The sequence below is a fragment of the Polynucleobacter yangtzensis genome (assembly GCF_001595965.1).
GTDB lineage: Bacteria > Pseudomonadota > Gammaproteobacteria > Burkholderiales > Burkholderiaceae > Polynucleobacter > Polynucleobacter yangtzensis.
This window is the reverse complement of the sequence record NZ_LOJI01000005.1, coordinates 113,810-171,480: the sequence shown is the minus strand read 5'-3', so window position 1 is coordinate 171,480 and position 57,671 is coordinate 113,810. Positions and strand designations below refer to the sequence as shown.

Genomic DNA, 57,671 nt, shown 5'->3' with positions numbered 1-57,671 from the left:
CGCTCAGCTTCATAAGCCTTGATTTTATCTGCATGTTGCAGAGTTAAGCCAATATCGTCTAAGCCATTAAGAAGGCAATACTTCCTAAAGGGAGCAACATCGAAGCTATAAGCGGTGCCATCAGGGGCTATGACCTGCTGAGCCTCTAGGTCAATCGTCAACTGGTAACCATTGAAAGCCATGGTTTCATTAAAGAGGTGATCAACCTGCATTTCGGTCAAAACAATGGGTAAAACACCATTTTTGAAGCAGTTGTTATAAAAAATATCTGCAAAGCTTGGGGCGATAACCGCTCTAAAGCCATATTGGTCCAATGCCCATGGCGCATGCTCACGGGAGCTGCCACAACCAAAGTTCTTACGTGCCAGCAAAATGCCTGCGCCTTTATAACGCGGCTGATTGAGGACAAAGTCTGGATTAATCGGACGAGTGCTGCAGTCTTGTCCAGGTTCGCCATGGTCTAAATAGCGCCATTCATCAAAGAGATTTTGCCCAAAGCCAGTTTTTTTAATGGACTTTAAGAATTGCTTTGGAATGATGGCGTCGGTATCCACGTTCTCGCGATTAAGCGGAGCAACTAAACCTTTGTATACCGTAAATTTTTCCATGATTCGACTTTTACTCTATTTGCTTTAATTGTTTACTTCACAGGAGTAACGACAACGTCCTTACCCTTTGTTTGCGATTGATTGCCTTGCTGTGTGTTGCTTGATCCACCCATGGAAGTTCCCATGTTTTGCAAATCCTTACCGACACCTTCCATTGTGCTGCTGCAAGCTGAAATCACTAAACCTGCAATGCCAACAATAGCCAATCTGGAAATTAAAGAGAGTGAAGAAAATTTCATCGATCAGTTTCCTTATGAAATCTTGCGAACGTCAACAAAGTGACCTTCGATTGCAGCAGCGGCTGCCATAGCAGGACTTACTAAATGAGTACGACCACCATTACCCTGGCGACCTTCGAAGTTACGGTTAGAAGTTGAAGCGCAACGCTCGCCTGGCTCCAAGCGATCAGCATTCATTGCTAAACACATAGAACAACCTGGCTCACGCCACTCAAAGCCGGCGGCTTTAAAAATGCGATCCAAACCTTCACGTTCAGCTTGGGCCTTAACCAAACCTGAACCTGGAACTACCAAGGCTAACTTCACATTGGGTGCGACCTTCTTGCCAATTCGATCAACTACTTTTGCAGCGGCACGAATGTCTTCAATACGACTGTTAGTACATGAACCAATAAATACTTTGTCGATTGAAATAGCATTCAAGGGTGTATTAGGAACAAGATTCATATACTCCAATGCACGCTCCATAGCAGCGCGCTTATTGGGATCACGCTCTTTTTCTGGATCAGGAACGCGATCGCTAATTGCAAGAACCATTTCTGGAGATGTTCCCCAAGTAACTTGTGGCGCAATTTCTTCAGCACGCAATTCAACTACAGCATCAAATTTCGCATCTGGGTCAGAGTGCAAAGTTCTCCAGTACTGCAAGGCTTGCAACATTGCAGGACCCTTAGGCGCATACGGACGGCCTTGAATGTATTCAATAGTTGTTTCATCTACAGCAACTAAGCCAGCACGTGCGCCAGCTTCAATTGCCATATTGCATATAGTCATGCGCCCTTCCATCGAAAGGTTGCGAATTGCTTCGCCAGCAAATTCAATGGTGTAACCAGTGCCACCAGCTGTACCAATCTTGCCGATCACGGCAAGAACAATATCTTTAGCAGTAGAACCTGGCTGTAAACGGCCATCCACTTTTACCAACATGTTCTTGCTTTTTTTCATGAGCAAGGTTTGAGTTGCTAATACGTGCTCGACTTCAGAGGTGCCGATACCAAATGCCAAAGCACCAAAGGCGCCATGGGTACTTGTATGAGAATCTCCGCACACAACTGTCATACCAGGCAAAGTAGCACCCTGCTCTGGTCCAATCACGTGAACAATCCCTTGACGGGTATCGTTCATTTTGTATTGGGTAATACCAAAGGCATCGCAGTTTTGATCCAAGGTATCTACTTGCAACTTAGAAATTGGATCAGTAATGCCCTCAGAACGATCCGTTGTTGGAACGTTGTGATCAGACACCGCTAGATTGGCGGAGATGCGCCAAACAGGACGGCCAGCTAAATTTAAACCTTCAAATGCCTGAGGACTGGTTACCTCATGAAGCAACTGACGATCAATATAAATCGTGGCTGTGCCATCCTCTTCAGAGTAAACAACGTGGTCATCCCACAATTTGTCATAAAGCGTACGAGACATGAGTGACCTTAAAAACCTTATTTACGAACTGTAATGTTTGGAACCTTACGTGCTGTTTCGCCAACATACAACTGACGTGGACGACCGATCTTGTACTCAGGATCAGTAATCATCTCTTCCCACTGAGCAATCCAACCTACTGTTCTTGCCAAAGCAAAAATACAAGTAAACATTTCTGTTGGGATACCCAAAGCGCGTTGAACGATTCCTGAGTAGAAGTCTACGTTTGGATAGAGCTTACGACTTACAAAGTAGTCATCTTCCAAAGCAATCTTCTCGAGAGTCATTGCCAACTTGAACAATGGGTCATCTTGCAAGCCCAATTCGTTCAATACTTCATAGCAAGTCTCACGCATCAATTTAGCGCGTGGGTCAAAGTTTTTGTAAACGCGGTGACCGAAGCCCATCAAGCGAACGCTAGAGTTCTTGTCTTTTACTTGAGCGATGAATTCATGAATCTTGTCTACGCCACCTTGAGCTTGAATTTCATTCAACATCTGCAGGCAAGCTTCGTTTGCGCCACCGTGTGCTGGACCCCAGAGGCAAGCAATACCAGCAGAAATCGCTGCAAATGGATTGGTGCCTGAAGAACCGCACAAACGCACTGTAGAAGTAGAAGCGTTTTGCTCGTGGTCAGCATGCAATGTGAAGATGCGATCCAAAGCGCGTACCAATACTGGGTTCACTTTGTACTCTTCACATGGTGTTGCGAACATCATGCGCATAAAGTTTGCTGTGTATGACAAAGAGTTATCTGGATAGATAAATGGCTGTCCTACGGAATACTTGTATGCCATAGCCACCAATGTAGGCATCTTTGCGATCAAGCGAATTTGGGCAACTTCACGAGCATGCGGATCGCTGTAATCAATCTCATCATGATAGAAAGCAGCCATTGCACCAACTAAGCCAGTCAACACAGACATTGGATGCGCATCACGGCGGAAGCCACGCAAGAAGAATTGCATTTGCTCATGAACCATGGTGTGGTGCATAACCATTTCATCAAAGGCTTTTTTCTCAGTTGCGTTTGGCAATTCGCCATTGATCAAGAGGTAGCAAACTTCTAAGAAGTCACAGTTATTTGCTAAGTCTTCAATTGGGTAACCGCGATAGAGCAACTCGCCCTTGTCGCCATCGATGTAAGTAATTTTGCTATTGCATGATGCAGTAGACAGAAAGCCCGAATCGTAAGTGAATTTACCGGTCTGACCATAGAGTTTACGAATGTCAATTACGTCAGGACCTACTGTCCCTTTGTAAATTGGCAGATCAATATCTGGTGTTCCATCCGAAAACGAGAGTTTTGCCTTGATGTCCGATTCAATCATTTCTAATCCTTAGTCATTCAAAATTATGATTAATACACTATTCATTCATGCATCCATACGCTTACTGCACCAAAAGGCTGAATTACTTCTCTCTTAGCCTTTGTAAAACCAGTTTGAAAGAGTCCGCTTGCATCTCTTTCTCCAAGCTTGCTACAGAATCTTTACGGCCAATTAATAAATCCATTAAGTCGTTGTCGTCTAGAGCCAATAGCTGGGTTAATACTTTTCCATCTTCAACGCTTAACTGAGTGCCATAGCGCTCAAAGAAACGCTGCAGAATTAGATCGTTCTCTAGCAAGCCCCTGCGAGCGTCACTTTTTAAACGATATAACTCTGCATTTCCGAGGGTCATACTGCCCTACGAACCATCAACTCCTTGATCTTGCCAATTGCCTTCGTTGGGTTCAAGTGCTTAGGACATACGTCCACGCAATTCATGATGGTATGGCAACGGAACAAGCGGTATGGATCCTCTAAGTTATCTAAACGCTGCGCAGTTTCTTGGTCACGGCTATCAGCAATAAAGCGATACGCCTGCAACAAGCCTGCTGGACCAACGAACTTATCAGGATTCCACCAGAATGATGGGCATGAAGTCGAGCATGATGCGCACAAGATGCACTCATACAAACCGTTCAACTCTTCACGCTCTTCAGGACTCTGGAGACGCTCTTTTTCAGGAGGTGGATTGTCATTTACCAAGTAAGGCTTGATAGACAAATATTGTTTGAAGAACAAAGTCATGTCGACGATCAAATCACGCACAACTGGCAAGCCAGGCAATGGGCGCAATGTGATGACCTTAGGCAAAGTCAACATATTGGTCAAACAAGCCAAGCCGTTTTTACCGTTAATGTTCATTGCATCTGAACCGCACACGCCTTCACGGCATGAACGACGATAAGAAATGGTTTCGTCTTGCTTCTTCAAGGAAATCAAAGCATCCAACAACATACGCTCGCCAGTGAGTTCTAGCTCATAGCGTTCCATGCGCGGAGCTGCATCGACATCTGGATCGTAGCGGTAAATTTCGAATATACGGATATCACTCATTTTCTATTTCTCTTCGCTTAGAAAGTACGTTCTTTTGGAGGGAATGATTCAACAGTTAAAGGCTTCAAAATAACTGGTTTGTAAGTAAGCTTATTGCCCTCGCTATACCAAAGGGTATGCTTCATCCAGTTCTCATCATCACGATGCGGATGATCATCATGTGAATGAGCGCCACGACTCTCTTTACGAGCTGCCGCAGAAATCATGGTTGCGTTTGCAGTTTCAACCAAGTTAGCCACTTCCAAAGCTTCAATACGTGCTGTATTGAAAATTTCGGATTTGTCTTTAACCCATAAGTGCTTGGCACGCTCAGTCAATTTAGCCATTTGACGAACACCTTCGTCCATCAACTCTTGATTGCGGAATACACCAGCATATTTCTGCATGCACTTGCGAATATCGTTTGCAACGTCTTGTGCGTACTCGCCTGAAGTTGAATTATCCAACTTCGCAATACGCTCCAATGTTTGCTGACCAGCATTTGCAGGCAATGGCTTGAATTCGCGATTCTTGAGGTCAAGACCAACAATGTGGTTACCAGCAGCACGACCGAATACTAAGAGGTCGAGCAATGAGTTTGTACCCAAGCGGTTCGCACCGTGCACAGAAACGCATGAACACTCACCAATCGCATACAAGCCGTTCACGATTTCATTGTGAATACCATTTGCAGGCACAACTACTTGACCATTGATGTTGGTAGGAATACCGCCCATCTGATAGTGAATTGTTGGCACAACTGGAATTGGCTCTTTAGTAACGTCAACGTTAGCAAAGTTGATACCAATTTCATAAACAGAAGGCAAACGCTTCATGATCGTATCGGCACCAATGTGCGTCAAATCGAGCACAACATAATCACCATTAGGACCGCAACCGCGCCCTTCTTTAATTTCTTGGTCCATTGAGCGTGATACGAAATCGCGTGGAGCCAAATCTTTCAAAGTTGGCGCATAACGCTCCATGAAACGCTCACCATCTTTGTTACGCAAGATACCGCCTTCACCGCGGCATCCTTCTGTCAGCAATACGCCCGCACCAGCTACGCCAGTTGGGTGGAATTGCCAGAACTCCATGTCTTCCAAAGGAATGCCTGCGCGAGCAGCCAAGCCCATACCGTCACCGGTATTAATAAATGCGTTAGTTGATGCGTCCCAGATACGACCCGCACCACCAGTAGCCAACATCACAACCTTGGCTTCCAGAATATAAACCTGGCCAGTTTCCATTTCGAGAGCAGTTACACCAACAACATCACCGTCGTCATCACGAATCAAATCGAGTGCCAACCATTCAACGAAGAAGTTGGTTTTTGCGCGGACGTTACGCTGATACAAAGTGTGCAACATTGCATGACCAGTACGGTCAGCTGCAGCACATGCGCGCTGCACTGGCTTCTCGCCATAGTTTGCTGTGTGACCACCGAATGGACGCTGATAAATCGTGCCATCTGGGTTACGGTCAAACGGCATACCAAAGTGCTCTAACTCATAAACAACTTTTGGAGCTTCACGACACATAAACTCGATCACGTCCTGGTCGCCTAACCAGTCGGAACCTTTGATGGTGTCGTAAAAGTGATAGTGCCAATTGTCTTCACTCATGTTGCCCAATGAAGCACCGATACCACCTTGTGCAGCAACTGTGTGTGAACGTGTTGGGAAAACCTTTGTCAGAACAGCAACATTCAAGCCGGCTTCAGCCAACTGCAATGAAGCGCGCATACCTGAACCACCTGCTCCAATAATCACCGCATCAAAACGGCGGCGTGGCAATGATTTTTTAATTGCAGTCATCGAATTACACTTTCCACAAAATTTGAACGGCATAGGCCGCACAGGCTACGAGATACAAAACGGTTAACACTTGAAGTGTCAAACGGATGCTGACGGGCTTGATGTAATCCATCCAGATGTCACGCACGCCAATCCAAGCGTGATAGAACAAACTGATGAAAGCCAAGAGTGTTAACAGCTTCATTACTTGACCGCTGAACAAGCCAGACCAGCCCTCGTATGAGGCGCTACCAGTGATGCAGTAGTCAACTAACAAAACAATCGTAAATACCACCATCACAATCGCAGTAACGCGCTGGATGATCCATTCTTTAAGGCCGTAATGCGCACCGACAACTAAGCGCTTTGGTCCGATTTGATAAATAGGCATGAGATTTCCTTAAATGAGTAGCGCTTAGTACAAGCCGAACATTTTGAGACCAACTACTGCAGTCAAAGCCAGACCAATAACAAGAACAATAATGGCCGAACGATTAGCTTCAGACTTCTCTACGCCAATCTCTAAATCGAGCAAGAGGTAGCGGATACCAGCACAGAAGTGATGTAAAAAACACCAGATCAAACCGAGGCAAATAATTTTTACCAATATGTTGCCGGTAAAAGCCTGGAATTTTTGATAGCTCAACTCAGAAGCAATACTCTGATCGAAGAGATACAAGATAAATGGCAATAAGAGGAACAATGCTGCCCCGCTAATGCGATGAAGAATTGATACTTTACCGGCCCAAGGAAGGCGGTATTTAATCAATTGAGCAAGACCGATATTTTTATAAACAGGTCTATCTTTTTTTACTGCTTGCTGTGAATCAACCATGGGTAATCTCTATCTTTAGGTGGAGGTTCGGTGTGGTTTTGTTGTATCGCAACATATTCTATTGGAAACCTTAGGGGTGGTGGGGATTTTTTGGCGTTTAAAGGGGTTAATTACTGGTTTTTACTGATTTGCTCAGTTCAATTTGTTCTCGTAATGCTGCTCTGAAGTGTCGTATCTAGCGTGACGAATTTCTACTGGTTTATTCCCGTAGGTAAATGCCACCCGCTCCACAGAAAGGAGTGGTGCACCCTGCGGTAAATGCAGGTGCTTCGCTAAAGTCTCATCAGCAGCCACAGCCTTGATCTTTTCTTCTGCGCGCACCATGTGAGTTGCGTACTGACCCTCATAAAAGGCATATACCGGGCCATGCCAAGCATTGAGGACTTCTAGATCCAAGCCCTTAAAGCGCGCCCCAGGAAGAAAAATCTCTTCAAAAACAATGGGTTTTCCCGCGAAGCTCTGCACCCGGTCGATATGAATGATGGGGTCGCCTGCCTTTAATTTAAGCAAATTGGCCACATAAGGGCTTGCTTTGGTGTTTTCGCAGGATAAAAACTGATTGGTAAGGTGAAATTTCTCACCGGAGTCTGGGGCTAAGCGTAAAAAACGGTACTGCCAGTCATCCTCTTGATGGGTGGCAACAAAAGTACCCTTCCCTTGGCGACGAACTAGGAGGTTTTGGGCGGCAAGTTCATCAATTGCCTTACGAACCGTACCCTGACTGACGGCATAACGGGCTGCCAGCTCCATTTCACTGGGAATAGCCTCCCCTGGAAGCCATTCGGAGGCTTGCAAACTGGTCAAAATCATCGCCTTAATTTGCTCGTACAGAGGGCTAAATGAGGCAACAGGCAAAGTCACATCAGACAAATTAACTCCAGACCGCGTCAATTGGATAAAATTCTAGGTAATTCTAGTCTTATATAAGACATCATTGACAGTGTAAAGCTAAAGTCCCTACACTTGAATGGATAATAGAAAAGTTTTCGTAAATTAACCCTCTTAACCTTCTTCTGGAGTTATTAGTAATGGCAAAAGCCCCAATGCGTGTCGCCGTAACCGGTGCAGCCGGTCAAATCGGATATTCCCTTTTATTCCGTATCGCCAATGGCGACCTTTTGGGCAAAGATCAGCCCGTAATCTTACAATTGCTAGAGATTCCTGATGAAAAAGCACAAAAAGCATTAACTGGCGTGATGATGGAGTTGGAAGACTGCGCATTCCCACTCTTGGCTGGCATGACAGCTCACTCAGATCCAATGACAGCGTTTAAAGATATCGACGTTGCTCTTTTAGTCGGCGCACGTCCACGTGGTCCTGGCATGGAGCGTAAAGATCTACTCTCCGCTAACGCACAAATTTTCACAGCACAAGGTAAAGCATTGAATGCTGTTGCTAAGAAGACTGTAAAAGTATTGGTTGTTGGCAACCCAGCAAACACTAACGCTTACATCGCCATGAAATCTGCTCCAGACATTCCTGCGAAAAACTTTACAGCGATGTTACGTCTCGACCACAACCGTGCTCTCTCACAATTGGCTAACAAGTTGAACAAGCCTGTTGCCGATATTGAGAAATTAGTTGTTTGGGGCAACCACAGCCCAACAATGTATCCAGACTATCGCTTTGCAACCATCGAAGGCAAGTCAGTTAAAGACTCTATCAACGATGCAGCATGGAACAAAGATGTATTTATTCCTACTGTTGGTAAACGTGGTGCAGCCATTATTGAAGCTCGCGGCCTTTCTTCTGCAGCCTCTGCAGCGAACGCAGCGATTGATCATATTCATGACTGGGTACTCGGTACAAACGGTAAGTGGGTAACTATGGGTATTCCTTCTAAAGGCGAATACGGCATTCCTGCTGAAGTGATTTATGGCTTCCCAGTAGTTTGCGAAAACGGCGAATACAAAATGATCGAAGGTTTAGAGATCGACGAGTTCTCCCGTGAGCGCATGACACACACCTTGAATGAATTACTCGAAGAGCAAGCTGGCGTTAAGCACCTGCTCTCATAAGGAAAATTTGCACATGAAAAAAAATCTTCTCGCCATTAGCGCAGTTATTGCAAGCCTTTTAGGTGCCGTAAATGCTAGCGCTAGTGAAGAAGTAATTACGTGGACTTGTCAGGAGAGCAAGCAGTTCAAAACTACTGGCAATACTGAAAAAGTTCGCTTAACTTGGGAATCTAAATCTTATGATTTGGAGCGCCAAACCTCATTGCCAGGCAGCTTACGTTACAAGAACACAAACTCTGGTTACGATCTTGTAGTGCTAGGTAATAAAGCAATGTTGTTTAACATCAAAGCAGGTGTTCGTCTTGCCGATTTCTGCCAAACAGCAGATATGAAATCTGGTAAGTTGCCACATTTGTTTGCAGGTGCGGAACCATTTGTGCAGAATTAATTTCTCACGTTGCATTAATTAAAAAAGCCGAGGATTCCTCGGCTTTTTTATTACTTAGTTTCTTTGCGCAGTCTCTTTACTTAACTTCCTATTTCACTAGTGAAATAAAGGTTGCTGTGACGGTGCATCATCTGGCAGTTCAGCATGCACTGCTTCACCAGAACGATCTGGGAATAAAGGTGCGCCGCAGTCGTCACAGAGCTCTGGATCAAATAGCATGGCATGGCGGAAGACATCTTCAACTCCAGCATCATGCAAAGCATCACAAATTTTCTTGATCGGACTCTCATCATCCGATAAATCATTTAAAGCATCACTTGCTACGCTCTCACGATCATAGAGCGGCCAGATCACGCCATACATGACCTCCGAAGAGCCTTTTGCGCTAAATGAAATTCGGTACTCATCAGCCTGCTCTTCACCAAATGCACCCACAACGCAAGACAAGCCTGCGGGGAGAATGCCAAGAGTGCTCTCGAGGAAATTCACGGCTGCACGAATACTTAAAGGGCGAACATGTTTATCTGCCAAGCGGCAGTTCGTGAAATAAGCCTCGGGCAAGAGCAGCTCGAACTCACATCCTGGCAATAAAGAGGCAATCGGCTCTTGCATGGCGTTTTGCCAACCAATCAAACTCACTCCGCGCTCTTGGCGTGCTGGCGGCTCAGCCTGCCAACGGAAGATTGGCGAGCCAGCGGGTGCACTCAAGGCCGCAATAATGAAACGAGGATCAGCTAACACAGCGATGGTTTCCGACATATCGCGCAACTCAAGCTTGACCTCTTTTCCAGAGATGGCCGCACTTGCCAATGACTCTGTGAGGATACGAGTTTGACAATGCGAATGAGGCATTTGATCAATACTATACAACCAAGGAACAATCGCCAAGCGTGTGTCCGTTGAGGCAATCGCACTATGCAAAGCCTGAGCCGTAGACTCAATGATGTTCACTGGCAATGGGCCTGAAGGGATCTGGTAACGCGTGTGAGCAACGATAGGCAGCGCTAATAACAACACATCCCACTCCTGACCTTCATGCTCGATCCTTAAGGATTCGGCCAAGGTTTCAGCAATATCGGCGAGCACCTCAAAAGCTACTGTATTAATTCGGAAGGTTTGATCCAGAGCAGCATCGATCACGTTTTGGTTCTGGCTTTTAAGCAAACGCATCAATCGCACATTCAGACGCTCTTCCCAGAAACGGTCTTCAACCTGACTCCCAGAAGCCGCTAAAGAAATAGCGTCAGCAACCAACTTCTCCACCTCAGGAGAATTGCGTTGTGATGCTTTGGTGCGATGAACGGCCATTATTTTCTTTCTGCCCTTCTAAATACAGGCTTATCTACTTTAGATTCTGCGGCATAGTATTTATACCCGTCTAAGTTAAAGCCTTTTAAATCCGCTGGATCGGTAATTCGATTCTCAACCACGTAGCGCGCCATTAGGCCGCGAGCCCGCTTGGCATAAAAAGAAATGATCTTGTACTTACCGTCCTTAGCATCCTGAAATACAGGAGCAATCACTGGGCAATCCAATTCTTTGGGTTGAAGTACCTTGAAATACTCTTCAGAAGCCAAATTGAGTAGCACTGGCTTCTTTTGTTTTTCTAAAACCTTTTTGATGGAATCGGTCACTCTACTACCCCAAAAGGCATAAAGATCCTTGCCCCGGGCGTTCTTAAATGATGTGCCCATCTCTAGTCGATATGGCTGCATCAAATCCAAGGGCTTTAGTGCGCCATAAAGACCCGACAAAATCCGAATATGATCTTGAGCAAACTGAACGGACTTAGCATCCAGGCTTTTGACATCAAAACCGTCATAAACATCTCCATCAAAAGCATAGATCGCTGGCTTGCTGTTCTCTTCGGTGAATTTCTTAGACCAATCCCGATAGCGTCCAACATTCAATGTGGCTAATTGATCGGATAAGCCCATAAGCTTGGCAACATCTTGGGGTGCCAATTTCTTCAAGTCGGCAATCAGCTTGGCTGATTCAGAGACAAACTCAGGCAAAGTTGGCGCCTTGACCTTGACTGGGGTCTTGTAATCCAGGGATTTAGCAGGTGAAAGAACGATCAGCATGGCACAATTTAGTAATGTATTTTTACCATTCTAGCGACTACCGGCTATATCCGCTCTAAACGACCTACCACCACCCTGCGCCTCCATGAACCCACTAGAGACCCCCTCTTTTCCAAGTCGCCTACCGAAGGTGGGGACCACGATCTTTACGGTGATGTCAGCTTTAGCTGCGGAGCACAAAGCCATTAATTTGGGCCAAGGTTTTCCAGACTTTCCTTGCGATAGAAAACTGATTGCCGAAGTCAATGAAGCCATGTTGGCTGATCGCAATCAATATCCGCCAATGATTGGCATTGCGGAGCTGCGTAACGGTATAAGTCAGAAGATTCAAAACTTATACGGTCATCACTACGATCCCGATACTGAAATCACTATCACTGCGGGTGGCACGCAAGGCATCCTGACGGCGATACTCGCTTGCGTCAGTCCGGGCGATGAAGTCATCATCATTGAACCGGCGTATGACAGCTATCGCCCATCTATCGAATTAGCAGGCGGCAAAACGATTGCCATTTCTTTACAAGTGATTCGTGATGAGCATGGGCAAGTCGCCTCTTATGAAATTCCATGGGACGCATTAGCCAAGGCAATCAACTCCAAAACCCGTTTAATCATTATTAATACTCCGCATAACCCTACTGGGATGGTTTGGAGCAAGGTTGACCTAGATAGTCTCGCGAACTTAGTTCGCAATACGTCCGCATTGATTTTGAGCGACGAAGTCTACGAGCATATGGTCTATGACGCAGCACGGCACCACAGTGTTGCATCCCATCCTGAGCTTGCTGCTAGAAGCTTTCTGGTCTCAAGTTTTGGTAAGACCTATCACGTCACCGGCTGGAAAGTAGGCTATGTAGCTGCACCACCAGCACTAACAAAAGAGTTTCGCAAGGTTCATCAGTTCAATGTATTTACTGTGAATACACCGATGCAATATGGCCTAGCAACATATCTTGCAGATGCTGAACATTATTTAAATCTCCCCGCCTTTTATCAAGCTAAGCGTGATTTTTTTAGGGCGGGCTTGGGTAAGACTAAATTTAAATTACTACCTACTCCAGGCACTTATTTTCAATGTGTTGACTACTCGGCATTAGATATCCCTCAGGCAAAATTCAATGAGGCTGACTTCTGCAAATGGCTTACAACTGAAATTGGGGTAGCCGCCATACCAGTCTCTGCTTTTTATGAGCAAGCGACTGAATCTGGCGTAATTCGTTTTTGTTTCGCGAAACAAGATCAAACACTCACAAGCGCCTTACAACGTTTAGAAAAAATCTAAGGGACATCATGGCAAATAAGAAATCAACCGTAATTGATGTTTATAGCTGGCCGACACCCAATGGCCACAAAGTGCACATCATGCTGGAAGAATGCGGTTTTCGATTGGGCAAGGATTGGATTGCTCACCCCATCGATATTGGTGCAGGTGATCAATTTACCCCTGATTTTTTAAAGATTAGCCCCAACAATAAGATTCCAGCAATCGTCGATCCCAATGGTCCGGACGGCAAACCCATTAGCCTTTTTGAGTCAGGTGCGATTCTTCTCTACTTGGCCGGCAAGACTGGCAAATTCTTGCCTCAAGATACCCGTGGAAAGTATGAAGTGCTGCAATGGCTGATGTTCCAAATGGGCGGTCTTGGCCCTATGCTTGGGCAAAACCACCACTTCCGCCTGTATGCGCCTGAGAAAATTGAATACGCGATCAATCGCTATACCAATGAAGCTAAGCGAATCTATGGAGTGCTGGATAGTCAACTGAAAGATAATCCCTATGTAGCAGGTAAAACGTATTCGATTGCCGATATTGCGATTTATCCATGGACGCGTAATTGGAAAAATCAAGGTATTGATATCAATGAGTACCCGCATTTCAAACGATGGTTTGAAAAGATTGGTGCGCGACCAGCAGTAAAGCGTGGTTGCGAAGTATTGACAGCATTACGTAAACCTTTGCACGATGCCAAGGCTAGAGAGCAGTTATTTGGTTCAACCCAGTATCAAAAGAGGAAATAAGATGAGTATTCAATCAGTCGGTGTAATCGGTGCAGGCACTATGGGAAATGGTATTGCGCAAGTGTGTGCAGTTGCCGGCTTAGATGTCGTCATGGTTGATATCAATGAGGCAGCGGTTCAACGCGGTCTCGAACAAATTAGCAAGAGCCTTGATCGCCTCGTTAAGAAAGAAACCTTAACTGTTGAAGCAAAAGATGTGGCACTCAAGCGTGTTAAAGGCAGCACTTCTTATAACGACTTCAAAGGCCTGGGTTTAGTCATTGAAGCTGCCACTGAAAACCAAGCAGTCAAAGAGAAAATTCTCAAGCAAGTAGATGAGATTGTGAGTAAAGACACCATCATCGCTACCAATACCTCCTCTCTTTCCATCACCAAATTAGCAGCACTTGATTCCAATCCTGCGCGCTTTATTGGTATGCACTTCTTTAACCCGCCACCCCTGATGGCTCTTGTGGAGGTGATTCGTGGCTTGCAGACCAGTGATGCGACCCATGCCGCCATTATTGATATGGCTAAGCGCGTTGGCAAAGAGCCAATCACTGTTAAAAACTCTCCGGGCTTTGTAGTCAATCGTATTTTGTTGCCGATGATTAACGAGGCTTTCTTTGTTTTATCCGAAGGACTTGCCAGCCCAGAAGACATTGATGCCGGCATGAAGTTAGGCTGCAATCAACCGATTGGCCCTCTGGCATTAGCTGACCTTATTGGATTAGATACCTGCTTAGCAGTGATGGAAGTTTATTTTGAAAACTTCAGTGACTCTAAATACCGCCCTTGCCCACTGCTTCGTGAAATGGTTGCCGCTGGATATCTCGGTCGCAAAACAGGTCGCGGCATTTACACCTACGATAAATAATTTTTTACTTTAAACAACGAAGCCATCTCATCGTGAACCCCATTCCACCTCTAGTACGCAAACTTGGTTATGCCGGTCTTATTCCATTTATTGGGCTAGCTTTAATGGTGCAATTAGCACCCACACCAATGAACTACTTGAGTGCTGAATCATTGGCTGGTTATGGGGCTGTCATCACTTCATTTATGGGGGCCTTACATTGGGGCGCTAACTTGCACCTTTTGGGTAAAGCACCTGCTGGAGATCGCTGGGAAGACCGTAATGCCTGGATCTGGGGTGTTATTCCAGCGCTAGTTGCTTGGGTTGCACTGCATATCTATATACCTGTGGGTCTACTCATCCTTGCTTCCACCCTGATTATTCAGCGCAATATTGATCAGAACACCTATCAATATTATTTTTCTGATGAAGCTACTCGTTCTGCATTTATGACGATGCGTAATCGTTTGACCTATGTTGCCGCTGCATGCCTAACATGGGCATCTTTAGTGATTCTTTTTATTCAAGCATGATGTAATGAGCGGTCTTTTTGATAGCACTCCACCACCACCCTTAGCGGAAGCTCTGCGTCCAAAAACGATTGAAGAAGTCATTGGGCAAACCCACTTATTAGCCGGCGGTAAACCCCTCAACTTAGCTTTTGCATCAGGCAAACCTCACTCGATGATTTTGTGGGGTCCACCAGGTGTTGGCAAGACAACGCTGGCACGTCTTTCTGCAAAGGCGTTTGATCGTGAGTTCATAGCCATCTCTGCAGTATTAGCTGGTGTAAAAGAAATCCGCGAGGCTATTGAGCAAGCCCAACAGAACATGGCCCAGTACGGCAAGCAAACAATCTTGTTTGTGGATGAGATCCACCGCTTTAATAAAAGCCAACAAGATGCCCTGCTACCCCATGTGGAATCAGGCTTGTTTACCTTTATTGGCGCCACTACCGAGAACCCTTCTTTTGAAGTGAACTCCGCCCTCTTATCGCGAGCTCAGGTATACGTATTGAAGTCACTCACACCAGAGGAGTTGAAATTACTCTTTGATCGTGCGCGCCAACATGCAATGCCTGATGTGCAATTTGAGTCCGCTGCTATTGATACGCTGATCTCGAATGCTGATGGCGATGCTAGGCGCCTACTGAATCTGATTGAACAAGTACGCAATGCAGCACTCACTCCGAATACTGAACTCAAGACCGTCGATCAACAATTTATTGAAAACGCTTTGAGTGCTCAAGCGCGACGTTTTGATAAAGGTGGCGATCACTTCTACGATCAAATCTCTGCCTTACATAAATCTGTGCGAGGATCCAATCCTGATGCCGCCTTGTATTGGTTTTGCCGAATGCTCGATGGTGGAGCAGATCCCCGCTATCTAGCGCGTCGTATTATCCGCATGGCTTGGGAGGATATTGGCTTAGCAGATCCAAGGGCTATGCAATTAGCTAATGATGCTGCGCAAACCTTTGACAGACTCGGTTCACCTGAAGGTGAACTTGCGCTTGGCCAAGCAGTTGTTTATCTTGCCGTTGCCTCCAAGAGCAATGCCAGCTACAACGCCTTTAATGCGGCAAGAGCATTTGTTGCTCAAGACCAATCTAGAGGCGTGCCAAATCATTTGCGTAATGCCCCAACTAAGTTAATGAAAGAGCTTGGTCATGGCAAAGAGTATCGCTACGCCCACGATGAACCTCATGGCTATGCTGCTGGCGAATCCTACTTACCTGAGGGTATGAAAGAGCCGCACTGGTATGAGCCTGTTGAACGTGGCCTGGAGTCTCAGATAAAAGAGAAGTTAGCATTCTTAAAAAAGCTCGATGAAGAGCATCAGAAGAAGTAAAGCGATATGAGCACAAAAACTTCGGCCACTTTTTATTACGACATTGTTTCGCCATTTGCGTATCTTTATGTCAAGCAAAGACATCGCCTAGAGAGCAAGCTAGACATCAAGCCAGTTCCAATTCTGCTAGGCGGCCTACTCCGTGCTGCTGAAAATAAGGGTCCTGGTGAGGTTGCAGCTAAACGTCCACATACTTATCAGTTCTGCGTTTGGCAAGCTGAGAAGTTAGGCATCCCTTTTCGCTTTCCAGAACATCATCCATTTATGACGGTTGCAGCACAACGTCTTTTAGTTGAGCAGAATGCTGAATGGACAATGGTTGAACGCGCCTTTGATTATGTGTGGGTAGAAGGTAGAGACCCCAATCTATCTTGGCCAGAATTTTGCACATACTTAGGTTTAACTGCTGACAACCCTAAACCTGAAAATCCAGAGGTAAAAGCAAAGCTGATTGCCAATACCAATCAGGCCAAAGCTGATGGTGCATTTGGAGTACCCGCTCTGATAGTCAATCAACAGTGCTTTTGGGGAATCGATACGATCGACTGGGTCTTGGATTACCTTGCCAGGCCTGGCATGTTTGAAGAGGCTTCTTACGCCTATGCTGGCAATGTGCCTAATGGCCTAAGCTGACGATACAACTTCATTCACCCATCATGCAGTAATGAGCAATACAATCAATTTAAGTCACTTTCATATTGTTTAAGGAGTTCTTATGCGCAAGCTATTGGCCGCCCTCGTTGTTACCCTTTCTTGTTTTGCCAGCCAAGCTGCATTTGCTGGACCAAAGGTGGAATTTAAGACAAATATGGGGAACTTCGTAGTGGAGTTGGATGACGTTAAAGCTCCTAAAACCACTGCTAACTTCTTAAATTATGTGAAGAGCGGTTTTTACAACGGCACAATCTTCCATCGCGTAATTGATGGCTTCATGATTCAAGGTGGTGGCTTTACTGCAGATCTAAATCAAAAGCCAACCAATGCTCCAGTCGTTTCCGAAGCGCAAAACGGTTTAAAAAACAATGCCTATACGATTGCCATGGCCCGCACTTCCGATCCTGATTCTGCAACTGCCCAGTTTTTTATTAACGTTAAAGACAATGCAGGTTTAGATTATCCAAATGCAATGGGTAATGGCTATACCGTGTTTGGCAAAGTGATCTCTGGTACACAAACAATTGACGCCATACGTAAGATCCCGACCATGGTCGCCCCGGCGCCGCGCATGGGTAGAATGGCTGACGTCCCAACTCAGACTGTCACCATCGAATCTGCCACGATTCTGAAGTAATCTGAACTTACTAGGCAAGCCTCAATGATTTTGCTCGATGACGCGCAAAGCACTGCGGCCTCGCCTACTAGCCGCCTCTATGAAAATGCGCTCCACTACTGGCGCATACTACCTAGTGGCGATAACGGTTTAGATTTATCCGCTACCCAGAAATGCCTTTCTGAAATCTCTGAATCTCTCGCTAGAGGTGAATATGTTGTGGCTGCATTTGCCTATGAATTAGGTAGGCAAATACACAAGATTCCTCAGAGGCCATCTTTATCCGATGAGCCACATCCATTAATAGAGGCTTGGGCTTTCTCAAGCTTTAAAAAACTCTCTAAACAAGATGTTGATAGCTGCATCTCAGAAAAGTTGGCTTTGCTGGAGAGCTCTCAATGCTGTGCAGGCATATTGGATGTTCAAGAATCGATATCTGAGGATCGCTTTACGGCAGATATCAGCGCGATTCAGGAATACATTCGCAGTGGTGATTGCTACCAAATTAATCACACCTATCGCATCAAAGGTGAGACCTATGGAGCGCCTTTAGCCTTATATAGTCGCCTGCGGAATAGGCAACCCGGTAGATTTGGGGCTTACATAGAACATGATGGCAACTTTCTACTGTCTCAGTCCCCAGAACTATTTATTGCGCGTGATGGTGATACTTTAAAAGCAATGCCCATGAAAGGCACTGCCAGTGCTTTATCTGCCGTTGCCAGCGCTTTATCTGATGATCCCAAGAATCAAGCAGAGAACGTCATGATTGTTGACTTACTGCGCAACGATCTCAGCCGCATCTCATTACCGGGTACGGTAACGGTACCTAATCTTTTTGAAGTAGCAAGACATGGTGATGTTTTGCAAATGACCTCTACCGTGCAAGGCCAAATTAAACCTGATGTCAGTCTCTTTGATATTTTCAAGGCTGTTTTTCCATGTGGCTCTGTTACTGGCGCCCCAAAGAAACGCAGCATGGAGATTATTCAAGAGCTTGAATCTGAAGATCGAGGTTACTACTGTGGCGCTTTGGGCTGGCTGGATCCTAACGGCAACTTTGCCTTTAGCGTACCTATTCGTACAGTTGAAATTGCCTCAGATAGCCAATCCCACGCCTCCACTTTCACTTTAGGTGTCGGAGCTGGCATTACCAATGACTCCGATGTCAAACAAGAGTGGCAAGAATGCCATATTAAATCTGCCTTTCTGATGGATCTTCCAAGCGCTACAGGCTTGTTTGAAACGATTGCAGTGCTACACGGTGAGCCACAGAGATTGAGATCACACCTAGAGCGCATGCACGCTTCTGCTTTGGCTTTGCGAATTCCCTTTGAATCTGTTACCGCACAAAAGTTGGTTCTGGACGCTTGTGCATCATTTGATAAAAACTTGTCGCATCGATTAAGACTAGATCTTGCAGCCAATGGAGCGCTTTCTGTTTCAAGCGCTGTTATTCATCAGACAAATGAACCTGTCAAAATATTCTGGGCTAAAGATATCCTGCTTGGTGATGTAACGATGCATTCAGGAGATGTACTACTGAGACACAAAGTTAGTGAACGAAGTCTCTATGATCAAGCATGGCAAGAAGCTACTAAGTTAGGTGGTTTTGATGCCCTCTTTTGTAATGAGCAAGGCTTTGTGACAGAAGGCGGAAGAACTAGCATTTTTGTTAAACCTCAAGGTAGCTCTGATTGGCTTACGCCACCCGTCTCAGCAGGTGTTCTGCCCGGTGTTATGCGTGCTGCTTTGCTTGCCGATCCCAAAATGAATGCCCGTGAAGCCAACCTGACTATTAATGATGTTTCAATGGCAGATGAGATTATCCTTAGCAATGCCCTTCGTGGCGCTATTAAAGCCCATTTTTAGAAAGTCAGCATGAAGTATTGCCCCAACTGCGCCGCTGTATTGACGATCAAAATTCCAGCCGATGATTCTCGTGAACGCCATGTATGCGAAGCTTGTGGCAGCATTCATTATCAGAATCCTCGCAATGTAGTGGGTAGCATTCCCGTATACGGCCAGCAAGTGCTCTTATGTCGCAGAGCGATTGAGCCTCGTCATGGTTATTGGACCCTTCCTGCAGGCTTTATGGAGTTAGGAGAAAGTACGAGTCATGGTGCTGCTCGCGAGACTCTCGAGGAGGCTGGTGCTGAAGTGAAAATTGGACCGCTCTACTCTCTTCTCAACGTGCCACATGCCGAGCAAGTACACCTATTTTATTTAGCGACGATGAATACGCCAGAGTTTTCCGCCGGTGAAGAAAGCCTTGAAGTTGCACTCTTTAATGAGGTCGACATTCCTTGGAATGAATTAGCCTTCCCCACGGTCAAGCAGACCTTGGAATGGTTTTTTGCAGATCGTGCTGCAGGTAACCTAGAGATTGGTAAAGAGTTTCATGTGCGCAGTCGCGACATCTTGCCATCCGAAAGAATTTAAAGAGTCGCTATGGGTCAGATTGCCTGGCTAGGGCCACATGACCCTTTCCCTAATCCTCTACTAGAGGCCGATCCAGATCCTAGCGTTCCTGGCTTGATTGCGGTAAGCGAACAAATATATCCAGGACAACTCGCGCGCGCCTATCAACAAGGAATCTTTCCCTGGTACTCGGATAACCAGCCAGTACTCTGGTGGTCGCCAGACCCTAGAATGATTTTAAAGCCAGGCAACTTCAAATGCAGCGATTCCTTGCGAAAAATTATTCGCCTCTTTTGTCAAAACACCCAGTCCCAAGTAGAAATAGATGGTGATTTTGGTGCTGTCATTCGCTCTTGCGCAACCAGCGCACGCAAAGATCAAGACGGCACTTGGATCACCCATGAAATTATGGATGCCTACACAGCATTACATGAGCAAGGCAATGCTCACAGCATTGCTGTAATTGAGGATGGCCAGCTGATGGGCGGACTTTATTGCGTTTCTTTTGGAGGCATGGTTTTTGGGGAGTCCATGTTCAGCCGCAAGACCAATGCGTCCAAAATTGCCTTAGCAGCCCTTAGCGCCTGGTGCCTAGCCAATGAGGTGCACATGATTGACTGCCAGCAAGAGACAGCTCATCTACTTTCTTTGGGCGCTGCACCCATCCCGCGTAAAGACTTTTTAGAGCAACTGCAAGTTTCTTTAAATCAAACTAAGATTGATAAATCTTGGACATTTGATAAAACGATCTTGCATCACTGGCTATGACCCAGCTCAAAGAACTTCCTCTAACCACTCTGCAGTTTTATGCAACTGCTCCATATACTTGTAGCTATCTTCCAAATAAGACTGCTCGCTCTCAAGTTGCTACGCCATCCCATTTGATACATGCGGATGTCTACAGTGATTTGTTAAATGCTGGATTTAGACGTAGTGGTTTGTATACCTATCGACCATATTGTGATGAATGCAAAGCCTGTATTGCGACACGTATCTTGGTAAATCAATTTATACCCTCACGAAGCCAGCGCCGCGCCCAGAAAAAACATGCTGGTCTTGAAGCTTCAGTATTAAATCTTGGCTACCAAGAAGAGCATTACCAACTCTATCAACGCTATCAACATGAGCGACATGAAGGTGGAGATATGGATAGCGACGATCAAGACCAGTACATGCAATTTTTATTGCAAAGTCGAGTGAACTCGCGCATTGTGGAATTTCGGGATGGTCCTCATGACCCGCATCCAGGTCGATTACGCATGGTCAGCATGATCGATATCTTGGAACAAGGCATCTCCTCGGTTTATACCTTTTATGACACCTCAAGCCATGCTGCTAGCTATGGCAGCTACAGCATCTTGTGGCAGATAGAGCAGGCAAAGATCTTGGGTTTGCCTTACCTCTATCTTGGCTACTACATCAAAGAAAGCAACAAGATGTCATACAAGATTAACTATCAGCCCATGGAGGGGCTGATCGACGATCATTGGCAGCCGCTGTCTGAGTCATAATATCTACCCATGATCGATCGCTACTCCCTTCTACGCCCTTGGCTCTTTTGTATAGATCCTGAAAAAGCCCATAACCTCACTCTGAGCAATATGGATCGCGCGCAGCGCTGGGGATTATTAGAGCGTTTAGTAACTAAGCCGATTAACGATCCACAAATGCTTTGCGGTATTGAGTTTCCAAACCCAGTTGGTCTTGCCGCTGGATTAGATAAAGATGGCAAACACATTGATGCACTGGCCGCTTTGGGATTTGGATTTTTAGAAATCGGCACCGTGACACCACGCCCACAGCCTGGCAATCCAAAGCCTCGCATGTTTCGTCTTCCTGAAGCACAGGCCATCATCAATCGCATGGGCTTTAACAACGATGGTGTTGATGCCTGCGTCACCAGAGTACGCCGTTCTAAATTTTGGCAAAGCGGCGGTGTTCTTGGTATGAACATTGGCAAAAATGCCAGCACACCAATCGAAGAAGCTTCCCGTGATTACGTATTGGCCATGGAAGCTGTCTACGAAATCGCCACTTACATTACTGTCAACATCTCCTCCCCGAACACTCAAAATCTGCGCGCTCTACAAGGCGAAGAAATGCTCCGTGAATTACTCGGTAGCCTTGATGAAGCTCGAAAGCGTTTATGTGATCGCCATGGCGTACGTAAACCACTCTTCCTGAAGATTGCGCCGGACTTAGATCATGGCGACATCAATCTCATTGCCGATCTACTGCTCGAGTTTGGTATCGATGCAGTCATTGCTACCAACACAACCATCTCCCGCGATGCAGTCAAAGGAATGGAATTTGGCGAAGAAGCTGGCGGCCTATCTGGCGCACCTGTTCGTAATGCCTCCAATATCGTCATCAAAGCTTTGAAAGCCAGACTTGGCAATCAACTACCGATAATTGGCGTTGGCGGCATCATGTCTGGTGCTGATGCTAGAGAAAAGATCATGGCAGGCGCCAGCCTAGTCCAACTCTATAGCGGCTTAATCTATCGCGGTCCAGACTTGATCAACGAGTGCGCCACCGCTCTCAGGCAATCCTAAAACACCTTTAAATCGCCCCAATTTAGGGGGTTTTTTCATTGGTTGCCCTATAAAATGGCATTTCACAATATGCAATTTCGTCTGAAATCGCTACAATAAGCCCTATGAGCACTAGTAAAACCATCAAAACTCCCAAATCTACCGGTGAGGTTGGCAAAACAGCCATCCAGGTAGTGGAGCGCATGATGAATTTGCTAGATGCGCTTGCTGATCAAGAGGACTCAAGCAGCCTCAAAAACCTTGCTGAACTAACTGGCCTCCACCCCTCTACTGCTCACCGTATTTTGAATGACATGGTTGCTTGCAGACTAGTTGAACGTGGTGATGGCGGCACTTACCGTCTTGGTTTAAAGCTACTAGAGCTTGGCAATTTAGTGAAAGCAAGATTATCAGTTCGCGAAGCAGCGCAGTTACCAATGCGTACCCTACACAAGCTCACCGGTGAAACAGTAAACCTATCTGTTCGCCAAGGTGATGAAATCGTTTACGTTGATCGCGCCTATAGCGAGCGCTCAGGAATGCAAGTTGTCCGTGCTATTGGTGGTCGCGCGCCTTTGCACCTCACCTCAGTTGGCAAACTCTTTTTAGCTAGCGATGATCCTGGTCAGGTTCGCGCCTATGTCACACGCACCGGCTTATCTGGACATACTCGCAATAGCATCACCGATTTAGGCAAACTCGAGACTGAACTTAATCAAGTACGCAAAGTGGGCAATGCTCGCGATGATGAAGAATTAGAGTTGGGTGTGAGCTGTTTAGCTGCAGCCATCTTGGATGACACCGGAAAATTAGTTGCCGGCCTATCCTTAAGCGCCCCAACCGACCGTATTCAGGCAGATTGGCTGCGCGCCCTACAAGAAACCGCCCTACAAATCTCCAAAGGCATGGGCTTTAAACCCAAATCTGCCGAACCAGGCAGCACAAACTAGATTTACATTAAGCGGCGAATTGGCTGCGCGCCAGACGGCATACGCTCATACCAATCACGCACACGTACGGCATCAGCAAAACGCGATTGTGTTCCAACAGAATCCAAGAACACCAATAACAAAGGCGTGTTGTTTACTCTAGCCTGCATCACTAAACATTTACCAGCAGCATTAATAAAGCCAGTTTTTTGCAGGCCGATATTCATATCACCAGAGCGCACAAGACGATTGGTATTCAAAAACTTTTGCGGACGTTTCGCAATCACCATGGTCAGGTCTGGCCAAGTTGAAAACTCACGAATGGTTTTATATTGATATGCGGCACTGAGCATGCGCGTCAGATCTTCTGCTGTGGCAACATTCTCACTCATGAGACCAGTTGGATCCGCAAAATGAGAATGGTCCATGCCAAGCTCTTTTGCTTTTCGGTTCATAGCGCCCACAAATGCTGAAACACCGCCTGGGTAATTTCTTCCCAAGGTATATGCAGCGCGGTTCTCAGAGGACATTAAAGCCAACAGCAAGGCTTCTTCACGAGTTAAAACGGTACCGCCGGCTAAACGTGATGAGCGATAACTAGCTACATCTTCAGAGTTAATTACCAAAGTTTCATCTAATGGCATCTTGGCATCTAACACCACCATCGCTGTCATTAACTTAGTAATGGAAGCAATTGGCAAACTTACGGAGGGGTTCTTTTCAAAATATACTTCTTTGGTATCTTGATTAACAACCATCGCTACGCTAGATTTGAGATTCAGGTCATCATGTTGCCCGCGCAATCCCAATGCAGTTGCAAGAGATGGTCTTGCAGGTACGACCGGCTCTGTTGAGCGCGTTACTGTTACGCGAACGGTTTTTGGTTTCTTGGAAGTCTTGGTGTTTGTCTTAGCGGCTGTTTTAGTAGTAGTTTTGGTTTGCTGTTTATCTTTATTAGCAGCAATTGCAGGTGCATTCGCCATAGCGCCAACCGCAAAAATTACTGCCAAGGCAAAAAGCCACAATCGATTCAAACGCATCCCAAAATACCTTCCAAAACTTTCAACATACGGAATGATAATTAATTTCCTAGGGCAAGGCAGTTTTATTCGCCCCAATCTAGGTATTCCGCTCACCAAAATACACTCTTGCTAATTCGCCCTACTCTGCAATTGTCGCCACTGTATTTATCTGACGGGCATTTACTAGCACCACGCCCGTCATCGTCAAGCACAAACCCACCGCCATCAATAATGTAAATGGCTCATCAAACATCAACCAAGCCATTGCTGCGGTTGTCGGTGGTACTAAATAGAGAAAGCTAGTGACTTTAGTGGCAGCCCCCTTCCGAATCATCATGAACAGCAAGCTAATCGAGCCAATTGATATCGGAAAAATCGACCATAGCAACGCACCAGTGACTGAGAGATTCCAAACCATATCTCCTGTCTCAAATAAATACATGCAAATGAAACACAGCACCGCTGACACGCCGAACTGTATAGATGAACCAGCACGTAGATCAAATACTGGGCAGAATTTCTTTTGATACAGCGTGCCAAACGTAATAGAGAAAAGTGCAACAAATGCTAATACGTAACTAGCCAATGGGATGTGTGCAAAACCAATTTTCTCCGCAACTACTAGAGCAACACCGGCAAACCCAAAGCCGAGGCCAATCCACTGACGCGGAGTTACTTTTTCTGAAATCCACGCCGCAAACCATGCGGTCACAATCGGCTGCAATCCAACGATGATGGCTACGAGCCCTGCCGTCATTCCTAAACGAACAGCAAACCAAACTCCAAGCAAGTAACCAAACTGCAGCAAGATGCCAGCAACAGCGATGTGTTTTATTTGCGACCAACTAGGCCAAGTGATTCTCCACACTAGACTGAGGGCTGCCATAGCCGCCAAAACCCCTGCAAAACGCCAAAACAAGAAGGTAGCTGGCTCCACGTACGGCATTGCTAAACGTGCAATTACAAAACCCGTACTCCAAATAAGCACAAATATCGGGGCAATGGCGTTGTCTAGGGAAAGTTTCATGGATAACTTACTGAAAATATTGAGAATTTTTTCTAAGACCTCAATTTTAGGCTCTTTTCATAAATACACTTTTGAGATGCAAGGCAAGCTAGTTATGCTGCATCGCAATATATATATGAAATATAATGGTGTAAAGGGAGTACATTAAGCAATAACCGAACGCCAGAATAGAAACTAGTTAAACAAAAAAGAGATAGACATGAACTTAACTCCAGAACAAATTGCAGCAGCACAAAAAGCAAACTTAGAGACCTTGAGTGGATTAACCAATCAAGCATTGCAGAGCATTGAAAAATTAGTTGAACTCAATATGCACATTGCCAAGCAAAGTTTGAGCGACAGCATGAATAGCGCCAAGAAAGCATTGGAAGTAAAAGATATCCAGCAATTGCTCGCTCATCAAGCAGAAGCAGTACAGCCTATGGCAGAAAAAATAATGGCTTACAGCCGTCATTTATATGAGTTAGCTCACGAGACACAAAATAGCTTTACACAGTCTGCCGAAAAAGAATTTCAAGCTGGCCAAAAGAAAATCAACTCCTTAGTAGAAGAATGGACAAAGAATGCGCCTGCAGGCTCTGATGCGGCTGTGCAAGCTATGAAACAAGCTATTGCCTCAGCGAACAACGTATTCGAAACTAGTCAAAAGGCGGTGAAACATGCAGTTGAAGTTGCGCAAACCAACCTCAGTACCGCCACTGAAACAGTATTGAAGACTGCTGGTACAGACCGCAAAGCCACTAAGAAGAGGTAATGCACAGTGCGCAGCACTAATGTTCATTACCAATGCATAGGCCCCGATTGCTCGGGGCTTTTTCTTTTTAGAGCGCCCTACTCGATCGGAATAAAAACCTCATTTCTCCTAGGCTGAGGTAATTCGCTTTTTAAGGCCAGCTCTGCAAGACGCTCATTAAAGTCTGATGTATTGGTTACCGCTCCGCTATATACCTCCATCCAAGTTTCTTTCCCATCCTGATCGGGTAAAGGTCTTTTGAGCAACTCACAAACTAAACCAGGAAATTCATGCGCTAATTGATCATGCATATCTCTAATACACTTTGAGACTAACGGATGATCAGCAACAATAAATTTAAAATAAACATATAAATTCATTTTCCGCCATCCATTCCGTTCCAACGGGTTACCAGCGCATTATCCAAATCAAAAATATCTAAACATCTTCCAACTGTGTGACTCACCATATCATCAAGAGACTGAGGTTTGGCATAAAAAGCAGGTACTGGAGGCATGACAATTGCGCCACACTCAGTAACCTGAGACATCGAACGCAAATGGCCTGCATGTAAAGGAGTTTCTCTTACCAATAACACTAAGCGACGACGCTCTTTCAGCACTACATCAGCAGCTCTAGAAACCAAGCTACTAGTCACGCCGCTAGCAATCTCCGACAGCGTTCTAATTGAACATGGAGCAATGACCATGCCAAGACTTTTAAATGAGCCTGAAGAGATGGAGGCACCAACATTTTTTGCCGAATGGACAACATCAGCCATAGCCTCAATTTGCGCTGGCTTGTAATTTGTTTCGGCCGCCATAGTCAACTTCGCTGAATCGCTCATTACTAGATGAGATTCAACGCCAAGACTCTTCAACGCCTCAAGAATACGAATTCCATAGATAGTTCCTGATGCGCCTGTAATAGCAACAATTAAGCGTTTGTTCAAAATGATTCCTAGTAATTAATTTGATTTCAGATATGAAGCTATTGGAAACTGAGGATCAAGCACAGTATCCAAATTTACCGCATCTTCCCCGGGTATCTTGACCTTGGTAAATACGTGCCCCTCATAAGTGAGCGGCTTAGTTGCATCTAGACCCATTTTTGAGCTCATACCCTGAAATTGAGATGGAATGATTCCATCCTTATCAACAGGCAATCCAACGGTTGTTGAAGGGTCCAAAACAGAACCTTGCGTGTCATGCATAACTACCAAGCCACGTTTGGCCTGAAATCTAGTGGCAATAGCCCATTCAACTTGAGCGGGATCATGAACGTCGACATCCTCATCTACGACTACAACATGCTTTACATCATAGTGAGAGCTAAAAGCGCCCGATATTACATTCTTAGGCAAGCCTTCGTGCGTCTTTTTGATCTGAACATAAAGATGGTATCTTCCAACTCCACCGAGCGATAAATGTACATCCAATACTCCAGGAAAGCTTCTGCGCAGATGCGACAAGATTGTCGCCTCCCTTGGAATTGAACCAAGCAATAAATGCTCTAACTCCGCCGGAACAATGGTGTGAAAGATTGGATCTTTTCTATGGGTAACAATGTCAACCACAATAACCTGGCGTTTCTCTTGGGAGCTATAGTATTTGGGATATTCACCGAAAGGTCCCTCAAGCTCACGCACCTTTGGTGGAATGTGTCCCTCAATGACTATTTCTGCATTTGCAGGCACCACCACATCATTACTTAAGCACTTCACGACATCCAGGGGTGTCCCATGCAGAGCGCCAGCAATCTCAAGCTCATCCGAATCGATCGGGGCAATTGCTTGTGAAGCTAGCAGCGTCAAAGGGTCAACTCCAATCACCACTGCAACAGGTAATGGCTGATTCATTTCCTCTGCGGCCTGCTGAAAGGCATGAAGATGTCTTGGCAAAATCAGCACGGCCATGCGATCTTTAGAATTAACTTGAATTCGATTGATGGATACATTCTGGATGCCTGTTTTAGGATTTCTCGCTATTACCAAGCCAGCAGTAATGTACGGCCCACTATCATGTTCGCTATGGGTTGGCACAGGCAATAGAGTCCGCACATCAAACTCCTGATGTACAACCTCCTGGCAAGGCGCATCTTTAACCAAGTGACAAGGTAGCGGATTATCGGCTGCCACACGATAGGCATTCAATAAATCCGCCTCGCTAACACCCATTGCTTCGGCAATCCAGGAGCGCGAAGACATAAAACCAGAAACTACTGGTATTGCGTGCCCATCTGGATTAGGAAAAAAGACGCTACTTTTTCCATCTAGCTTCTTAGCTATAGCTGCTAACTCATGCTTAAGTAGGACATTCTTTTTTGTAGCAAGCAGGCGATTGGTATTCGCAAGATGGGCTAGCCATGGCCGAAGTTGGGTAAATTTATTCATTAATGCCACCTATAAGGTATGGAAAATAGCGCTTACTCTGCCGCGACGCCTGCAGTTGAAACCACTTTTTTCCAGATATCCATTTGCTTGCCAATAAAGGTTTCAAATTGGGCTGGAGTTCCACCATCTGGAACAACGCCCTGCTCGTTAAATATTTTTCTAATATCTTCCTGCTTAAGAATTAAATTGATTTGCTTATTGAGCTTCTCAACCACAGGCTTTGGTGTTCCTGACGGCACCACAAAACCATGCCATGATGAAGCTTCGTAACCTTTAACGCCCGATTCATTGACAGTAGGGACATCCGGCATTAATGGTGACCTAACTTCTGTTGCTATAGCCACCGGCCTAATTTTTCCAGACTGGAGAAATGGGCGCACATGAGGATATGCATCAAATGCAACTTCAACCTGTCCACCCGCTAAATCCGTTAATAGCGGTGTACTGCCCTTATAAGGAACTTGGTTTAGACTCACGCCAGCCATCATTTCAAATAAAACCATTGCCAAATGATTTGAAGAGCCGGGGCCTGATGATCCATAATTTACAGAGCCTGGTTTTGCTTTAGCTAGAGCCAAAAATTCACTCATAGTCTTAATGGGTGAATTTGAATTGACCACCAACACCATTGGGGATCTACCGGCCAATACCACTGGGCTGAATGCCTTTAATGTATCGTAAGGTAATGACTTATACAGGTAAGGATTAGCCGCAAAGGGAAACTGAGCAACTAAGATTGTGTAACCATCTGGTGTGGAGCGCGCTACAAAATTAGTTCCAATAGTAGTGCCGGCACCTGGCTTATTATCAATCACCACATTTACACCCCAGGCATCACTTAGCCTCTTTCCGACTATTCGGCCAAGCGTATCGTTAAAGCCGCCAGGTGGGTAAGGAACAATGATAGTGATCGGTTTCTCTGGATATGCGGCAGAGCCCTGTGCAAATAATTGACTTGAAGTGAGCCCAAAAACACCAACTACAAATGCAAGAAAATAAGTCACTGTTTTAATTCTCATATGTATCTCCAATGTTGTTTTAAACACTAACGCGCCTAATTAATTCTTTGCGTTCTTCAAGGTCTTGAGAGTTACCTTCAAGCACAACCCTACCCCGCTCAACCACATAATGTCTATCGCACAAATGAATGGCTTTATGAATATTTTGCTCAATTAATAGAATTGAAATACCCTGAGCCTTAAGTTCATCCATTAAGCGGAAGATGTCAGCCACTACCATCGGGGCAAGACCCTCTGTCGGCTCATCAATTAATAGCAATTTTGGATTGCCTATTAACACACGCGCCATTGCTAGCATTTGCTGCTCGCCACCGGACAAAGTAGTTCCTGATTGATTTCGCCGTTCGCTTAATCGCGGAAATCGTTCAAAGACCATTTGTATACGTTGCTCAGCAGCTTTGCGCTCGCTTGCCTGAACTTGCATTAGCCCGAGCTTCAGATTTCCCTCAACACTTAAGCCAGGAAATATTCTTCGATCCTCAGGCACCAAACCCATACCCAAGCGGGTAATTTCATTTGGGGGTAAGGCTTGTATAGCTTGATCTTGAAATAGTATTTTTCCTTGGGAGGGTTTATGCCAGCCGGCAATAGTTTTGACGATAGTAGTCTTCCCAACCCCGTTCCTTCCAAATAGGCCTACAGTCTCGCCAGGCTTAATAGATAAATTGACTCCCTGTAAAACATGGGATAAACCCAAGTTGACATGTACATCATGCATCTCCAAAATCATGCCAACTCCTCACCAAAGTATGCTGTTTGAACAAGCGGATTAGCGCGTACATCACTAGGAATGCCTTCTGCTAATTTCTTGCCTTGCGCCATGACGATCACTGTTTTGGATAAATCCATTACTAGATCTACATCATGCTCAATCAATAGAACTGTAATTTTTGACCCTAGGCGCTTAATGAGCTCGGCGGTATCCTGAGTGTCACCCTGGGACATTCCTTGGGTTGGCTCATCCAATAAGAGCAATTTTGGCCGAGTTGCCAATGTCACAGCAATCTCCAGACGCCTTTGCTGGCCATGGGATAAGGCCCCTGCAAGCTGATCACGGCATTCCAACAAACCAAATTCTTCTAATAATTCGTTAGCCCGATCCATTGCGATAGTGCTTTTGCTTAAAGGCAAGAACAAATTAGAACGCGGCTCTAATGCTTGACTTGCAATTCTTAAGTTATCAATCACTGAGAGATCAAAAAAGAGGTTGGTAATTTGAAATGATCGAGCCATCCCGCATGACAAGCGCCCCTCAGGACTCATGCGTGTAATATTTTGATCGTCAAGCTCCACCAATCCAGAGTCAGCCATAAAAGTACCGCTCAATAAATTAAAGAGCGTGCTCTTACCTGCGCCGTTTGGGCCAATAATCGAAGTAACACCTAAACGCGTTACTTCAAAGCTCACATCATCTACAGCGGTAAGACCACCAAAGCGCTTACTAAGACTTGTTGCCTTAAGAATCATTTCCGTATTCTTCATCACTCCCCTCCTTTGTGAGAATGATTTTTTCCGAAATATTTTGTTAGTAGACCAGCAATGCCCTTGGGAGCGGAAACTACTACCACCACAAAGATAAGTCCGATAACAATATGGTGATGTACTGTCCAGGTCCCAATGATGGACTTAAATGAGGTTAAAAGGACGCTGCCTAATATGGGTCCGATTAAAGTTCCCACCCCACCTAAAACAACGGTTACAACAGCATTTCCAGAGACACTAAAGAACATCAGCTCGGGAGAAACAAATCCTCTTAACATCGGATAGAGAGCTCCAGAAACAGCTGCAACTACTGCTGCCAGAATAAATGCCACCTGTTTTGGCCCTTTAGATTTATACCCAACGTAAGCTAGACGATCTTCATTGGATCGAATTGCATGCCAAATAGAACCCATAGGAGTGGTCAAAAAATATTTTAAGACTGCATACAAGGCGCCAATAGTCAGCATGGTAATTACAAAAAATGCACCTGGATGGCCAGCATCAACAACACCAAATGGAGTCCAGATTTGCAAAATCGGTACGCCCATCATCCCATCTGATGCTCCGAGACTTCGCGTGTTGTAGACAACCTTGGCTGCTACCTGCGCTAATCCAAAGGTTATTAATGCAAAGTAGACGCCCTTTGATCTCAGCGCCACAAAGCTCGCTAACCACCCCAATACGATGGATGACAGGGTTACAACGCCTATAGCCAAGAAAAATGATGGCGAAACTTCTTTTAAAACTAAAGCAGATAGGTAGGCGCCAAAACCAAAATACAATGCTTGCCCAAGAGATAGCAACCCTACTATCCCCAGTAAAAGATCTACAGACATTGCCAATCCACCAAAGATTAACGACTCTGTAGCCAATCTCAAGAAAAAGGTGTCACCCAAAATACTGCCAATGACAAATAAGACAACTGCGGAGACCAGCAAAAGTATTTCAATCAGACGAATAGCCTTGACCTGAGGATTACGCATTTTTCATGCCCCCATATAAACCAGACGGCTTAAACATCAATACCAGCACCATTACCGTAAAGACTAGGGGATCGGACCAGACTGGTGAAATAAATAATGAAGAGATGGATTGCAATTGCGTTAATAAAATACCTGCGATAACCGCACCCTTAATACTTCCAAGACCGCCGACAATGACAACGCTAAAGGCCATTAAAATAAAATCTCTTCCCATGGTTGGGAAAACTGAATAGATTGGAGCAAGCAAAACCCCTGCCAGGCCAGCCAAGGCAACGCCAAATGCAAAAGTCAGCGCATAAACTCGCATCACCGGTATTCCTAGCGAAGAGCTCATATCTTTGTCATAGGCTGAAGCCCTCACAATCGCCCCCAGCTGAGTTTTATAAATTAGCGCCCATACAGAGAAAATAATTACAGCGCCGAATACCATTAAAAATAGTCGGTAATTTGGAAACATCACCCCCAATAATTCACTGGCACCAGAGATTGGAGCGCTAGGCTTGATTGGGTTAGCACCCCAAACAATCTTATAACCATCTTCTAAAACCATCGCCACACCAAATGTCAGCAGTAGAGTCAGAATATGACGGTCTTTATAGTGAAATACTTTTTGAATCAACAGCCTTTCCATTGCAAAACCAATTGGAATCAATAACAAAGGAACTAACAATAGACATAACCAAAATGACACGCCCATCGCCATCAGACTCACGCTGATAAAGGCGCCAGCTGCGTAGAATTCGCCATGCGACATATTAATGACATCTAGTAAGCCAAAAATAATGGTTAAACCCAAGGCCATGAGGACCACAGCAACGCCGATTGAAAGTCCATTGACTATCTGTGGCGCATAAATATATTGCAAGCTCTCTAGCATTGAAAACCCAATCCCTTAATGAAATTCACAAGCCAAAACCTCCACATCCGCACAGGAGGGATGTGGAGTAATTGACTAATTAATTAAAAACGAGTGCATGTATCAGGCCCAATTGCCTGGTCTGAAGGGACTCTTCCAACAATGTTGAACTCGCCATTCTCTACGCGAACCGCAAACATATCTTGCATAGCCTGGTGATCACCAGCGCGCATTTTCTTCGTGCCCTGTGGAGTTTGCCAACTTAGATCATTCATGGCAGCTCGAACTTTATCGGTTTCTGTAGATTTCGCTTTTTCAACCGCAGCCTTATAAAAATATAAAAGGCCATAGGAGTCAGCACCATAAAGATCAGGAAGCTTGTTATAAGCTTTTTGGAAATCAGCTACGAACTTTTTATTAGCTGGGTTATCTAACTTAGGAGAGTAGCCAACACCAGTAACGAATCCATTCGCAGATTTTCCAATCGCACCCATATTTTGCGATGTGACTGTCCCAGAAGCACCAACAATGGTTACTCCTTTATTTACACCATACTCATCCATTTGAGTAAATAAGCGTACCGTGTCATTACCAGCCACAGAGGTGTAAATAACATTAGGCTTGGCAGCCCTTACTTGACCAAAATATGGTGAGTAGTCTTTATTGTCGAGTGGCGCAAAGACTTCACCAACATCCTTGGCACCTTTTTCAATAGATGCTTTCTTAAAAGCTGAAACCGTACTGCGTCCCATCTCATAGTCAGGCCCTATAAAGAAAATATTAGCCTTCGGAATCTCCTTATCTACCCAAGCTGCCAATGCTGCAGATTGCATTCCAGCGCGAGCATTCACACGAAAAACGTTTGGCGAGCATTTATCTGCTGTAATTGAATCAGCAAATGAAACTGTCGTTGCTATCAGCTTGTTATTACGCTCGGCCAATTGTCCTACAGCTAAAGTGGATCCTGAGTTAACTGTTCCAGTTAAAAACTCTACCTTCTCTACTTGAAATAACTTCTCTGCTTTTTGAGTTGCAACTGCTGGGTTTGCTTCTTCATCCTCGTAAATCAAATCAATTTTTCGACCATTAATACCGCCAGTAGCATTAATTTCTTTTGCAGCTAGATCTAAACCCATTTTTACCTGTTCACCAATTGGTGTGTACGTGCCCGATAAAGGCGTCACAACACCGATTTTGATTGGACCAGTTTGCGCATAAACCAATGATGCGCCAAGGCTTAAGGCAACCGCTAGAGCGATTTTCTTTGTTTGAAATTGCTTTTTCATTATGTACGTCTCCTTTAATAAATTAACGACCAACAAAATTTGGTTGGCGCTTTCCATGAAACGCTTCAACCCCTTCTTTAAAATCTTCTGAATTACGCAAGCGGCTGTAGCAATGGCCTTCAACTTCAATAGCCGTGGTTAACAAACAATCCTCCGTTTCATTAAGCATTTTTTTGGCCGTTCTCTGAGCCATTGGCGAGAATGCGCGTAATTCATCAACCAATTTAGATGTGGCGCTCGCAAGCTCCGCATCCGGAACGCATTCGGTTGCAACACCCCACTCATAGGCTTGCTGACCCTTAATACGCCTGGAGCGCATCACAATATCTTTAGTTCGGGTGATTCCTACCATTTTTTGTAAACGTGCCGATCCGCCTGAGCCAGGAATTTGTCCTAACTTTTGCTCTGGCAAAGCATACAAAGTTGACTCAGCCGCTATACGGAAATCACATGCTAGTGAAATTTCAAAGCCCACTCCGAAGCAGTAGCCATGATTTACTGCAATGACAGGCTTAGTACAACGCGTAGGTGCGGCAATATTCCAAGCAAGCTTGGATACATGCTCGGGTGTTGCCTCTAAAAAGCCTTTAATATCTCCACCGCTAGAGAAATGCTCACCTTCTGCCCTCAATACAATGATGCGGACACGGTCATCAGCATCTAAGGCCTCAAATGCAGCTCGTAATTGATCCCGCTGAGGCATTTGTATGACATTAAATGGGGGTCTCTTTAAAACAATGTCAGCCCTTTGATGAGCCTCATCAATTTCCACATAGAACCCGTCAAGGTTATCAAGGATATTGCTAAAAGGATGTTTCAAAATAGTAGTCATAAGGTCTTTCTAGTAAAAAAATTAAGCTCTTTCATATTCGCCGGCGACTAACATGCGTCGCAATACCTTTCCCACGGGCGACTTGGGAATCTCTTTAACAAATACGTACTCTCGAGGACGTTTAAAATTGATCAAATCTGATCCACGGCAATATTCATCCAAGGCGTCTGAATCAACATTCCCTGATGCCCTAATAAAGGCAACCACTTTTTGTCCAAGACGGTCATCCTTCAACCCAGCGACAGCCACCTCACCTACAGATGGATGCAGAGATAAAATAGATTCAATTTCAACTGGGGAAATATTTTCTCCGCCAGAAATAATCATGTCATCGACCCGACCTGTAACAAATAAGTCGCCAGATTCGTCAAAGTAGCCCGTATCACCCGTGAAATACCAGCCATCACGAATAGATTTTTGATCAGCATCGGGACGCTTCCAATATCCTTCGAATGCTTCATCCCCCGATAGATCGCAAATGATCTGCCCCTCTTCATGACAAGCCGCCACTTGACTTGGCTGTGTTGGCACAGATCCTTGATCCAACTTAACTACTCTGATACGTGCATTGATGCCCGCTTTTCCAGCACAGCCTGGCTTTAATACGGCATTTTGATTGATGGTGTATGTGTAAATCTCACTTGAACCGTAATGATTCACAAACAACTCAGGAGAAAAGGCCTCGCTCAATTTAAGCAACAAAGCATCATGCATGGGGGCACCTGCAAATCCAAGTTTCTTTACAGTCTTCACCCGACTTGAATTGAAATTGTTTGACTGAATCATGTCGTGATAAAGCGTTGGAACCAAATAAAGATGTGTAACTGCCTCACTCTCAATTGCTTCTATCGCCTTATTCACATCCCAACGCGGCACTGCCACATAAGTTCCATTGACAATACATAGCGATAACAGCGTTCTTACGCCCATCGTGTGATAAAGCGGCATCACACCCAATGTCACCTCACCCATTGCATACTGGTTTTGCGCAACGTGCGCAATGCCTGCCGCACGCTCTGCGCGCTGCTTTCTCGGAACGCCCTTCGGCTTGCCTGTGGTGCCAGAGGTGAAAAGCATGACTGATATATCTTCTACATGACCGCGTGGCTCAGGCTCAGCCCCCTTGTGAATTAACTGATCAAAATATCGATATCCATCTAAAGATGCATTTTCCATGCATAAAATTACCGAGATAGATTTACTTGTTTCCGATTCCAAGTAGTTATTGAGCGATATCTCCTCAACAAAGGCCAATTTCACATCAGCATTTTGTGCACAGTAATCAATTTCATCTGGCTTAGAGCGCCAATTCAAAGGAACGATAGCTATGCCTGCCATCTGACACGCCCAATGAATTGTTGCTGCCTCATAGCGATTTTGTAAAACAGTCAAGATCCGATCGCCACGCTTGAGACCCTGCTCGTTAAAAAATTGCTGAATGGCGCCAATATGAAGCGCCCACTCCGCGTAGGTGAGACGCCTAGCCCCATCAATAATCGCTAACTTATCAGGCTCACGCTCAACAGCCTGCAAAAAAGTTCGACCTAGATCAAGCATGCTCTCCTCCATTTTGGCGTGCTCTGGCTGCGGCAACCTCTAAAACTGCCTCGACAATTCCAACATAGCCAGTACAACGACATAAATTTCCTGACAAACCCTCGCGCACCTCTAACTCGCTTGGATGAGGATTCTTTTTAAGTAGATCTTCTGCTGAAAGTAAAAATCCTGAGGTACAAAATCCACATTGCAATGCATGGTGTTTTTTAAATGCATTTTGTAAGTCAGACATTTCTCCTGACTTTGCAATGCCTTCTACCGTAGCAACCTTTGCGCCATCAGCCTGGCATGCAAACATGAGGCAAGAGCGCACGATTTGTCCATCAAGTTCAACCGTGCATGCTCCACATACACCATGCTCGCAACCTGCATGGGTACCCGTTGACCCTAAATCATGGCGAATAAAATCCAGTAATGTCGTACGTGATTCGCAAACCCCTTCACGCTCAACCCCATTTAAAGTTAGTTTTACCTGCTGGGTCTTCATCTTATTTCTTCACTTTTAAATTCCATAGCCTGTTGGCAGGCACGCGCTCCTAAGGTGCGCATCAAATGTCTACGCAACCCTGAAGTTGCGGTGGGATCCTCTCTTACCTCAGTCCCTGCAGCTAGTTCGTCGATAAACTGCTTAACCTGATCAAGCGAAATGGCAGTGCATTTGTAGATCCTTACAACATCATCAATACCGCCAAACCCAATGGTCCAGGCATCATCTTCTTTAATAACTGCAACAGCCACCACCGCAAAATCGCCGTGTCGATATCCATACTCTGCAAATCCAAAACTCGCATGAGGACCACGAATAGGAAACTGGACAGCTTCGATGAATTCATTTGGCTGACGACTGGTTTGAAGTGCTCCCAAGAAAAAATCTTTGGCCGGCACTACCCGCTTCTTTTTCTTGCTTGCTAGAGTGACCGAGCCCTCTAGTACAGCTAAGCCAAGAACTAACTCGGCACTAGGGTCTGCGTGCGCAATCGATCCACATACCGTGCCCCGATTTCGAATGGGGGTATGAGCTATCCATGGAAACATCATGCTTAAAAGTGGCTGAGTCTTACGAAGCTCACTCCAATGCTCCAATTCAGACTGCCTAACGCCGGCCCCAATTTGCAGTGCGCCATCAGTAACGCCGAAATTTTTCAGCTCTTTGACTTGATTAATATCAATTAAATGATCAGGGCTAGCTACCCTCATTGCTAACACAGGGACCAGAGTTTGGCCTCCAGCAATAACGCGGGCATCCTCACCATATTGATCCAGCAAATCCAAAATATTAGATTGGGAACGCGCTTGGTGCATCACGAATGGCGCAGATTTCATTTAGCCACCCCCAATAAAGCAAATAATTTTGCAAATAGGCTTTTAAATAGACCCTCATGTTTTGCGCCAGCCTCTTTTGCAAGGGCTCTAAACAGTTGATCTAACACCAAGCGGATTGCACCCTCTAACAATCTACTGCCAATTGCAGCAAGCTTGCCAGACACCTGGGCTTGGTAGTCGTAGATCAGAATAGTTGTGGCGCCTTCTTTTTTAAGGCTAACTTGACCCATTCCAAGCGCCATCCCTAAGGGCCCCCGCCCCTCTCCACCTAAGACGAAACTATCCGGACTTTGAACCTTAGTTAAATCAACCTGAGCAGCAAATCGTGCTTTTGCGATACCAATACGTACAACCGCAATGCAGTCATACCGAATACCGTTAGTTATAGATTTTTTACGAATGGACTCGCAGCCTGGTATGACATTCTTTAATCTTTCAGGATCCATCAATACGGCAAAGATATCCTCCGGAAGGACTTCCAATTTAACCTCACCTTGCGCCTTTAATGGATAGTCAGCATTTGTTGTCATTGACGAAACTTGACTCGAAGGTTTATCAAGATTTAGCGCACCTTTTTCCACAAGTAACGCATGAATGCGACTAGGTGTTGCAGGCAGAACGATATTCTCGAGATCTAAAGCGTCTGCAATGGCATTAGCAATACAAACTGGAGTGCTCATACTGTTACCCTCGCCTATGCCTTTTGCGCCCAAAGGCGTAAAGGGGCTGGGAGACTCTTGATGGTAAATTTTTGGAACACCGATATCACTTGCAGTAGGCAAGCGATAGTCTGCGAAAGTACCGGAGAGAAAATTACCATCACTGCTATAGACAAACTCTTCAAAAAGGGCTGCGCCGACTGCCTGTGCATACGCACCATAAATCTGACCATCCGCTAAGGCCGGGTTTAATATTCTCCCGGCATCATGCACAGTAATGTACTGATCAATCTTTGCAGAACAGGTTTCAGGATCTATTTCAATACCGCAAGCATCAAGAGCAAAACCATATGCTGCCGATGTATTAATTCGATCATCTTCATCGGGTGCCTCTAGAACATCTGCACTCCAAAATTGTGTTTCTTGCAGCGCTAGAGTGGTATCGCGCCCTAGGGCCTCTTGAATTAATCCGGGTGACCAGTGAAAGTTTCCGCAAACTCTAGAAAATGGGATGCCGCCATCCTCAGCTCCAACCACAGATATATTGCCGTTTGCAAAAATTAATTGATCAGGCTTAACCTTAAGTACATGAGCGGCATAGTCCGCAATCCGAGCCTTTAACTTTTCAGCCGCTAAAAACACGGTCCCCGCAACTGCGCCAGCAAAACGACTTGAATAATTTCCGGCAGCAATAGACCATGCATCTTTTGCAGTGTCAAAATCAACGTTCACCTGGATCTGGGATGGCAAGACACCAAAAACATCCGCCAATAACTGGCTAATAACAGTCTGATGACCCTGTCCGGCAGGTGCTGAAGCGATATTTGCGGCAATATTTCCAGAAGGATCTACGCTGACTGTCGCAGAAGTGATGGCGCCATTTTTAGGACCTGCTTTTGCTCTTTGCTCCTTTGTAAGAACAGTAGTGATGTAACCCATATTGGATACTGAAGGCTCAACAATTGATGCAATACCAATACCGTAGTAACGACCTTCTTTTTTCGCTTGGTCTCTACGTTCTAGTATCTTTTTAAATTCAGGTGAACTCTCAAGCGTTTTTAAAGCCTGTTGGTAATCGCCCGAATCTAGCAATGCCCCTGCCGCTGCTCGATAGGGAAACTGCTCTTTTTGAACATAATTTATTGCAGCTATTTCTTGATGACTTTTACCTAAAGATTTTGCAATTTTCTGAATCAAGCGCTCAAGCGCGTAATAAACCTGAGGGCCACCAAAACCCCTCACTAGACCAGTAGGCGTTTTGTTAATAAGGACAACACGGTTGCGAATATTCAAATTCTGAATTTGGTAGGGGCCAGTCACACAGCCATGCATACGGTAAAGCGTTGCAGGTTCAGGCGCCCTCAAATATGCACCACAATCTTCAATTTGATCGTAATCTAAGGCCAGAATTTTTCCATCGCCATCTACTGCAGCACGAAGATGCGTATGACGGGATGTGGCCGATGTAGCCGCCTGAAGGTGCTCTAAGCGATCCTCTATAAATTTCACTGGAGCACCTGCCTTACGCGATGCTAAACAGCTCATGATGACGTATGGCAATACCGATTGCTTAACACCAAAACTACCACCAGAATCTGGGGCAACGTGGTGACGCAATTTTGTTCCAGCAACTTTCAGCGCCGCAGCCATTACGACATGTAATGAAAATGGCCCCATAAAATTTGACGTTACTTCGTATGAGGAGTCTGCGGCTCGCCATTGTGCCACTACCCCACCCGTCTCAATGGGCGTACAGGAGTTTCTAGGATAACGAATGTCCACCTCAACGATGCGTGCTGCATTTTTAAATGCGCTCTCTGGATCACCGTATCGATATGATCGATCTAAAACACAATTGCTACCAATGTCCTGATGCAAAACGATGGATGTATCGGCTAACGCAACATCTACATCGACCACAGCGGGTAGTGGTTGAATGTTCAAAACAATCTTCTCTACGCCATCTTCTGCTAATGCCCTTGATTCAGCGATAACCACCGCTATAGGCTCACCAACATAACGCACATAGTCATTTGCCAATACCCATTGACGCATTGGAGTTTTAACAGCAACCACCAATGGGTTAGACCAAGCCTGCACATCATCAATCGTCAAAATTGCTCTAACACCCCTAAGTTGCAGTGCTGACTCAATGTCTACAGAAATAATTTTTCCATGGGCAATCGGAGAGCGCACAACCGCCGCATATAGGGTTCCAACGGGCAAGGGAAGATCATCCAGGTAGCGACCTCCCCCCGTTAGTAAAGCGGTATCTTCTACGCGCTCACATGACTTGCCTAAATAGTTTGAACTTGTTTTCAATGCAATCTTTTCAGCTAAATTAAGAATAATTAATGCTGAAAGAAGCTTAATGATGGTGCAAAAAGGATGCTTACCCCTAAGTCCGATAACTTACCTTAGAGTCCGATTATGTATATCAGGAAAACCCTAAGAGTCTAGCTTGGGAGCCTTTTCTACTTGCTGACGATAGAGGCTTGGAGTAACCCCTTGATGCTGCTTAAAGAATCTAGTGAAATGACTTTGGGCAGAAAACCCAAGCTCGTCGCCAATATGAATTAGGCTTTCCCCCTTATCAGCAAGAGCATCGAATGCAAACTCCATCCTCAGAACATTTGCAAATACAACCGGCGAAAGCCCTGTACAGCGCCTAAAGAGCTCAAAAAAGTGAGATCGAGAGAGATCTACACTCTTAGCAACCATGGAGATATCACTAAAGCCTTGCGGTGAGGTGCGCATGATATGAATGGCTTTTCGTATCCTAGGATCCATAAATGCTAATGAATTACCGGAATTACGTAAATCACCTTGGGTTAGAAGGTCGGCATCATCCATAAAACTCAGCACGAGCTCAAGCAAGATGGATTCAAGGTAATCATGGGTAATCTGATCAGCCCACCAAAGTTCCATTGAAATCTTTTCCAATACCTGCATTTGATGGTTACCCAACCCAGACAAGTTATTAATAAAGAAACGAGGATGGCTACTTGCTAAGAATTTTTTGCTAAACGAAGCTAACCACTTTGGTTCCAGGTACAACGCAAGCAAAATGGGATTTTCACCATTCACTGGTAAATGAAGGTAAGAATGTTCTTCCCAGGCGTTGATGAGAACTGCATTGTTATCTGTTAGGGGGCATAACTGTCCCCTAACCTGAAAGGCAATATCTGGGCCTGCAACCTTGCATAAGATGTGGCAGTGATGATGCGCATGGGTAACTAAGGGCGCATCCATCTCAAGAAGCGCCACCCTACCAAACTCGCCGTGAAGAAGTCGTATTACTTTTGACATGCGTTAAATCATCTCATACACCGACCATATTGATATGCTTTTTTTATATTGCAGTGCAAAAGAAAAAGCCCTGATTTCTCAGGGCTTTCAATAGCTAGAGCCTACCTGGGCTCTATTTTTTCTTTACTGGTGGCAAATCGGTGCAATGGCCGTGAGCTGCTTCAGCCGCCAAACCTACGGATTCACCAAGGGTAGGATGCGGATGAATCGTTTTACCGATATCCACTGCATCAGCACCCATTTCAATAGCCAGACACACTTCGCCAATTAAATCGCCAGCGTGTGTACCAACAATACCGCCACCAATAATGCGATGAGTAGTTGCATCAAAAATGAGTTTTGTGAAACCTTCATCTCGACCATTCGCAATTGCGCGTCCGCTAGCTGCCCATGGGAATAAGCCCTTCTCATAAGCAATACCCTGCGCCTTGCACTGCTCTTCTGTCAGACCGGCCCAAGCTACTTCAGGGTCGGTGTAGGCGACTGATGGAATTTGCTTCGCATCGAAGTAAGATTTTTCACCAGCAGCCGCTTCAGCAGCTACGTGACCCTCATGCACTGCCTTATGAGCCAACATCGGTTGACCAACTAAGTCACCAATTGCAAAAATATTTGAGACATTAGTGCGCATTTGTTTATCCACTGGAATAAAGCCGCGTTCATCTACCTGCACGCCTGCTTTACCAGCATCAATCCTCTTGCCATTTGGAGTGCGGCCTACTGCAACTAATACCAAGTCGTAGGTTTGCGGTTCCGCTGGCGCATTCTCGCCCTCGAAGCTAACCTGTATGCCATCAGACTTCACTTCTGCTTTGGCAGCGCGGGTCTTGAGCATGATTTTTTCAAAACGTCCGGCATTGAACTTTTCCCAGACTTTTTCTAAATCACGATCTGCACCAGCCATGAGGCCGTCCATCATCTCAGCAATATCAATACGTGAGCCCAGCGTGCTGTAAACAGTTGCCATCTCTAGACCAATAATGCCGCCACCGATTACCAACATACGCTTTGGAATACTCTTGAGCAATAAAGCACCAGTGCTATCCACAATGCGTGGATCTTCTGGCAAGAAAGGCAACTTCACTGGCTGACTACCGGCAGCAATGATGGCCTTCTGAAAGCGCACCACCTCTTTTTTACCCGTGAGGTCTTGGCCAGTACCGTCGGTTAACTCAACCTCGACATGGTTCGCATCTAAGAACTTACCCAGGCCGCGCACTACCTTCACTTTACGAGCCTTTGCCATTCCAGCAAGACCACCAGTTAATTTGGCAATGACAGACTCTTTGTAACCACGTAATTGATCAATCTCGATCTTCGGCGCACCAAAGGTAATGCCATGCTTTGCCATGGTCTTTACTTCATCCATCACTGAAGTGGTGTGGAGCAATGCTTTAGATGGAATACAACCGACATTCAAGCAAACGCCACCCAAAGTTGGGTAACGCTCTACTAAAACGGTATTCATACCCAAGTCAGCACTTCGGAATGCTGCGCTGTAACCGCCAGGGCCAGCACCAAGTACTAATACCTCACATTCATGATCAACCTTGCCGCTGTACTGCCCTGCTACTGGTGCAGGTGCGGCTGTCATTGTTGGAGCAGCCGGAGCTGGTGCCACAGGAGCTGCAGCAGGTTTAGCGGCAGGCGCCGCACCACTTGCTTCGATTTCTGCAATCACAGAACCTTTGCCAACCTTATCGCCCAACTTAACTGCAATGCTAGTGATAGTACCTGCAGCATCTGCTGGTACTTCCATTGTTGCTTTGTCAGACTCAAGAACCAATAGTGGCTGCTCTTTTTCAATCACATCGCCAACTTTAACCAGTACTTCGATAACTGGCACATCTGAATAGTCGCCAATATCTGGAACGAGAATTGTTTGCTTAGCCATGAATTCCCCTTACAGACTAGCGCGACGGAAGTCGGCCAAGAGCTGAGCAATGTACACATTGAAGCGAGTAGCCAAAGCACCGTCAATCACACGATGATCTGCTGACAAAGACAATGGGCAAATCAGGCGAGGTACAAACTGCTTACCATCCCATACCGGCTTCATTGCAGCCTTGCTAACACCCATGATGGCTACTTCAGGCGCATTAACAATCGGTGAGAAATATGTACCACCAATGCCGCCTAGTGATGAGATCGTAAAGCTCGCGCCCTGCATTTGATCAGGCTTTAATTTGCCATCACGAGCAAGCGCTGCTAGATCTGAAGTTTCTTTGGCTAGTTCAAAAATGCCTTTTTTATCCGCATCTTTAATGACAGGCACAACCAAACCAGTAGGAGTGTCTGCAGCAAAGCCAATATTGAAGTATTTCTTCAGGATCAGATCATCGCCATCCAAAGAGCTGTTGAACTCAGGATATTTTTTCAATGCTGCTACTGCGGCCTTCATTAAGAAAGCAAGCATCGTGATTTTGACACCCTTCTTCTCATTCTCTTTATTAGTGAGAACGCGGAATGCCTCTAAGTCAGTAATGTCAGCATCTTCGTGATACGTCACAGCTGGAATCATTACCCAGTTACGACCCAAGTTAGCTGCAGTAAGCTTCTTAATGCGATTTAATGGTTGGCGCTCAATCTCACCAAACTTTGTGAAATCCACTTTTGGCCAAGGGATGAGATTCAAGCCACCTAAACTACCGCCGCTAGAAGCTGCTGCAGGACTTCCTGCTCCGCCGCTCATCGCTGCCTTTACAAAGGCTTGTACGTCCTCTTGAGTAATACGTCCTTTTGGACCTGATCCTTTAACTTGATCAATCGTGACGCCTAGCTCGCGCGCAAACTTACGCACAGATGGGCTTGCATGACTTACTGCTGCTTCTACTGGCGGAGGAGTATTGCTCAGTGGAGGTGGCGCTGGGGCTCTTGCGATCGGAGGCTCAACAGTTTTAGCTGCTGGTGCCGCAGGTGCTGCGCTGGCTGCTACGGGTGCTGCCGCAGAACCTGAAGAGCCACCTTCCAGGATCACAACCACCGATCCTTCAGAAAGGTTATCGCCAACTTTAACTTTGACTTCTTTGACGATGCCAGAGTGGGATGAAGGAACGTCCATAGTGGCTTTATCAGATTCAAGTACAACGATGGATTGTTCTTTCTCAATCTTGTCGCCTACCTTCACTAAAACCTCAATTACAGGTACATCTTTGTAATCACCGATATCCGGGACTTTGATTTCAATTGGAGATCCGCCAGCACTTGCTGGTGCCGCAACTGGTGCTGCCGCAGGAGCGCTAACAGCTGGTGCTGGAGCTCCAGCCGCTGCACCCTCTTCCAAGGTAATGACAACAGAACCCTCAGAAAGGTTATCACCAATCTTCACTTTGACTTCTTTGACAACGCCAGAGTGTGATGAAGGAACGTCCATAGTGGCTTTATCAGATTCAAGCACAACGATGGATTGTTCCTTCTCAATCTTATCGCCCGCCTTAACCAATACTTCGATCACCGGTACATCTTTGTAGTCACCGATATCCGGGACTTTGATTTCAATTATTTGACTCATAGTATTTATCTCTTATCAAACCGTCATTGGGTTTGGTTTAGTAGTGTCGATGTCGTATTTCTTAATCGCTTCTGCCAACTTAGAGCGATCAAGCTGACCGGAGTCAACCAAAGACCTCAAAGCAGTCAGAACCACCCAACGACGATCTACTTCAAAGAAATCACGGAGTTTTTCACGGGTATCTGAACGACCAAATCCGTCAGTACCGAGCACTTCGTAGCGACGACCCATGTGCTGAATCGCCGGACGAATTTGCTCTGCAAATAAACGCACATAGTCAGTCGCTGCAATCACTGGACCAGTCGTGTCTTTAAGGCACTTCTCAACATGAGATAGGGTTGGTGCAGCAGCTGGGTTCAAAAGATTGCTGCGGTGTGCTGCAGTCCAATCACGGCCAAGTTCAGTAAAGCTTGGGCAACCCCACAAGTCTGAAGCAATGCCCCAGTCTTTATGCAAAATCTCTGCCGCTTCGATAACTTCGCGGAAGATTGTTCCAGAGCCTAAAAGTTGTACGCGCAGCTTTGCGTTGGCGTCGCCAACTGACTTCAGCTTATACATACCCTTAATGATGTCTTTTTCTGCACCCTTAGGCATTGCAGGATGCGCATAGTTTTCATTCATCAAGGTAACGTAGTAGTACACGTCTTCCTGAACTTCCAACATGCGACGCATACCATCCTGAATGACTACCGCCAATTCAAATGAGAATGTAGGGTCGTAGCTAATACAGTTAGGAACTGCACCACTCCACAGATGGCTATGACCATCTTCGTGTTGCAAGCCTTCGCCGTTCAAAGTAGTTCTACCAGCAGTACCGCCTAGCAAGAAACCACGGCTACGCATATCGCCTGCAGCCCAAGCTAAGTCACCAATACGCTGGAAACCAAACATGGAATAGAAGATGTAGAAAGGCAACATCGGTACGCCATGCGTGGAGTAAGAAGTAGCAGCAGCGATCCAATCGCACATACCACCAGCTTCGTTAATACCCTCCTGCAAGATCTGACCGGTCTTATCCTCTTTATAGAACATCAATTGATCGTGATCCTCTGGGGTGTAGAGCTGACCTAACTGATTCCAAATGCCCAATTGGCGGAACATGCCTTCCATACCGAAAGTACGTGACTCGTCTGGCACAATCGGAACTACACGCTTACCAAGCACCTTATCGCGCACGACGGTGTTGAGCAAGCGCACAAATGCCATCGTTGTAGAGATCTCGCGACCTTCTGTAGTTGCTTCAAGTAATGGTGCGAAAGTTTCTAATGAAGGTACTGGCAAGCTTTCAGCTTTGGTGCGACGCTGTGGCAAATAACCACCCAACTCTTGACGGCGAGCCTTCATGTACTCAAGCTCTGGACTGCCTTCAGCAAACTTCACCAAAGGCATGTCATCTAACTGCTCATCTTTAACTGGAATTTCAAAGCGATCACGGAAACGACGAACGTCATCTGCATTCATCTTCTTCGCCTGGTGGGCAATATTCATCGCCTCGCCTGAGCCACCCATACCGTAACCCTTAATGGTATGCGCCAAGATCACTGTTGGCTGTTCTTTATGATTTACCGCTGCATGAAACGCTGCATATACTTTATGAGGATCATGGCCACCACGATTTAGCTGCCAGATCTCATCATCACTCCAGTCGCTAACTAAAGCCTTTAATTCTGGGGTATTGAAAACAATCTCGCGAACATAGGCACCATTCTTAGACTTCATCGTCTGGTACTGACCGTCAACGATCTCGCCCAAACGCTGCATCAAGATGCCTTTTTTATCACGTGCAAATAAAGCATCCCATTGACCGCCCCACACTACCTTAATGACGTTCCAGCCTGAACCGCGGAACTCACTCTCGAGTTCTTGAATAATTTTTCCGTTACCGCGCACTGGGCCATCTAAGCGCTGCAAGTTACAGTTGATGACAAAAATCAGATTGTCGAGTTTTTCACGACCGGCCATACCAATCGCACCCAGAGATTCTGGTTCATCGGTTTCACCATCACCCAAGAAGGCCCAAACTTTACGACCCTGCTCTTGAATAAAGCCGCGATCAGTTAAGTACTTCATAAAGCGCGCTTGGTAAATCGCCATGATCGGACCCAAGCCCATCGATACGGTTGGGAACTGCCAGAAGTCTGGCATCAACCAAGGATGCGGATAACTAGAGATACCTTTGCCGCCTACTTCTTGACGGAAGTTATTGAGCTGACCCTCTTCGAGGCGACCTAACATATAAGCACGTGCATATACACCTGGAGCTGAGTGGCCTTGTACAAATATCAAATCACCACCATGCTCAGGGGATGGCGCATGCCAGAAGTGATTAAAGCCTACGTCGTATAAAGTCGCCGCCGATTGGAAAGAAGAAATGTGGCCACCAACGTTAGTATCTTTGTTGGCGCGCAAGACCATCGCCATGGCATTCCAACGAGTGTAAGAACGAATACGGTGCTCTACGTTCTGATCACCAGGCAAGCGTGCTTGGTTTTCAACAGGAATCGTATTAATGTAAGGAGTCTCAGCATGGAACGGCTGAACTACCCCGTTTACACGAGCATGAGAAATTTGTTGATCAATAAGATAGGCAGCTCTTTCTGGCCCCTCATTGCGAATCACGCCATCGAGCGCCTGCAACCATTCTTGAGTCTCCCCCGGATCGGCATCCTGAGCATTCTGTTTACCTAATACTTGGTCTGGAACCGCTGCCATCTTTAGTCTCCATTAAATAGTGCTTTATTTGTCATTAACTCTATAGGCAATATTCTAGGAAGGTATATGGGTGTAAACAAGCAATTTTCCACATAATGATAATATTTCTCATAATGTGGTAATTTATTGCGGTGCAAATAAGAATGGCTATGTAGACCACAAATCCCGTTTCAGGGGTCGCAATAGGGCAAAATGCTTTGTATTCATGAAAGTTTCAGTCTCCACCAACCTTTTCCTTCGGCCATTGAAATGGCTCCGCAAAATACGCGGATTTAGGCTTGTTTACACCCCCCTGCTTGCAATCGTGATCTTTACTGCGGTCATGGGCATTATTTTGGGCACACTGCACTTACAAGAAAAGAATCAACAAGAAGCGGCTTTATTTAGAGAGCTATCTTTTGCCAAGCAGCGCATTCAATCTCGATTTGCCAGCAATCTCGATGCATTAACCACAATCAACCGCGAAGTTGCGGCTAGTGATGACCAAGTCAAGCTCAGGCAAATTGCTAGAGAGCAGGCAGATGATCTAGTTGTCAACAACCATGAAATAGTCAAAATCATTTGGCTAAACAACCAAGCTCAGCGTGAATGGGCGGCACCAAACGAAACAGGTAAATCAGATTGGATTACCAGAACTCAAAATGATAAACCTATAAATACTGGACTCGCCTCCACTATTGAGCTCAGCAGAGTAACTGGTCGAGCAGCGTTTAGTCCGTTTATCTCACTCAATCTTCCAGGCGATGAGCCTATAAACGCAGAGAGAAAAATTGTTTTTTGGCAAGTAGTGCCCAATATAGTCAGCGGAGAAATTGTGGGTTACTTGGCGGCGCTCTACACCACCCAAGGGATTTTGGATGTCATTCCTGGAGAGCTCAAGTCCTACTACCGCTTTACACTCATTACCGACAACGAAAAAGTTCTGGCAATCTCCTCCGATAAAGGGACTCCTAAAAGGGCTTTCAGCAATCAGACCAGCTTAGATATCGGAGTATTAAGTCCGAATATCACCTTGCGGATTGATACCTATCCTCCACCTACCAACCTCACCTTCAGGATGTTGATTGGCGTTGTGTTGGGGCTGAGTATCTTCGTAATTTGGAGTTTGTGGTCCGTCCTCAAGCAAATGCAAGTGCGCCAAGAAGCCGAAGCAAGTCTGCGTACAGAAACTAGTTTTCGTAATGCGATGGAGAACTCCACTCCAGTGGGTATTCGTGCTCACGATATGGAAAAACGCATTACCTATGTCAATCGAGCCTTTTGCGAAATGACAGGCTGGAGCTCCGAAGAGTTAATGGGTCTCACCCCACCGTTTCCATTTTGGCCAGATAGCCGAAGAGATGAGCTTGTAGAAAAAATGAATCGCGCCCTGAAATCTGAGATCAGCGGCAGCATGAAAATTGGTATCGAGGGTGCCATTATGAAGCGTGATGGAACCTTGATCCAAACACGTACATTCATTGCGCCCTTGATTAATGAAAAAGGTAAGCAGACTGGCTGGGTAACCTCATTAATCGATATTTCGGAGCCAAAAAAGATTCGCGAAGAATTGGCTGCGTCACAAGAACGATTTACCACCGTTCTCGAGAGTTTAGATGCAGCAGTATCTGTTGTCTCTTTAGAAACTGATGAACTGTTATTTGCCAACCGCTTCTACCGAGAAAATTTTGGTAATGATTCCAAGGGGCACTTTCAATTAGCTCATCAAGAAAAAGAAATCGATGCCTTGCACAACATCGCGCAAGATCTTCAGGACTACATACGTGATGGCATTCCAACTTCTTTTATTTATCAGGAATCAGAGTCAGAAGAACTGCAATTGACTGATGGCAGTAATAAGTGGTTTGAAGTCAGAAGACGCTTCATCCCATGGGTTGACGGGCATCTTGCGCAATTATTGGTTGCCACCGACATCACTGCCCGTAAAGAGGCTGATGATTTGGCGCGCCAACAACAAGAGCGCATGCAGTTCACCAGTCGTCTCACCACCATGGGTGAGATGGCATCCTCATTAGCTCACGAGTTGAATCAACCACTCTCCGCTATTTCAAATTACTGCAATGGAGTGGCGAAACGTTTAGATGGCAATGTCGATCCCGCTATTACCAAAGAGATCTTGCCAGCACTGGCCAAAGCCTCCGAACAGGCACACCGCGCCGGAACGATCATTCAACGTATTCGAGGCTTCGTTAAGCGTAGCGAACCTCAGCGTAAAGCAGCAAACGTTTCTGAAATCATTAATGATGCAGTTGGCTTAGTTGAAATTGAAGCGCATCGTCACCGCCTCACCATCACTTCCGAGATTGCTGACAATCTCCCGGTAGTTAATCTGGATCCGGTTCTTATCCTGCAGGTGGTAGTTAATCTACTGAAAAATGCGCTTGATAGTGTTCGTGAGGCCTACCCCCTCTCCTCACGCTGGTCAGCTCCCCCAGTGAGGATTAATGCCGATTTAGACACCAGCATTTTCCCAGCCATGCTCAGAATTCAGGTTATCGATGGCGGGGGTGGAATCCCTGAAAATGTCCTAGAACACATGTTTGAGCCGTTTTTTAGTACCAAATCCGATGGTATGGGCATGGGGCTCAATATCTGCCGCTCTATTATTGAATCCCACCATGGTAGGCTTTGGGCCACCAATGTCCAGGACTCCGAACAGACCAAGCTGGCTGGCTGCACCTTTACAATACTTCTACCCCTGGAATCCCCTGAAACCAAGGCCAATACTTAACATTGAATTTATAGGTTTACCTCGCGAGAACTGATATGAACTTAAGTGCTACTGCAAAACCAAACCAAGCTGAAGTTGTCTATGTTGTTGATGATGATGAAGCAGTTAGAGATTCCCTCACTTGGCTTTTAGAAAGCAACGGCTATGTTGTGCGTTGCCATGCAAGCGCTGAACGTTTCTTACAGTCTTTGCAAAGCACTGATAAGTCCACTATCTCTTGCGCTATTTTGGATGTGCGCATGCCTGGTATGTCAGGCCTTGAATTACAAGAGCGCTTAACCGCTGAAAATTTGCCAATGCCAGTAGCCTTCATCACAGGTCACGGCGATGTTTCTATGGCGGTATCCACTATGAAGCGCGGCGCAGTAGACTTCATCGAGAAGCCATTTAAAGAGAATGATCTTTGTGGTTTGGTAGATCGCATGCTTGCTAAAGCTCGTATTGACTATTCACAAGCAAGCCAACGCAAAATTACTCAAAGCTTACTCAGCAAACTGACTGGACGTGAACGTCAAGTGCTCGAGCGTATTGTTGCTGGTCGCTTAAATAAACAAATTGCTGATGACCTTGGCATTTCTATCAAGACTGTTGAAGCACACCGTGCCAATATCATGGAAAAGCTCAACGTCAATACTGTGGCAGACCTACTCCGCCTGGCTTTATCTGATCCACAACCTAATTAATATCAAGGTCTTGAGATGCCAGCGCAATTATTAGATGGAAACGCACTCTCTAAAAAGCTTCGTACAGAGATTGCAGCTCGTGGTGCAATCGTTACTGCCAAAGGCACTCGCCCTGGCTTAGCTGTCATTGTGGTTGGCGACAACCCTGCCAGCGCAGTGTATGTACGCAATAAGGTCAAAGCTTGTGAAGATGTTGGCTTTCATTCCGTTTTGGAGCGCTACTCCGCTGAACTTGGCGAAGAAGAACTGCTGGCTCGCATTGCTACCCTGAATGCAGATCCTGCAATTCATGGGATCTTGGTACAGCTCCCATTGCCAGAACACATTGCTTCTGAACGCGTACTCGAAGCGATTGCTCCGGAGAAAGACGTAGATGGCTTTCACGTTGCGAATGCCGGCGCATTAATGGTTGGCCAACCAGAATTCAAGCCATGCACGCCTTATGGCTGCATGAAGATTCTAGAGAGTATTGAGTATCCGATTCGCGGCGCACGTGCTGTGATTGTTGGTGCATCCAATATTGTGGGTAAACCAATGGCTATGTTGCTGCTACAGGCTGGTGCAACCGTCACCATCTGCAATAGCAAGACGCGTGACCTGGCACACCACACAAAGGATGCCGATATCTTGGTCGTTGCTACTGGCAAACCGAAGATGATCTCTGGCGATATGGTCAAAAATGGTGCGGTAGTGATTGACGTTGGTATTAACCGTCTGCCAGATGGCAAGCTTTGTGGTGACGTTGATTTTGATACCGCCAAGTATGTCGCTGGCTGGATTACCCCCGTTCCTGGTGGCGTTGGTCCCATGACCATCACTATGCTGCTAATGAACACCTTGGAAGCGGCTGAAAAGGCAGCTAAGCACTAAGGATTTGACTGGGGCTTTTGGCAAAATTGCTCCCAGTCCATTAAGCTAGAGGGATGACTACATCTCCCCCTAATACCCTCCCCACTGAATTACAAAACAATCCTCTGGTTACCTTTGGACGCGGCATCGCCGCCTACTCCGAAGTAAAGCCCGAGCACATTGCCCCAGCAATTGAATACTTGCTGAAGCATGCGCAGGACGCAGTGGATGTTGCAGTAAATGCAAATACAGTGCCATCTTGGGATGCGTTGGCTGAGCCATTAGAAGATGCTACAGAGTCTTTAGGCAGGTCTTGGGGTGTGATCTCTCACCTCAATAGTGTTGCTGATACACCAGAATTACGAGCCGCCTATGGTGCGATGCTGCCAAAGGTAACCGCTTTCTTTTCGAGTCTTGGGCAAAATTTAGATCTATACAAGAAATTTAAAGAACTCAGCAAATCTCCTGACTTTGCAAAACTGAGTTCAGCACAAAAAAAAATGATCGAAAACTCCTTACGTGATTTTCGCCTTGGCGGAGCAGAGTTGAGCGATGCAGACAAGCCGCGTTTTGCCCAAATTCAGGATGAGCAAGCAACCTTAGGCAAAGCCTTTTCTGATCATGTCTTAGATGCAACTGATGGCTTTGTACACCTTGTAACGGATAAAGCAGATCTGGTGGGACTACCTGAGGATACAGTTGCTGCAGCCGCAGATACTGCTCAGCAAAAGAATCTGCAGGGCTGGGCATTCACACTGCACTTCCCTTCTTATTACCCAGTCATGCAGTACTCAGAAAATCGTGCCCTGCGCCGCTTGATGTACGAGGCCTATGTCACGCGCGCTTCAGAGCTGGCGCCACAATACAGCAAAGGCAAGCTGGATTGGGATAATACGAAAAATATGCTTGAGCAACTCAGACTGCGCGATGAAGAAGCGCGGATGCTGGGATTCAAGAACTATGCCGCGCTGAGCTTAGCGCCAAAGATGGCAAATAGCGTTGAGGAAGTGGATTCCTTTTTAACCAATTTTGCCCAAAAGGCAAAACCTTTTGCACTCAAGGATTGGCAAGAACTTTCCGAGTTTGCCAAAACAGAACTTTCAATTACAGATGGCTTGGAGCCTTGGGATGTTGCATTTGCTTCTGAGCGATTGAAGCAAGAGCGTTACTCATTCTCAGAGAATGAATTGAAGCAGTATTTCCCATTACCCAAAGTATTGGATGGACTCTTCCAAGTAATTCAAACTTTGTTTGGCGTAAAGATTGAAGCAGCTAGCCTACCTACATGGCATGCTGACGTGCAATCCTTCTCAGTCAAAAATGCCAAGGGTAATATCGTGGCATATTTTTACCTCGATCCCTATGCTCGCCCTGGCAAGCGTGGCGGCGCCTGGATGGATGATGCCCGCGGCCGCAGAGTATTACCCAATGGAGAGATCCAAATACCTGTAGCGTATTTAGTCTGTAACTTTGCACCTCCAGTGAAGGTTGATGGCGTCTTGCGCCAGCCTACCATTACCCATGATGATGTGATCACCCTCTTCCATGAGAGTGGGCACGGACTGCACCACCTCTTGACCCAAGTTAGCGCTTTAGGTGTTTCTGGAATCAATGGGGTTGAATGGGATGCGGTTGAGCTACCAAGTCAGTTTATGGAAAATTTCTGCTGGGAATGGGAGGTCTTGGAAAAGATGACTGCACATGCTGAAACTGGCAAACCGTTGCCGCGTGAGCTCTTTGAAAAAATCTTAGCCGCCAAGAATTTCCAAAATGGCTATATAACCCTGCGCCAAATTGTGATGTCATTAACCGACTGGCGCCTACACTCCAGTTTGGATACCAAAGATGCGAATGATCAAGCGGTACTCGACCTCTCAAGAGCGATTGCCGATCAATTTAATGTCATCCCACAGCCCGCTATCTCTCGCTGGATTAATACCTTCAGCCATATCTTTGCAGGTGGCTATGCAGCAGGCTATTACAGCTATAAATGGGCAGAAGTTCTATCAGCAGATGTCTACTCCGCCTTTGAAGAGGCCGCCAAACTTAATGGTAGCGTCCTAGATGAAAAAACGGGTGCTCGTTATCGCGAAGAGATCTTAGAAGTCGGTGGAAGCCGTCCGGCAGCTGAATCTTTCAAGGCCTTTAGAGGCAGGGAGCCAAGTATTGATGCCCTTCTCAGGCATGGTGGCTTGGCTTAATTGATTTAATCAATTGCGCAAATAGAAAAACCACCCGAGGGTGGTTTTTCTATTTCTTGACTGATGAATTTTAAGATTTCATTTCTGATTTACTTAATAGCTTAGTTTCTGATTTAGTTTTTTGGGCAAGCATTCTCTAGTGGTTTGCCTGATACTCGATCCTTAACCCAAGCTAAGTAGAATGGCTTAGATGATCCAGGGGTCGTAAAGTGCGATTGCTCACCGGGTAATTGCATTCTTCCAACATTACCACCTAATTTACAAATTTGATCTTGATAAAGCTTATGCATCATTGGAGGAACAGCAGTATCTTTTGAGCCAAAATAGATTTGCACTGGCGCAACAGGTTTTACTACGGGTACGCCGCCCTTAATCATTGCTTGTGCCCAAGCCATAGTGTTAGTTGGAGTAGATTTCAATAAGTTGGTGTAAGTTGTTGCATAGTTAAAATTAAATGTATCGCTAGCCGCATGCATACATTTGTTATTGTAAATTTCGTTAACTACTTTCACGCCCTCATCGGTAAAAAGATCGGACAGCTTTAGATTAGGAAAGGCTGCCTGAGTACCCCAGTAGAACATAGTTGCATGGGTGAAGTTAAAGATGTTATCTGAAAACATTTTTAGCGAGCCCTGCAAATATTTATCCGCAGCAGCTTGATCTAGTTTTCCTACTGGAGCGAGAATAGAAATATCTTGCGGCGCTAGAGCAACAAATCCTAGAATCTCCACACCATCAAATGCGGTGCCAGTTTGTTTTATATAGTCAGGCATTCCAGCTAAGGCAATTGTGGCCCCACCACCCTGCGACCATCCATAAACAATCGTCTTCTTGTTGGCACCCGTCTCCTTCATAGAGCCGGCAGCACGAGCAGCATTAAGCGTATCCATGCCATTGGTTGCTGAAACACTATATTGATGTCTGCCACCACCACCCAAACCTTGGTAGTCGGTTGCAACCAATACATAACCCTCTTTAATAAATTCTTCTACTGCTGGAATTCCATAATCAGTCCAAGAATTTCCACCAACCAAGAAATACTCATTTAAAGGAACTGCTGGATCTAATACTTGTGATGGGCCACAGTTCTGAGCTGAACCCGTTGTACCATGCGCCCACGTTATCACTGGACGACCACCTGCAGGAGCTTGTCCAACTGGAGCAACTACTAGGCCAGTTGAGATGGTTTTGCGTCCAGCAATGTCAGAAGAAATATAGGCAATCTTCCATGCTTGAGCACCCTTGACGGAAGTTTCAATTTTTTCCTGCTTAATCACTTGCCCTAGCTTACCTTCGGGGGCCATCTTCATCACGGACGCATAAAAAGGTTGTACCGGAGGATCAGCGAATACAGTAGGCGACAAAACACCGAGAGCGGTACCGAGCGCTAAAACTGAAAGACGAGTGATTTTTTTCATGATCAGAATAATATTGGGCTCTAAAACCTCTATTAAACACCAAGCAAAGCTCAAATTAAGGCTGGCTACACTTTTTTAATCGTTGCCACTACAGGGGCATGATCGGAAGGCTGCTCCCAGGTTCTAGGCTCTTTATCGATTACGCTAGCAGTGCATTTTTCTTTAAGCGCTTCACTGAGTAGGATGTGGTCGATACGCAAACCAGCATTTCTTCTGAATCCCATCATGCGATAGTCCCACCAACTAAAGGTTTTTGGCGGCTGCTCAAACATTCTGAAAGAGTCTGTGAGACCCAATTCAACCAACTTTTGAAAGGCTTGACGTTCCTCTGGAGAAACTAAGTTCTGCCCTATCCATTTAGAAGGATCATGCACATCCATATCTGCAGGGGCAATATTAAAGTCGCCGAGTAAAGCTAAACGTGAGTTCTGCTGGAGTTCTTCACCTAACCAAGTTTGCAATGCTTTAAGCCAACTCAGCTTATATACGAATTTATCGCTATCAGGCGATTGACCGTTTGGAAAATATGCAGAGACCAACCTTATTGGCTGAGTTCCCGCAAAGGGAATCGTGGCAGCCAAGATTCTCTGCTGCTCATCTTCGAAGTTTGGAATGTTTCTAATGGGTTTTAGAAAGCTGGTTGCCGTATCAGATGCAATCGGCGCTAGCGCCGCCTTGCGCACAATGATGGCTACGCCGTTATAGGTCTTTTGACCTGCAGCCAGACTCAAGTAGCCAGCATCCTCAAGCTCTTTATGCGGATACTTATCATCCGTGAGCTTGAGCTCCTGCAAACATAATGCATCAATAGGCTGCTGCTTTTTTTCCTGATCATGCAACCAACTCAGGACTTGTGGAAGGCGAACCTTTAATGAGTTCACATTCCATGCAGCTATGCGAACTGAATCAGTCATCGATTCCCAACTCTTGCAACTTACGGGTAATCGTATTGCGTCCAATACCTAGACGTTGAGCAGCCTCCACCCTTCTACCGCGCGTTACTTCAAGCGCAGCCTGTAGCACCGCCTTTTCGAAACGTGCAGTAAGAGCATCAAAGACTTCCTTATCGCCATCTTGCAGCATTTTGACAGCAAGACGTCCTAAGCCGCTCTCCCAGTCACCTGAAGCAACTTTAGTCGCAGCAGGATTACTTGGCGAGGACTCACCATGAAGAATCACGGGTTGCTCGCTAGCCTCTGCAACGATATCGGCAGGCAGATCACTTACCCCAATCACATTGGCAGGCGTCATTACCGTTAACCAATGACATAAGTTCTCTAATTGACGAACGTTACCTGGAAAGGGCATTGCGCTGATTTCTTTTAAAACTTCATCAGATAGCTTTTTAGGCTCAACACCCAATGACTTTGCACAAGTGAGCATGAAATGACGGGCTAACATCGGAATGTCTTCGCTACGCTCACGCAATGAAGGCATGCGCAAACGAATGACATTCAGGCGATGTAGTAAATCT

Annotated in this window: 55 protein-coding genes (2 of these 55 running past the window's edge); 20 read left to right on the top strand and 35 right to left on the bottom strand. The window is 45.7% G+C overall.

The window, feature by feature from the left end:
* The 10 genes from leuD to JaK3_RS04710 all read right to left on the bottom strand — a co-directional run.
* Window positions 1-608, bottom strand: the 5' portion of a protein-coding gene (gene leuD, locus JaK3_RS04755; RefSeq protein WP_068321370.1) for a 3-isopropylmalate dehydratase small subunit. Its footprint begins 40 nt before the window's first position; 608 of the gene's 648 nt are visible here — the first part of the coding sequence; it begins with the start codon at window positions 606-608; its stop codon lies beyond the left edge, outside the window.
* Between the two features lie 32 nt (window positions 609-640).
* Window positions 641-847 carry a hypothetical protein gene (locus JaK3_RS04750; protein ID WP_068321367.1) on the bottom strand — a complete coding sequence of 69 codons (207 nt, stop codon included), beginning with the start codon at window positions 845-847 and terminating at the stop codon, window positions 641-643.
* Between the two features lie 12 nt (window positions 848-859).
* Entirely contained in the window at window positions 860-2,269 is a 1,410-nt protein-coding gene (leuC, locus tag JaK3_RS04745; RefSeq protein WP_068321364.1) for a 3-isopropylmalate dehydratase large subunit, read from the bottom strand.
* Window positions 2,270-2,286: 17 nt separating this feature from the next.
* On the bottom strand, window positions 2,287-3,600 hold the full coding sequence (gene gltA, locus JaK3_RS04740; protein ID WP_068321361.1) for a citrate synthase: 1,314 nt from the start codon (window positions 3,598-3,600) through the stop codon (window positions 2,287-2,289).
* Between the two features lie 82 nt (window positions 3,601-3,682).
* Entirely contained in the window at window positions 3,683-3,952 is a 270-nt protein-coding gene (locus JaK3_RS04735; protein ID WP_068321358.1) for a succinate dehydrogenase assembly factor 2, read from the bottom strand.
* On the bottom strand, window positions 3,949-4,653 hold the full coding sequence (locus JaK3_RS04730; protein ID WP_068321355.1) for a succinate dehydrogenase iron-sulfur subunit: 705 nt from the start codon (window positions 4,651-4,653) through the stop codon (window positions 3,949-3,951). Before JaK3_RS04730 ends, JaK3_RS04735 begins: the two co-directional genes overlap by 4 nt.
* A 17-nt stretch (window positions 4,654-4,670) precedes the next feature.
* Window positions 4,671-6,449, bottom strand: coding sequence for a succinate dehydrogenase flavoprotein subunit (gene sdhA / locus JaK3_RS04725; protein ID WP_068321352.1), 1,779 nt, complete (start codon window positions 6,447-6,449; stop codon window positions 4,671-4,673).
* A 4-nt stretch (window positions 6,450-6,453) separates the two neighbouring features.
* Entirely contained in the window at window positions 6,454-6,819 is a 366-nt protein-coding gene (gene sdhD / locus JaK3_RS04720; RefSeq protein WP_068321349.1) for a succinate dehydrogenase, hydrophobic membrane anchor protein, read from the bottom strand.
* 24 nt (window positions 6,820-6,843) lie between these two features.
* On the bottom strand, window positions 6,844-7,263 hold the full coding sequence (sdhC, locus tag JaK3_RS04715) for a succinate dehydrogenase, cytochrome b556 subunit (protein WP_068321346.1): 420 nt from the start codon (window positions 7,261-7,263) through the stop codon (window positions 6,844-6,846).
* Window positions 7,264-7,395: 132 nt separating this feature from the next.
* The gene (locus JaK3_RS04710) at window positions 7,396-8,124 is read right to left on the bottom strand and encodes a GntR family transcriptional regulator (RefSeq protein ID WP_240480891.1); all 729 of its coding nucleotides are present in this window, start codon (window positions 8,122-8,124) and stop codon (window positions 7,396-7,398) included.
* Window positions 8,125-8,291: 167 nt separating this feature from the next.
* On the opposite strand from JaK3_RS04710, the gene JaK3_RS04705 reads away from it, so the two are divergent.
* Both JaK3_RS04705 and JaK3_RS04700 read left to right on the top strand, forming a co-directional pair.
* Window positions 8,292-9,281 carry a malate dehydrogenase gene (locus tag JaK3_RS04705; protein WP_068321343.1) on the top strand — a complete coding sequence of 330 codons (990 nt, stop codon included), beginning with the start codon at window positions 8,292-8,294 and terminating at the stop codon, window positions 9,279-9,281.
* 13 nt (window positions 9,282-9,294) lie between these two features.
* Complete coding sequence (locus JaK3_RS04700; RefSeq protein WP_068321340.1) at window positions 9,295-9,669, top strand: hypothetical protein; 375 nt, start codon at window positions 9,295-9,297, stop codon at window positions 9,667-9,669.
* 96 nt (window positions 9,670-9,765) lie between these two features.
* On the opposite strand, the gene JaK3_RS04695 is transcribed toward JaK3_RS04700, so the two are convergent.
* Both JaK3_RS04695 and yaaA read right to left on the bottom strand, forming a co-directional pair.
* The gene (locus JaK3_RS04695) at window positions 9,766-10,977 is read right to left on the bottom strand and encodes a DUF2863 family protein (protein ID WP_068321337.1); all 1,212 of its coding nucleotides are present in this window, start codon (window positions 10,975-10,977) and stop codon (window positions 9,766-9,768) included.
* Window positions 10,977-11,753, bottom strand: coding sequence for a peroxide stress protein YaaA (gene yaaA / locus JaK3_RS04690; RefSeq protein WP_068321334.1), 777 nt, complete (start codon window positions 11,751-11,753; stop codon window positions 10,977-10,979). Before yaaA ends, JaK3_RS04695 begins: the two co-directional genes overlap by 1 nt.
* A gap of 85 nt (window positions 11,754-11,838) precedes the next feature.
* Between yaaA and JaK3_RS04685 the strand changes: the two genes are divergently transcribed.
* The 13 genes from JaK3_RS04685 (at window position 11,839) to JaK3_RS04625 (ending at window position 23,633) form a co-directional block, all read left to right on the top strand.
* Entirely contained in the window at window positions 11,839-13,035 is a 1,197-nt protein-coding gene (locus tag JaK3_RS04685) for a pyridoxal phosphate-dependent aminotransferase (RefSeq protein ID WP_068321331.1), read from the top strand.
* 8 nt (window positions 13,036-13,043) lie between these two features.
* Entirely contained in the window at window positions 13,044-13,772 is a 729-nt protein-coding gene (locus JaK3_RS04680) for a glutathione binding-like protein (RefSeq protein WP_068321329.1), read from the top strand.
* Window position 13,773: 1 nt separating this feature from the next.
* On the top strand, window positions 13,774-14,628 hold the full coding sequence (locus tag JaK3_RS04675; protein ID WP_068321326.1) for a 3-hydroxybutyryl-CoA dehydrogenase: 855 nt from the start codon (window positions 13,774-13,776) through the stop codon (window positions 14,626-14,628).
* A gap of 32 nt (window positions 14,629-14,660) precedes the next feature.
* A complete protein-coding gene (locus JaK3_RS04670; RefSeq protein ID WP_082786372.1) occupies window positions 14,661-15,140 on the top strand; it encodes a DUF3429 domain-containing protein in 480 nt (159 codons plus the stop codon).
* Between the two features lie 4 nt (window positions 15,141-15,144).
* Window positions 15,145-16,458 carry a replication-associated recombination protein A gene (locus JaK3_RS04665; protein ID WP_068321321.1) on the top strand — a complete coding sequence of 438 codons (1,314 nt, stop codon included), beginning with the start codon at window positions 15,145-15,147 and terminating at the stop codon, window positions 16,456-16,458.
* 6 nt (window positions 16,459-16,464) lie between these two features.
* A complete protein-coding gene (locus JaK3_RS04660; RefSeq protein WP_068321318.1) occupies window positions 16,465-17,091 on the top strand; it encodes a 2-hydroxychromene-2-carboxylate isomerase in 627 nt (208 codons plus the stop codon).
* Between the two features lie 82 nt (window positions 17,092-17,173).
* Entirely contained in the window at window positions 17,174-17,749 is a 576-nt protein-coding gene (locus tag JaK3_RS04655; RefSeq protein ID WP_068321315.1) for a peptidylprolyl isomerase, read from the top strand.
* 24 nt (window positions 17,750-17,773) lie between these two features.
* A complete protein-coding gene (locus JaK3_RS04650) occupies window positions 17,774-19,600 on the top strand; it encodes a bifunctional chorismate-binding protein/class IV aminotransferase (protein WP_068321312.1) in 1,827 nt (608 codons plus the stop codon).
* A gap of 9 nt (window positions 19,601-19,609) precedes the next feature.
* Window positions 19,610-20,170 (top strand): NUDIX hydrolase, encoded by a 561-nt coding sequence (locus JaK3_RS04645; protein ID WP_068321309.1) that lies wholly within the window; start codon window positions 19,610-19,612, stop codon window positions 20,168-20,170.
* A gap of 9 nt (window positions 20,171-20,179) precedes the next feature.
* Window positions 20,180-20,917, top strand: a complete 738-nt coding sequence (gene aat / locus JaK3_RS04640) for a leucyl/phenylalanyl-tRNA--protein transferase (RefSeq protein ID WP_068321306.1) — start codon at window positions 20,180-20,182, stop codon at window positions 20,915-20,917.
* The gene (locus tag JaK3_RS04635) at window positions 20,914-21,660 is read left to right on the top strand and encodes an arginyltransferase (protein ID WP_068321303.1); all 747 of its coding nucleotides are present in this window, start codon (window positions 20,914-20,916) and stop codon (window positions 21,658-21,660) included. The genes aat and JaK3_RS04635 overlap by 4 nt, the downstream gene beginning before the upstream one ends.
* 9 nt (window positions 21,661-21,669) lie before the next feature.
* Entirely contained in the window at window positions 21,670-22,704 is a 1,035-nt protein-coding gene (locus tag JaK3_RS04630) for a quinone-dependent dihydroorotate dehydrogenase (protein WP_068321300.1), read from the top strand.
* Window positions 22,705-22,808: 104 nt separating this feature from the next.
* The gene (locus tag JaK3_RS04625; protein ID WP_068321297.1) at window positions 22,809-23,633 is read left to right on the top strand and encodes an IclR family transcriptional regulator; all 825 of its coding nucleotides are present in this window, start codon (window positions 22,809-22,811) and stop codon (window positions 23,631-23,633) included.
* A 2-nt stretch (window positions 23,634-23,635) separates the two neighbouring features.
* On the opposite strand, the gene JaK3_RS04620 is transcribed toward JaK3_RS04625, so the two are convergent.
* On the bottom strand, window positions 23,636-24,652 hold the full coding sequence (locus tag JaK3_RS04620) for a serine hydrolase (protein WP_068321295.1): 1,017 nt from the start codon (window positions 24,650-24,652) through the stop codon (window positions 23,636-23,638).
* Window positions 24,653-24,773: 121 nt separating this feature from the next.
* Window positions 24,774-25,661, bottom strand: coding sequence for a DMT family transporter (locus JaK3_RS04615; protein ID WP_068321292.1), 888 nt, complete (start codon window positions 25,659-25,661; stop codon window positions 24,774-24,776).
* Between the two features lie 199 nt (window positions 25,662-25,860).
* Between JaK3_RS04615 and JaK3_RS04610 the strand changes: the two genes are divergently transcribed.
* On the top strand, window positions 25,861-26,415 hold the full coding sequence (locus JaK3_RS04610; RefSeq protein WP_068321289.1) for a phasin family protein: 555 nt from the start codon (window positions 25,861-25,863) through the stop codon (window positions 26,413-26,415).
* Window positions 26,416-26,492: 77 nt separating this feature from the next.
* Here JaK3_RS04610 and JaK3_RS04605 read toward each other — a convergent pair whose 3' ends face one another.
* The 18 genes from JaK3_RS04605 to aceE form a co-directional block, all read right to left on the bottom strand.
* On the bottom strand, window positions 26,493-26,774 hold the full coding sequence (locus JaK3_RS04605) for a DUF4936 family protein (RefSeq protein WP_068321286.1): 282 nt from the start codon (window positions 26,772-26,774) through the stop codon (window positions 26,493-26,495).
* Window positions 26,771-27,349 (bottom strand): UbiX family flavin prenyltransferase, encoded by a 579-nt coding sequence (locus JaK3_RS04600; RefSeq protein ID WP_150114200.1) that lies wholly within the window; start codon window positions 27,347-27,349, stop codon window positions 26,771-26,773. Before JaK3_RS04600 ends, JaK3_RS04605 begins: the two co-directional genes overlap by 4 nt.
* Before the next feature lie 12 nt (window positions 27,350-27,361).
* Window positions 27,362-28,786: a UbiD family decarboxylase gene (locus JaK3_RS04595; RefSeq protein ID WP_068321280.1), complete on the bottom strand. Its 1,425-nt coding sequence runs from the start codon at window positions 28,784-28,786 to the stop codon at window positions 27,362-27,364.
* Between the two features lie 32 nt (window positions 28,787-28,818).
* Window positions 28,819-29,805, bottom strand: a complete 987-nt coding sequence (locus tag JaK3_RS04590; protein ID WP_068321277.1) for a Bug family tripartite tricarboxylate transporter substrate binding protein — start codon at window positions 29,803-29,805, stop codon at window positions 28,819-28,821.
* Between the two features lie 19 nt (window positions 29,806-29,824).
* Complete coding sequence (locus JaK3_RS04585; RefSeq protein WP_068321274.1) at window positions 29,825-30,535, bottom strand: ABC transporter ATP-binding protein; 711 nt, start codon at window positions 30,533-30,535, stop codon at window positions 29,825-29,827.
* Window positions 30,532-31,287, bottom strand: a complete 756-nt coding sequence (locus JaK3_RS04580) for an ABC transporter ATP-binding protein (RefSeq protein ID WP_240480887.1) — start codon at window positions 31,285-31,287, stop codon at window positions 30,532-30,534. The genes JaK3_RS04585 and JaK3_RS04580 overlap by 4 nt, the downstream gene beginning before the upstream one ends.
* On the bottom strand, window positions 31,287-32,270 hold the full coding sequence (locus JaK3_RS04575; protein ID WP_068321271.1) for a branched-chain amino acid ABC transporter permease: 984 nt from the start codon (window positions 32,268-32,270) through the stop codon (window positions 31,287-31,289). The genes JaK3_RS04580 and JaK3_RS04575 overlap by 1 nt, the downstream gene beginning before the upstream one ends.
* The gene (locus tag JaK3_RS04570; RefSeq protein ID WP_068321269.1) at window positions 32,263-33,147 is read right to left on the bottom strand and encodes a branched-chain amino acid ABC transporter permease; all 885 of its coding nucleotides are present in this window, start codon (window positions 33,145-33,147) and stop codon (window positions 32,263-32,265) included. Before JaK3_RS04570 ends, JaK3_RS04575 begins: the two co-directional genes overlap by 8 nt.
* An 83-nt stretch (window positions 33,148-33,230) precedes the next feature.
* Complete coding sequence (locus JaK3_RS04565) at window positions 33,231-34,412, bottom strand: ABC transporter substrate-binding protein (protein ID WP_068321266.1); 1,182 nt, start codon at window positions 34,410-34,412, stop codon at window positions 33,231-33,233.
* Between the two features lie 22 nt (window positions 34,413-34,434).
* Window positions 34,435-35,244 carry an enoyl-CoA hydratase/isomerase family protein gene (locus tag JaK3_RS04560; protein WP_068321263.1) on the bottom strand — a complete coding sequence of 270 codons (810 nt, stop codon included), beginning with the start codon at window positions 35,242-35,244 and terminating at the stop codon, window positions 34,435-34,437.
* 21 nt (window positions 35,245-35,265) lie between these two features.
* Complete coding sequence (locus JaK3_RS04555) at window positions 35,266-36,801, bottom strand: AMP-binding protein (protein WP_068321260.1); 1,536 nt, start codon at window positions 36,799-36,801, stop codon at window positions 35,266-35,268.
* A complete protein-coding gene (locus JaK3_RS04550; RefSeq protein ID WP_068321257.1) occupies window positions 36,794-37,288 on the bottom strand; it encodes a (2Fe-2S)-binding protein in 495 nt (164 codons plus the stop codon). Before JaK3_RS04550 ends, JaK3_RS04555 begins: the two co-directional genes overlap by 8 nt.
* A complete protein-coding gene (locus JaK3_RS04545) occupies window positions 37,285-38,124 on the bottom strand; it encodes an FAD binding domain-containing protein (RefSeq protein ID WP_068321254.1) in 840 nt (279 codons plus the stop codon). The genes JaK3_RS04550 and JaK3_RS04545 overlap by 4 nt, the downstream gene beginning before the upstream one ends.
* A complete protein-coding gene (locus JaK3_RS04540; RefSeq protein ID WP_150114199.1) occupies window positions 38,121-41,105 on the bottom strand; it encodes a xanthine dehydrogenase family protein molybdopterin-binding subunit in 2,985 nt (994 codons plus the stop codon). The genes JaK3_RS04545 and JaK3_RS04540 overlap by 4 nt, the downstream gene beginning before the upstream one ends.
* Window positions 41,106-41,231: 126 nt before the next feature.
* Window positions 41,232-42,092 (bottom strand): helix-turn-helix transcriptional regulator, encoded by an 861-nt coding sequence (locus JaK3_RS04535; RefSeq protein WP_068321250.1) that lies wholly within the window; start codon window positions 42,090-42,092, stop codon window positions 41,232-41,234.
* 112 nt (window positions 42,093-42,204) lie between these two features.
* The gene (gene lpdA / locus JaK3_RS04530; protein ID WP_068321247.1) at window positions 42,205-43,986 is read right to left on the bottom strand and encodes a dihydrolipoyl dehydrogenase; all 1,782 of its coding nucleotides are present in this window, start codon (window positions 43,984-43,986) and stop codon (window positions 42,205-42,207) included.
* 9 nt (window positions 43,987-43,995) lie between these two features.
* Window positions 43,996-45,603, bottom strand: coding sequence for a dihydrolipoyllysine-residue acetyltransferase (gene aceF, locus JaK3_RS04525; protein ID WP_068321244.1), 1,608 nt, complete (start codon window positions 45,601-45,603; stop codon window positions 43,996-43,998).
* A 15-nt stretch (window positions 45,604-45,618) separates the two neighbouring features.
* Complete coding sequence (gene aceE / locus JaK3_RS04520; RefSeq protein WP_068321241.1) at window positions 45,619-48,315, bottom strand: pyruvate dehydrogenase (acetyl-transferring), homodimeric type; 2,697 nt, start codon at window positions 48,313-48,315, stop codon at window positions 45,619-45,621.
* 205 nt (window positions 48,316-48,520) lie between these two features.
* Here aceE and JaK3_RS04515 point away from each other — a divergent pair, with 205 nt between their 5' ends.
* Genes JaK3_RS04515 through JaK3_RS04500 form a run of 4 tightly spaced genes read left to right on the top strand, consistent with a single transcriptional unit; the run spans window position 48,521 to window position 54,779 of the window.
* Window positions 48,521-51,046 (top strand): sensor histidine kinase, encoded by a 2,526-nt coding sequence (locus JaK3_RS04515; protein ID WP_068321239.1) that lies wholly within the window; start codon window positions 48,521-48,523, stop codon window positions 51,044-51,046.
* A gap of 35 nt (window positions 51,047-51,081) precedes the next feature.
* On the top strand, window positions 51,082-51,729 hold the full coding sequence (locus JaK3_RS04510; protein ID WP_068321237.1) for a response regulator transcription factor: 648 nt from the start codon (window positions 51,082-51,084) through the stop codon (window positions 51,727-51,729).
* 15 nt (window positions 51,730-51,744) lie between these two features.
* The gene (folD, locus tag JaK3_RS04505; RefSeq protein WP_068321234.1) at window positions 51,745-52,599 is read left to right on the top strand and encodes a bifunctional methylenetetrahydrofolate dehydrogenase/methenyltetrahydrofolate cyclohydrolase FolD; all 855 of its coding nucleotides are present in this window, start codon (window positions 51,745-51,747) and stop codon (window positions 52,597-52,599) included.
* Between the two features lie 53 nt (window positions 52,600-52,652).
* Window positions 52,653-54,779: a M3 family metallopeptidase gene (locus JaK3_RS04500; RefSeq protein ID WP_068321231.1), complete on the top strand. Its 2,127-nt coding sequence runs from the start codon at window positions 52,653-52,655 to the stop codon at window positions 54,777-54,779.
* Between the two features lie 113 nt (window positions 54,780-54,892).
* Here JaK3_RS04500 and JaK3_RS04495 read toward each other — a convergent pair whose 3' ends face one another.
* The 3 genes from JaK3_RS04495 to ntrC all read right to left on the bottom strand — a co-directional run.
* Complete coding sequence (locus tag JaK3_RS04495; protein ID WP_068321228.1) at window positions 54,893-56,197, bottom strand: lipase family protein; 1,305 nt, start codon at window positions 56,195-56,197, stop codon at window positions 54,893-54,895.
* A gap of 65 nt (window positions 56,198-56,262) precedes the next feature.
* Window positions 56,263-57,111 carry an exodeoxyribonuclease III gene (gene xth / locus JaK3_RS04490; RefSeq protein ID WP_068321225.1) on the bottom strand — a complete coding sequence of 283 codons (849 nt, stop codon included), beginning with the start codon at window positions 57,109-57,111 and terminating at the stop codon, window positions 56,263-56,265.
* On the bottom strand, window positions 57,104-57,671 hold the final stretch of the coding sequence (ntrC, locus tag JaK3_RS04485; protein ID WP_068321223.1) for a nitrogen regulation protein NR(I). Its footprint extends 884 nt past the window's final position; the window shows 568 of its 1,452 coding nt (coding positions 885-1,452); its start codon lies off the right edge, out of view; it ends in the stop codon at window positions 57,104-57,106. The genes xth and ntrC overlap by 8 nt, the downstream gene beginning before the upstream one ends.

Excerpts from the sequence above, each read along its gene's own strand:
- JaK3_RS04560 (WP_068321263.1), bottom strand. The coding sequence starts at position 35,244 with ATGACTACTATTTTGAAACATCCTTTTAGCAATATCCTTGATAACCTT.
- JaK3_RS04650 (WP_068321312.1), top strand. The coding sequence starts at position 17,774 with ATGATTTTGCTCGATGACGCGCAAAGCACTGCGGCCTCGCCTACTAGC.
- aat (WP_068321306.1), top strand. The coding sequence starts at position 20,180 with ATGGGTCAGATTGCCTGGCTAGGGCCACATGACCCTTTCCCTAATCCT.
- JaK3_RS04655 (WP_068321315.1), top strand. The coding sequence starts at position 17,174 with ATGCGCAAGCTATTGGCCGCCCTCGTTGTTACCCTTTCTTGTTTTGCC.
- leuC (WP_068321364.1), bottom strand. The coding sequence starts at position 2,269 with ATGTCTCGTACGCTTTATGACAAATTGTGGGATGACCACGTTGTTTAC.
- JaK3_RS04750 (WP_068321367.1), bottom strand. The coding sequence starts at position 847 with ATGAAATTTTCTTCACTCTCTTTAATTTCCAGATTGGCTATTGTTGGC.
- JaK3_RS04570 (WP_068321269.1), bottom strand. The coding sequence starts at position 33,147 with ATGCTAGAGAGCTTGCAATATATTTATGCGCCACAGATAGTCAATGGA.
- gltA (WP_068321361.1), bottom strand. The coding sequence starts at position 3,600 with ATGATTGAATCGGACATCAAGGCAAAACTCTCGTTTTCGGATGGAACA.
- JaK3_RS04630 (WP_068321300.1), top strand. The coding sequence starts at position 21,670 with ATGATCGATCGCTACTCCCTTCTACGCCCTTGGCTCTTTTGTATAGAT.
- JaK3_RS04500 (WP_068321231.1), top strand. The coding sequence starts at position 52,653 with ATGACTACATCTCCCCCTAATACCCTCCCCACTGAATTACAAAACAAT.
- JaK3_RS04510 (WP_068321237.1), top strand. The coding sequence starts at position 51,082 with ATGAACTTAAGTGCTACTGCAAAACCAAACCAAGCTGAAGTTGTCTAT.
- xth (WP_068321225.1), bottom strand. The coding sequence starts at position 57,111 with ATGACTGATTCAGTTCGCATAGCTGCATGGAATGTGAACTCATTAAAG.
- JaK3_RS04735 (WP_068321358.1), bottom strand. The coding sequence starts at position 3,952 with ATGACCCTCGGAAATGCAGAGTTATATCGTTTAAAAAGTGACGCTCGC.
- JaK3_RS04610 (WP_068321289.1), top strand. The coding sequence starts at position 25,861 with ATGAACTTAACTCCAGAACAAATTGCAGCAGCACAAAAAGCAAACTTA.
- JaK3_RS04730 (WP_068321355.1), bottom strand. The coding sequence starts at position 4,653 with ATGAGTGATATCCGTATATTCGAAATTTACCGCTACGATCCAGATGTC.
- JaK3_RS04615 (WP_068321292.1), bottom strand. The coding sequence starts at position 25,661 with ATGAAACTTTCCCTAGACAACGCCATTGCCCCGATATTTGTGCTTATT.
- JaK3_RS04680 (WP_068321329.1), top strand. The coding sequence starts at position 13,044 with ATGGCAAATAAGAAATCAACCGTAATTGATGTTTATAGCTGGCCGACA.
- folD (WP_068321234.1), top strand. The coding sequence starts at position 51,745 with ATGCCAGCGCAATTATTAGATGGAAACGCACTCTCTAAAAAGCTTCGT.
- JaK3_RS04575 (WP_068321271.1), bottom strand. The coding sequence starts at position 32,270 with ATGCGTAATCCTCAGGTCAAGGCTATTCGTCTGATTGAAATACTTTTG.
- JaK3_RS04660 (WP_068321318.1), top strand. The coding sequence starts at position 16,465 with ATGAGCACAAAAACTTCGGCCACTTTTTATTACGACATTGTTTCGCCA.
- JaK3_RS04665 (WP_068321321.1), top strand. The coding sequence starts at position 15,145 with ATGAGCGGTCTTTTTGATAGCACTCCACCACCACCCTTAGCGGAAGCT.
- JaK3_RS04700 (WP_068321340.1), top strand. The coding sequence starts at position 9,295 with ATGAAAAAAAATCTTCTCGCCATTAGCGCAGTTATTGCAAGCCTTTTA.
- JaK3_RS04625 (WP_068321297.1), top strand. The coding sequence starts at position 22,809 with ATGAGCACTAGTAAAACCATCAAAACTCCCAAATCTACCGGTGAGGTT.
- JaK3_RS04695 (WP_068321337.1), bottom strand. The coding sequence starts at position 10,977 with ATGGCCGTTCATCGCACCAAAGCATCACAACGCAATTCTCCTGAGGTG.
- JaK3_RS04590 (WP_068321277.1), bottom strand. The coding sequence starts at position 29,805 with ATGAGAATTAAAACAGTGACTTATTTTCTTGCATTTGTAGTTGGTGTT.
- lpdA (WP_068321247.1), bottom strand. The coding sequence starts at position 43,986 with ATGGCTAAGCAAACAATTCTCGTTCCAGATATTGGCGACTATTCAGAT.
- JaK3_RS04535 (WP_068321250.1), bottom strand. The coding sequence starts at position 42,092 with ATGTCAAAAGTAATACGACTTCTTCACGGCGAGTTTGGTAGGGTGGCG.
- JaK3_RS04555 (WP_068321260.1), bottom strand. The coding sequence starts at position 36,801 with ATGCTTGATCTAGGTCGAACTTTTTTGCAGGCTGTTGAGCGTGAGCCT.
- JaK3_RS04595 (WP_068321280.1), bottom strand. The coding sequence starts at position 28,786 with ATGAATAAATTTACCCAACTTCGGCCATGGCTAGCCCATCTTGCGAAT.
- aceF (WP_068321244.1), bottom strand. The coding sequence starts at position 45,603 with ATGAGTCAAATAATTGAAATCAAAGTCCCGGATATCGGTGACTACAAA.
- sdhD (WP_068321349.1), bottom strand. The coding sequence starts at position 6,819 with ATGCCTATTTATCAAATCGGACCAAAGCGCTTAGTTGTCGGTGCGCAT.
- JaK3_RS04585 (WP_068321274.1), bottom strand. The coding sequence starts at position 30,535 with ATGATTTTGGAGATGCATGATGTACATGTCAACTTGGGTTTATCCCAT.
- sdhA (WP_068321352.1), bottom strand. The coding sequence starts at position 6,449 with ATGACTGCAATTAAAAAATCATTGCCACGCCGCCGTTTTGATGCGGTG.
- JaK3_RS04645 (WP_068321309.1), top strand. The coding sequence starts at position 19,610 with ATGAAGTATTGCCCCAACTGCGCCGCTGTATTGACGATCAAAATTCCA.
- JaK3_RS04620 (WP_068321295.1), bottom strand. The coding sequence starts at position 24,652 with ATGCGTTTGAATCGATTGTGGCTTTTTGCCTTGGCAGTAATTTTTGCG.
- JaK3_RS04675 (WP_068321326.1), top strand. The coding sequence starts at position 13,774 with ATGAGTATTCAATCAGTCGGTGTAATCGGTGCAGGCACTATGGGAAAT.
- yaaA (WP_068321334.1), bottom strand. The coding sequence starts at position 11,753 with ATGCTGATCGTTCTTTCACCTGCTAAATCCCTGGATTACAAGACCCCA.
- JaK3_RS04515 (WP_068321239.1), top strand. The coding sequence starts at position 48,521 with ATGAAAGTTTCAGTCTCCACCAACCTTTTCCTTCGGCCATTGAAATGG.
- JaK3_RS04550 (WP_068321257.1), bottom strand. The coding sequence starts at position 37,288 with ATGAAGACCCAGCAGGTAAAACTAACTTTAAATGGGGTTGAGCGTGAA.
- aceE (WP_068321241.1), bottom strand. The coding sequence starts at position 48,315 with ATGGCAGCGGTTCCAGACCAAGTATTAGGTAAACAGAATGCTCAGGAT.
- sdhC (WP_068321346.1), bottom strand. The coding sequence starts at position 7,263 with ATGGTTGATTCACAGCAAGCAGTAAAAAAAGATAGACCTGTTTATAAA.
- JaK3_RS04685 (WP_068321331.1), top strand. The coding sequence starts at position 11,839 with ATGAACCCACTAGAGACCCCCTCTTTTCCAAGTCGCCTACCGAAGGTG.
- JaK3_RS04580 (WP_240480887.1), bottom strand. The coding sequence starts at position 31,287 with ATGAAGAATACGGAAATGATTCTTAAGGCAACAAGTCTTAGTAAGCGC.
- JaK3_RS04605 (WP_068321286.1), bottom strand. The coding sequence starts at position 26,774 with ATGAATTTATATGTTTATTTTAAATTTATTGTTGCTGATCATCCGTTA.
- JaK3_RS04635 (WP_068321303.1), top strand. The coding sequence starts at position 20,914 with ATGACCCAGCTCAAAGAACTTCCTCTAACCACTCTGCAGTTTTATGCA.
- JaK3_RS04495 (WP_068321228.1), bottom strand. The coding sequence starts at position 56,197 with ATGAAAAAAATCACTCGTCTTTCAGTTTTAGCGCTCGGTACCGCTCTC.
- JaK3_RS04705 (WP_068321343.1), top strand. The coding sequence starts at position 8,292 with ATGGCAAAAGCCCCAATGCGTGTCGCCGTAACCGGTGCAGCCGGTCAA.
- JaK3_RS04545 (WP_068321254.1), bottom strand. The coding sequence starts at position 38,124 with ATGAAATCTGCGCCATTCGTGATGCACCAAGCGCGTTCCCAATCTAAT.
- JaK3_RS04565 (WP_068321266.1), bottom strand. The coding sequence starts at position 34,412 with ATGAAAAAGCAATTTCAAACAAAGAAAATCGCTCTAGCGGTTGCCTTA.